This window comes from Luteimonas terrae (assembly GCF_004358165.1).
GTDB lineage: Bacteria > Pseudomonadota > Gammaproteobacteria > Xanthomonadales > Xanthomonadaceae > Luteimonas > Luteimonas terrae.
The window spans coordinates 56,822-111,468 of sequence record NZ_SMTG01000003.1 but is presented as its reverse complement, the minus strand read 5'-3'; the positions used below and the strand labels follow the sequence as shown (position 1 = coordinate 111,468).

Annotated in this window: 58 protein-coding genes (2 of these 58 running past the window's edge); 36 read left to right on the top strand and 22 right to left on the bottom strand. The window is 68.7% G+C overall.

The genetic code is table 11. The features are described 5' to 3' along the window. The 3 genes from E2F49_RS09020 to E2F49_RS09010 all read left to right on the top strand — a co-directional run. Positions 1-102 carry the end of an ABC transporter permease gene (locus E2F49_RS09020; protein ID WP_133393597.1) on the top strand. Its footprint begins 678 nt before the window's first position, so 102 of the gene's 780 nt are visible here — the last part of the coding sequence; its start codon lies beyond the left edge, outside the window; its stop codon occupies positions 100-102. Positions 103-156: 54 nt separating this feature from the next. Further along, positions 157-1,305, top strand: a complete 1,149-nt coding sequence (locus tag E2F49_RS09015) for a sensor histidine kinase (RefSeq protein ID WP_243713548.1) — start codon at positions 157-159, stop codon at positions 1,303-1,305. A gap of 68 nt (positions 1,306-1,373) precedes the next feature. Next, entirely contained in the window at positions 1,374-1,994 is a 621-nt protein-coding gene (locus tag E2F49_RS09010; protein WP_133393633.1) for a response regulator transcription factor, read from the top strand. Between the two features lie 410 nt (positions 1,995-2,404). Here the strand turns inward: E2F49_RS09010 and hglS are convergent, their stop codons facing one another. Beyond that, positions 2,405-3,769 carry a 2-oxoadipate dioxygenase/decarboxylase HglS gene (gene hglS / locus E2F49_RS09005; RefSeq protein ID WP_133393595.1) on the bottom strand — a complete coding sequence of 455 codons (1,365 nt, stop codon included), beginning with the start codon at positions 3,767-3,769 and terminating at the stop codon, positions 2,405-2,407. A 131-nt stretch (positions 3,770-3,900) separates the two neighbouring features. Between hglS and E2F49_RS09000 the strand changes: the two genes are divergently transcribed. After that, positions 3,901-4,329, top strand: a complete 429-nt coding sequence (locus E2F49_RS09000; protein WP_133393594.1) for a hypothetical protein — start codon at positions 3,901-3,903, stop codon at positions 4,327-4,329. Positions 4,330-4,587: 258 nt separating this feature from the next. Here E2F49_RS09000 and E2F49_RS08995 read toward each other — a convergent pair whose 3' ends face one another. Both E2F49_RS08995 and E2F49_RS08990 read right to left on the bottom strand, forming a co-directional pair. Then, the gene (locus E2F49_RS08995; protein ID WP_133393593.1) at positions 4,588-5,955 is read right to left on the bottom strand and encodes a leucyl aminopeptidase family protein; all 1,368 of its coding nucleotides are present in this window, start codon (positions 5,953-5,955) and stop codon (positions 4,588-4,590) included. A 13-nt stretch (positions 5,956-5,968) separates the two neighbouring features. Further along, complete coding sequence (locus E2F49_RS08990; protein WP_055251701.1) at positions 5,969-6,682, bottom strand: HAD family hydrolase; 714 nt, start codon at positions 6,680-6,682, stop codon at positions 5,969-5,971. Between the two features lie 157 nt (positions 6,683-6,839). Between E2F49_RS08990 and E2F49_RS08985 the strand changes: the two genes are divergently transcribed. Both E2F49_RS08985 and E2F49_RS08980 read left to right on the top strand, forming a co-directional pair. After that, positions 6,840-9,182 (top strand): winged helix-turn-helix domain-containing protein, encoded by a 2,343-nt coding sequence (locus E2F49_RS08985; RefSeq protein WP_133393592.1) that lies wholly within the window; start codon positions 6,840-6,842, stop codon positions 9,180-9,182. A 147-nt stretch (positions 9,183-9,329) separates the two neighbouring features. Next, positions 9,330-12,497 carry a YadA-like family protein gene (locus E2F49_RS08980; protein ID WP_165971176.1) on the top strand — a complete coding sequence of 1,056 codons (3,168 nt, stop codon included), beginning with the start codon at positions 9,330-9,332 and terminating at the stop codon, positions 12,495-12,497. Positions 12,498-12,530: 33 nt separating this feature from the next. On the opposite strand, the gene E2F49_RS08975 is transcribed toward E2F49_RS08980, so the two are convergent. The 5 genes from E2F49_RS08975 to E2F49_RS08955 all read right to left on the bottom strand — a co-directional run bounded on the left by E2F49_RS08975 (position 12,531) and on the right by E2F49_RS08955 (position 16,674). After that, positions 12,531-13,655 carry an AI-2E family transporter gene (locus tag E2F49_RS08975; protein WP_133393590.1) on the bottom strand — a complete coding sequence of 375 codons (1,125 nt, stop codon included), beginning with the start codon at positions 13,653-13,655 and terminating at the stop codon, positions 12,531-12,533. A gap of 22 nt (positions 13,656-13,677) precedes the next feature. Then, the gene (locus tag E2F49_RS08970; protein WP_133393589.1) at positions 13,678-14,289 is read right to left on the bottom strand and encodes a hypothetical protein; all 612 of its coding nucleotides are present in this window, start codon (positions 14,287-14,289) and stop codon (positions 13,678-13,680) included. Continuing rightward, entirely contained in the window at positions 14,286-14,807 is a 522-nt protein-coding gene (locus E2F49_RS08965; RefSeq protein ID WP_165971175.1) for a phage holin family protein, read from the bottom strand. The genes E2F49_RS08970 and E2F49_RS08965 overlap by 4 nt, the downstream gene beginning before the upstream one ends. Positions 14,808-14,819: 12 nt before the next feature. Then, positions 14,820-15,179 (bottom strand): hypothetical protein, encoded by a 360-nt coding sequence (locus E2F49_RS08960; protein ID WP_055251713.1) that lies wholly within the window; start codon positions 15,177-15,179, stop codon positions 14,820-14,822. 70 nt (positions 15,180-15,249) lie between these two features. Further along, complete coding sequence (locus E2F49_RS08955; RefSeq protein WP_055251715.1) at positions 15,250-16,674, bottom strand: Do family serine endopeptidase; 1,425 nt, start codon at positions 16,672-16,674, stop codon at positions 15,250-15,252. A gap of 535 nt (positions 16,675-17,209) precedes the next feature. Here E2F49_RS08955 and E2F49_RS08950 point away from each other — a divergent pair. The 11 genes from E2F49_RS08950 (at position 17,210) to E2F49_RS08905 (ending at position 27,175) form a co-directional block, all read left to right on the top strand. Beyond that, positions 17,210-20,488: an LAGLIDADG family homing endonuclease gene (locus tag E2F49_RS08950; protein ID WP_133393588.1), complete on the top strand. Its 3,279-nt coding sequence runs from the start codon at positions 17,210-17,212 to the stop codon at positions 20,486-20,488. A 130-nt stretch (positions 20,489-20,618) separates the two neighbouring features. Then, a complete protein-coding gene (locus tag E2F49_RS16355; RefSeq protein ID WP_165971174.1) occupies positions 20,619-21,383 on the top strand; it encodes a hypothetical protein in 765 nt (254 codons plus the stop codon). 201 nt (positions 21,384-21,584) lie between these two features. Next, entirely contained in the window at positions 21,585-22,370 is a 786-nt protein-coding gene (locus E2F49_RS08940) for a TSCPD domain-containing protein (protein ID WP_133393587.1), read from the top strand. Positions 22,371-22,471: 101 nt separating this feature from the next. Then, a complete protein-coding gene (locus E2F49_RS08935; protein ID WP_133393586.1) occupies positions 22,472-23,386 on the top strand; it encodes a nucleotidyltransferase domain-containing protein in 915 nt (304 codons plus the stop codon). Continuing rightward, positions 23,383-24,030 (top strand): Cap15 family cyclic dinucleotide receptor domain-containing protein, encoded by a 648-nt coding sequence (locus tag E2F49_RS08930; RefSeq protein ID WP_133393585.1) that lies wholly within the window; start codon positions 23,383-23,385, stop codon positions 24,028-24,030. Before E2F49_RS08935 ends, E2F49_RS08930 begins: the two co-directional genes overlap by 4 nt. Before the next feature lie 68 nt (positions 24,031-24,098). Beyond that, entirely contained in the window at positions 24,099-24,782 is a 684-nt protein-coding gene (locus E2F49_RS08925) for a hypothetical protein (protein WP_133393584.1), read from the top strand. A gap of 25 nt (positions 24,783-24,807) precedes the next feature. Further along, positions 24,808-24,996, top strand: a complete 189-nt coding sequence (locus E2F49_RS16350) for a hypothetical protein (RefSeq protein WP_165971173.1) — start codon at positions 24,808-24,810, stop codon at positions 24,994-24,996. Beyond that, positions 24,965-25,168 (top strand): hypothetical protein, encoded by a 204-nt coding sequence (locus E2F49_RS08920; RefSeq protein WP_133393583.1) that lies wholly within the window; start codon positions 24,965-24,967, stop codon positions 25,166-25,168. The genes E2F49_RS16350 and E2F49_RS08920 overlap by 32 nt, the downstream gene beginning before the upstream one ends. A 189-nt stretch (positions 25,169-25,357) precedes the next feature. Continuing rightward, positions 25,358-25,801 carry a BON domain-containing protein gene (locus E2F49_RS08915; RefSeq protein ID WP_133393582.1) on the top strand — a complete coding sequence of 148 codons (444 nt, stop codon included), beginning with the start codon at positions 25,358-25,360 and terminating at the stop codon, positions 25,799-25,801. Positions 25,802-26,026: 225 nt separating this feature from the next. Next, entirely contained in the window at positions 26,027-26,380 is a 354-nt protein-coding gene (locus E2F49_RS08910; RefSeq protein ID WP_133393581.1) for an FKBP-type peptidyl-prolyl cis-trans isomerase, read from the top strand. Positions 26,381-26,503: 123 nt separating this feature from the next. After that, the gene (locus E2F49_RS08905) at positions 26,504-27,175 is read left to right on the top strand and encodes a hypothetical protein (protein WP_133393580.1); all 672 of its coding nucleotides are present in this window, start codon (positions 26,504-26,506) and stop codon (positions 27,173-27,175) included. Between the two features lie 33 nt (positions 27,176-27,208). Here the strand turns inward: E2F49_RS08905 and E2F49_RS08900 are convergent, their stop codons facing one another. Beyond that, positions 27,209-27,877 carry a DUF2306 domain-containing protein gene (locus E2F49_RS08900; protein WP_133393579.1) on the bottom strand — a complete coding sequence of 223 codons (669 nt, stop codon included), beginning with the start codon at positions 27,875-27,877 and terminating at the stop codon, positions 27,209-27,211. Positions 27,878-28,018: 141 nt separating this feature from the next. Here E2F49_RS08900 and E2F49_RS08895 point away from each other — a divergent pair, with 141 nt between their 5' ends. The 3 genes from E2F49_RS08895 (at position 28,019) to E2F49_RS08885 (ending at position 31,097) form a co-directional block, all read left to right on the top strand. Beyond that, the gene (locus tag E2F49_RS08895; protein ID WP_133393578.1) at positions 28,019-29,017 is read left to right on the top strand and encodes a hypothetical protein; all 999 of its coding nucleotides are present in this window, start codon (positions 28,019-28,021) and stop codon (positions 29,015-29,017) included. A gap of 73 nt (positions 29,018-29,090) precedes the next feature. Further along, on the top strand, positions 29,091-30,053 hold the full coding sequence (locus E2F49_RS08890; RefSeq protein WP_133393577.1) for a DUF2268 domain-containing putative Zn-dependent protease: 963 nt from the start codon (positions 29,091-29,093) through the stop codon (positions 30,051-30,053). 222 nt (positions 30,054-30,275) lie between these two features. Then, complete coding sequence (locus E2F49_RS08885) at positions 30,276-31,097, top strand: hypothetical protein (RefSeq protein ID WP_133393576.1); 822 nt, start codon at positions 30,276-30,278, stop codon at positions 31,095-31,097. Positions 31,098-31,159: 62 nt separating this feature from the next. Here E2F49_RS08885 and E2F49_RS08880 read toward each other — a convergent pair whose 3' ends face one another. Continuing rightward, positions 31,160-31,411, bottom strand: a complete 252-nt coding sequence (locus E2F49_RS08880) for a hypothetical protein (RefSeq protein WP_133393575.1) — start codon at positions 31,409-31,411, stop codon at positions 31,160-31,162. Then, positions 31,411-32,124 (bottom strand): pseudouridine synthase, encoded by a 714-nt coding sequence (locus E2F49_RS08875; RefSeq protein ID WP_055251743.1) that lies wholly within the window; start codon positions 32,122-32,124, stop codon positions 31,411-31,413. The genes E2F49_RS08880 and E2F49_RS08875 overlap by 1 nt, the downstream gene beginning before the upstream one ends. Before the next feature lie 156 nt (positions 32,125-32,280). Here E2F49_RS08875 and E2F49_RS16345 point away from each other — a divergent pair, with 156 nt between their 5' ends. Next, positions 32,281-32,421 (top strand): hypothetical protein, encoded by a 141-nt coding sequence (locus E2F49_RS16345; RefSeq protein WP_165971172.1) that lies wholly within the window; start codon positions 32,281-32,283, stop codon positions 32,419-32,421. Positions 32,422-32,456: 35 nt separating this feature from the next. Further along, the gene (locus E2F49_RS16340) at positions 32,457-32,708 is read left to right on the top strand and encodes a Rho-binding antiterminator (RefSeq protein WP_165971171.1); all 252 of its coding nucleotides are present in this window, start codon (positions 32,457-32,459) and stop codon (positions 32,706-32,708) included. Between the two features lie 131 nt (positions 32,709-32,839). Here E2F49_RS16340 and E2F49_RS08865 read toward each other — a convergent pair whose 3' ends face one another. Continuing rightward, on the bottom strand, positions 32,840-33,199 hold the full coding sequence (locus E2F49_RS08865) for a response regulator (RefSeq protein WP_055251746.1): 360 nt from the start codon (positions 33,197-33,199) through the stop codon (positions 32,840-32,842). After that, entirely contained in the window at positions 33,196-34,143 is a 948-nt protein-coding gene (locus E2F49_RS08860; protein WP_243713550.1) for a sensor histidine kinase, read from the bottom strand. The genes E2F49_RS08865 and E2F49_RS08860 overlap by 4 nt, the downstream gene beginning before the upstream one ends. Before the next feature lie 230 nt (positions 34,144-34,373). Between E2F49_RS08860 and E2F49_RS08855 the strand changes: the two genes are divergently transcribed. Beyond that, positions 34,374-35,201, top strand: a complete 828-nt coding sequence (locus E2F49_RS08855; protein WP_133393573.1) for a polysaccharide deacetylase family protein — start codon at positions 34,374-34,376, stop codon at positions 35,199-35,201. Further along, on the top strand, positions 35,198-35,524 hold the full coding sequence (locus E2F49_RS08850; protein ID WP_133393572.1) for a low molecular weight protein tyrosine phosphatase family protein: 327 nt from the start codon (positions 35,198-35,200) through the stop codon (positions 35,522-35,524). Before E2F49_RS08855 ends, E2F49_RS08850 begins: the two co-directional genes overlap by 4 nt. A gap of 19 nt (positions 35,525-35,543) precedes the next feature. Here E2F49_RS08850 and E2F49_RS08845 read toward each other — a convergent pair whose 3' ends face one another. Continuing rightward, positions 35,544-36,251, bottom strand: a complete 708-nt coding sequence (locus tag E2F49_RS08845; RefSeq protein WP_133393571.1) for a GAF domain-containing protein — start codon at positions 36,249-36,251, stop codon at positions 35,544-35,546. Positions 36,252-36,350: 99 nt separating this feature from the next. Next, complete coding sequence (locus tag E2F49_RS08840; RefSeq protein WP_133393570.1) at positions 36,351-37,094, bottom strand: SDR family oxidoreductase; 744 nt, start codon at positions 37,092-37,094, stop codon at positions 36,351-36,353. Positions 37,095-37,284: 190 nt separating this feature from the next. Here E2F49_RS08840 and E2F49_RS08835 point away from each other — a divergent pair, with 190 nt between their 5' ends. Further along, positions 37,285-37,701: a winged helix-turn-helix transcriptional regulator gene (locus E2F49_RS08835; RefSeq protein WP_055251758.1), complete on the top strand. Its 417-nt coding sequence runs from the start codon at positions 37,285-37,287 to the stop codon at positions 37,699-37,701. A 1-nt stretch (position 37,702) separates the two neighbouring features. On the opposite strand, the gene E2F49_RS08830 is transcribed toward E2F49_RS08835, so the two are convergent. Beyond that, positions 37,703-38,059: a GFA family protein gene (locus E2F49_RS08830; RefSeq protein ID WP_133393569.1), complete on the bottom strand. Its 357-nt coding sequence runs from the start codon at positions 38,057-38,059 to the stop codon at positions 37,703-37,705. Positions 38,060-38,245: 186 nt separating this feature from the next. On the opposite strand from E2F49_RS08830, the gene E2F49_RS08825 reads away from it, so the two are divergent. The 3 genes from E2F49_RS08825 (at position 38,246) to E2F49_RS08815 (ending at position 41,188) form a co-directional block, all read left to right on the top strand. After that, a complete protein-coding gene (locus E2F49_RS08825; protein WP_133393568.1) occupies positions 38,246-39,424 on the top strand; it encodes a GAF domain-containing sensor histidine kinase in 1,179 nt (392 codons plus the stop codon). A gap of 48 nt (positions 39,425-39,472) precedes the next feature. After that, the gene (locus E2F49_RS08820; protein ID WP_133393567.1) at positions 39,473-39,730 is read left to right on the top strand and encodes a hypothetical protein; all 258 of its coding nucleotides are present in this window, start codon (positions 39,473-39,475) and stop codon (positions 39,728-39,730) included. 81 nt (positions 39,731-39,811) lie between these two features. Continuing rightward, positions 39,812-41,188 (top strand): glycoside hydrolase family 2 TIM barrel-domain containing protein, encoded by a 1,377-nt coding sequence (locus E2F49_RS08815; RefSeq protein ID WP_133393566.1) that lies wholly within the window; start codon positions 39,812-39,814, stop codon positions 41,186-41,188. A gap of 285 nt (positions 41,189-41,473) precedes the next feature. On the opposite strand, the gene E2F49_RS08810 is transcribed toward E2F49_RS08815, so the two are convergent. Continuing rightward, positions 41,474-42,610: a PQQ-dependent sugar dehydrogenase gene (locus tag E2F49_RS08810; RefSeq protein ID WP_133393565.1), complete on the bottom strand. Its 1,137-nt coding sequence runs from the start codon at positions 42,608-42,610 to the stop codon at positions 41,474-41,476. Between the two features lie 89 nt (positions 42,611-42,699). Here E2F49_RS08810 and E2F49_RS08805 point away from each other — a divergent pair, with 89 nt between their 5' ends. Then, positions 42,700-43,161, top strand: coding sequence for a hypothetical protein (locus E2F49_RS08805; protein WP_133393564.1), 462 nt, complete (start codon positions 42,700-42,702; stop codon positions 43,159-43,161). A gap of 334 nt (positions 43,162-43,495) precedes the next feature. Here the strand turns inward: E2F49_RS08805 and E2F49_RS08800 are convergent, their stop codons facing one another. Beyond that, positions 43,496-44,206 carry a response regulator transcription factor gene (locus tag E2F49_RS08800; protein ID WP_055251769.1) on the bottom strand — a complete coding sequence of 237 codons (711 nt, stop codon included), beginning with the start codon at positions 44,204-44,206 and terminating at the stop codon, positions 43,496-43,498. Positions 44,207-44,476: 270 nt separating this feature from the next. After that, positions 44,477-46,090 (bottom strand): sensor domain-containing diguanylate cyclase, encoded by a 1,614-nt coding sequence (locus tag E2F49_RS08795; RefSeq protein WP_165971170.1) that lies wholly within the window; start codon positions 46,088-46,090, stop codon positions 44,477-44,479. A 185-nt stretch (positions 46,091-46,275) separates the two neighbouring features. On the opposite strand from E2F49_RS08795, the gene E2F49_RS08790 reads away from it, so the two are divergent. The 3 genes from E2F49_RS08790 to E2F49_RS08780 all read left to right on the top strand — a co-directional run bounded on the left by E2F49_RS08790 (position 46,276) and on the right by E2F49_RS08780 (position 47,883). Beyond that, a complete protein-coding gene (locus E2F49_RS08790; RefSeq protein WP_133393562.1) occupies positions 46,276-46,599 on the top strand; it encodes a DUF6122 family protein in 324 nt (107 codons plus the stop codon). Next, positions 46,589-47,236, top strand: a complete 648-nt coding sequence (locus E2F49_RS08785) for an NAD(P)H-binding protein (RefSeq protein ID WP_133393561.1) — start codon at positions 46,589-46,591, stop codon at positions 47,234-47,236. The genes E2F49_RS08790 and E2F49_RS08785 overlap by 11 nt, the downstream gene beginning before the upstream one ends. A 77-nt stretch (positions 47,237-47,313) precedes the next feature. Next, complete coding sequence (locus tag E2F49_RS08780; protein WP_133393560.1) at positions 47,314-47,883, top strand: hypothetical protein; 570 nt, start codon at positions 47,314-47,316, stop codon at positions 47,881-47,883. Positions 47,884-48,000: 117 nt separating this feature from the next. Here the strand turns inward: E2F49_RS08780 and E2F49_RS08775 are convergent, their stop codons facing one another. Continuing rightward, positions 48,001-49,167, bottom strand: coding sequence for an acetyltransferase domain-containing protein (locus tag E2F49_RS08775; RefSeq protein WP_279487340.1), 1,167 nt, complete (start codon positions 49,165-49,167; stop codon positions 48,001-48,003). Between the two features lie 182 nt (positions 49,168-49,349). Between E2F49_RS08775 and E2F49_RS08770 the strand changes: the two genes are divergently transcribed. The 3 genes from E2F49_RS08770 to E2F49_RS08760 all read left to right on the top strand — a co-directional run bounded on the left by E2F49_RS08770 (position 49,350) and on the right by E2F49_RS08760 (position 53,262). Then, positions 49,350-49,748 carry a host attachment family protein gene (locus E2F49_RS08770; protein ID WP_055252126.1) on the top strand — a complete coding sequence of 133 codons (399 nt, stop codon included), beginning with the start codon at positions 49,350-49,352 and terminating at the stop codon, positions 49,746-49,748. 2 nt (positions 49,749-49,750) lie between these two features. Then, positions 49,751-50,071: a thioredoxin family protein gene (locus E2F49_RS08765; RefSeq protein ID WP_133393559.1), complete on the top strand. Its 321-nt coding sequence runs from the start codon at positions 49,751-49,753 to the stop codon at positions 50,069-50,071. A gap of 299 nt (positions 50,072-50,370) precedes the next feature. Continuing rightward, positions 50,371-53,262, top strand: a complete 2,892-nt coding sequence (locus E2F49_RS08760; protein WP_133393558.1) for a M16 family metallopeptidase — start codon at positions 50,371-50,373, stop codon at positions 53,260-53,262. Positions 53,263-53,282: 20 nt separating this feature from the next. Here E2F49_RS08760 and E2F49_RS08755 read toward each other — a convergent pair whose 3' ends face one another. Together E2F49_RS08755 and E2F49_RS08750 are read right to left on the bottom strand one after the other, a co-directional pair. Beyond that, positions 53,283-53,891, bottom strand: a complete 609-nt coding sequence (locus E2F49_RS08755) for a DNA-3-methyladenine glycosylase (RefSeq protein WP_208004841.1) — start codon at positions 53,889-53,891, stop codon at positions 53,283-53,285. 55 nt (positions 53,892-53,946) lie between these two features. Further along, positions 53,947-54,450 (bottom strand): DUF421 domain-containing protein, encoded by a 504-nt coding sequence (locus tag E2F49_RS08750; protein ID WP_133393556.1) that lies wholly within the window; start codon positions 54,448-54,450, stop codon positions 53,947-53,949. Between the two features lie 161 nt (positions 54,451-54,611). On the opposite strand from E2F49_RS08750, the gene E2F49_RS08745 reads away from it, so the two are divergent. After that, positions 54,612-54,647 carry the 5' end (the start) of a hypothetical protein gene (locus tag E2F49_RS08745; RefSeq protein ID WP_133393555.1) on the top strand. 219 nt of this gene lie beyond the right edge of the window, so the window shows 36 of its 255 coding nt (coding positions 1-36); its start codon is at positions 54,612-54,614; its stop codon lies beyond the right edge, outside the window.

Genomic DNA, 54,647 nt, shown 5'->3' with positions numbered 1-54,647 from the left:
CAGGACGCTGGCGGTGCGCCGTGGCTGCACGCGGGCGCGCTCGTCGCGACCGGTCTGGTGTGTGCGGCGATCGCGCTGCAGCGTCTGGCGCGGGTGGGCTAGGGCATGGCCCGCGCAGCGGTTACGCTGCCGGCCGGGACCGGGGAGAGGCCGCGCGTGGAATCCGTTCGAAGCTTCGCCGGGCTGCGTGCGGCCCCTGACTCGGTGATCGGCCTGGCGCTGCGGCAGGGGCGGCCGGCATGGAGCGAGGGCATCCATGCGCTGTGGTCGATCTGGGTCTTCATCGTGCCGATGTTCACGCCGCGCGGCTACGACCTGCAGTGGCTGGGACTGACGCTGGTCTCGTATCCGGTGTTTCTGGCGCTGTTCGCCGGCGCCCTGCTGCTGCCCGAGCGGCGTTCGCCATGGTGTGCGCTGGGCATGATCGCGCTGTGCATCGCGCTGCTGCCCTGGTACATCGCCGGGCTGAGCTACTTCGTCTTCGGGTGCGTGTTTCTCGGCGCACTGTCGCGGACGTCGGTCTGGCGCTACGTGCTGGCACTGATCGTGTTCAACGCGGTGCTGATGACCTGGGCGCGCACGCTGGGCTACCCGTGGGCGGCGCTGGGCTGGATGCCGGTCACGACGGTGATGATCGGCCTGCTGGTGCAGGTGGATCGCATGAAGCACAAGCAGGATGCCGCGCTGCGGCTGTCACACGACGAAGTGCGTCGACTCGCCGCCGTCGGCGAACGCGAGCGCATCGGTCGCGACCTGCACGACCTGCTCGGGCACACGCTGTCGATGGTCGCGCTGAAAGCGGATCTCGCCGCGCGCCTGGTCGAACGCGATCCCGCCGGCGCGCAGCGCGAGATCGGCGAAGTTGGCGGCATCGCCCGCGATGCGCTGGCGCAGGTGCGACAGGCGGTCAGCGGTATCCGCGCCGCGGGTCTCGCCGCGGAACTCGCCTCGGCGCGCCTGCTGCTGGAGACCGACGGCATCGCGTTCGAGTACCGGCTCGATGATGCGGTCGCGGGTGCCGGCCTGACCCCGGAAGCCGAAACCGCGCTCGCGATGACGCTGCGCGAGGCGGTGACCAATCTGCAACGCCACGCACGCGCGACCTCCGCGCAGGCGCTGTTCTCGCGCGAGGGCGATGCGATCCGCCTGCAGATCAGCGACGACGGGCGTGGCGGCGCGATCGTCCCAGGCAACGGTCTGTCGGGCATGCGCGAGCGCATCGAATCGATCGGCGGGCGCCTGCGCATCGACGGCGACAGTGGCGGCACACGTGTCGACGCGCGCATCCCGTTGCAAGCGCCGTAGGATGGGTCGAGCGCAGCGACATCCATCGTCCAAGCCGCCAGAGCACCGAAGACCACGCCATGCCCCGCATGCCCACCGCCGACGATCCGTTGCGCATCCTCATCGCCGAGGACCAGGCGATGCTGCGCGGCGCGCTGACCGCGCTGCTGAATCTCGAGTCCGACCTGTCGGTGGTCGGCAGCGTCGGCGACGGCGAATCGGCCTGGCGCGAACTGCAGCGTCTGAAGCCTGACCTGCTGGTCACCGATATCGAGATGCCCGGGCTGACCGGTCTCGAACTCGCGCAGCGCATCCAGCGTCACGCGCTGCCGGTGCGCGTGGTCATCGTCACCACGTTCGCGCGCGCCGGCTTTCTGCGTCGCGCGCTGGATGCCGGCGTCGGCGGGTATCTGCTCAAGGACGCACCGGCCGAGCAACTGGCTGACGCACTGCGCCGCGTGCACGACGGCGGCCGCGCGATCGACCCGCAACTGGCGCTCGAAGCCTGGAGCGAACCGGACCCGCTGACCGAACGCGAGCGCCAGGCGCTGCGGCTGGCGGGCGAGGGTATGGCCGCAAGCGAAATCGCCGCGCAGCTCCATCTCTCGCACGGCACCGTGCGGAACTATCTGTCCGAAGCGATCGGCAAACTGGGCGTCGGCAACCGGATCGAGGCTTACCGGCTGGCGCGGCAGAAGGGGTGGCTTTAGCCGCAATGCGGGATCGATACCGCGCGGTCTCCGCCCCTTCCCCCGCCAGCGGGGGAAGGCCGGGATGGGGGCGAAGGGTCAGCGCTCGAAGAAACCAGACCGCACGCGAACTTCCGCGCGGATGGACTGCTGCTTGCGCTGACGGTTCGCCCCCACCCAACCCATCCGGCCCGGCGTAGCGCGCCGGGCGTTCGGTCGATCCGCGCGGCAGTGCCGCGCGAGCGGATCGCGCTCACCCCCCGTGGACGGGGGAGGGCTCAACGCGGGGCGGCGCGCTCGGCGAAGCCTGTTCCGTCATTCCGGCGAAAGCCGGAATCCATTTTGATCTTCGCGCGATCGATGAACATCAAAATGGATCCCCGCTTTCGCGGGGATGACGGTAGAAAAATTTCGGATCGACTGCGGGTGTACTAGTCGCCAGTCCCCAGCGCCGCCAGCGATTCCCGCTCCACCACCGCATAGATCTCGAACTGGTCGTGCACCTGCGCGCCCAGCGCCGCCTCGAATGCGGCCTGATTCGCCTGCGCCGCGTAGGCGCGCTGTTCGCCGCCGCCAAGGTTGGACTGGAAGATGCCGGCCGCGCTCACCGGCAGGAAGTCCTCGTACACCACCGGATCGGCAGCCACGAGTCCGGACGCGATCGCCTCGTCCAGCGTGCTGCCCGTGACGCGCGCCGGGTCCGCACGACCGGCGTCGGTCAGCGTGTAGCGGTAGTAGCCCAGCCCCTCGCGGCGCAGGGTGTCGTCGTCGTCGGGAAAGTCGGCGAACGCCGATGCCAGTCGCGTGCCGTAGTCGTCGCCGGTACTGCCGGCACCCCCGACGGCGCGTGCGCGGCCCAGCAGTTCGTCGTACAGCGCGCGGCCCTTGGGCGTCAGCGCGAGGCCGCGCTGTTCGATCTCGCCGAAGCGCGCGGTGTGTGTGCCGGCGTCGCCGCCCTCACCGGACGGGAACAGCACCGGCTCCTGCAGCGCCTTAAAGCTGGTCTGGCGCAGCAGGATCGGGCAGCGCCGCCGCGGCGGCCCTTCGATCACCGCCTTGGCGTCGATGCCGCGCGCCTGCATCGCGGTCTGGGCGGCATCGATATCGAGCGTGCGCGGCGTGAGGTGGTTGATGTGCGGGCCGCGGAAACAGACCACGTCGGCGACCAGCCGGTGCGCGGCCAGCAGCGCCTGGTAGGTCGCGTGCGGCACGGTCGCTTCGCTGTGCCAGCGGAAGGTTTCCAGTGCCTCGCCGACGAATTCGGCCGCTTCGTCCGCGCTGAGGCCACCGGCCTGCTCGAAGCGTTCGATCAACGCCAGCGCGCGCGGGGTGAAAATCTCGCGCGCGTCGAGAATGCGCGCGGCTTCGGCACGCAACGCGGCATCCTCGATCAGTTCCAGCCGCAGCAGCGAAGTGAACACGCGAAAGGGATTGCGCGCCAGCGATGCGGCGTCGACCGGGCGGAACGCGGTCGCGTGCACCGGCACGCCGGCGACGGCGAGGTCGTAATAGCCCACCGGCGCCATGCCCATCACCGCGAACATGCGGCGCAGCGTCGCCAGTTCGCGCGGCGTGCCGACACGGATCGCGCCGTGGCGCTCCTCGTCGAGGCGGTCCAGCGCATCGCTGCGCTGCAGGCGGCCGGCGAGCGCGGCGTCGGACGCGAGCGTCGCGGCATTCACCTCCGCCACCAGCTCCATCAGCGTGCCGTACAGCGGCACCTCGTCGCGGTACATGCGGGACATCGCCTGCGCGAACAGGCTGCGGATCTCGTCGGGGGAGAGGTGCTGGGTCATCGGCGTCGACTTCGGAGGGAGGCGGACCGGCAGGTCCGTCCGCCATTTTCGCCTGTCCGCCGCGCGCGTGCGACTGCCGGCGCTGCTACCCTGCGCCGCGTGCCGGCCGGGCGCCGCCGTGGAGATGCGACATGCTGAAGACGAAGATGCCGCTCGGCGGCCGGGTGGTGGCGCTGACCGCACTGCTGTGGAACCTGTTCGGCCTGCTGGTCTTCGTGCTGCAGGTATCGATGACGCCCGAGCAGCTCGCGACGATGCCGCCCGACCAGCAGCAGATCAACGCGGCGATGCCGATGTGGGTTTACGGCGTGTTCGGCCTGGCCACCATCGCCGGCACGACCGGTGCGATCGGCCTGCTGTTTGCGCGCCGCTGGGCGGTGCCAGCGCTGCTGGTGTCCTTCGTCGCGATCGTCGTGCAGATGACGGCCGCATACCTGCTGACGCCGGTCTGGGCGCTGACCGGCCTGCGCGGCGCCGCGTTTCCGCTGCTGCTGATACTCGTGGTCGCGTCGATCTGGATGTTCGCGCGCGTCGCGCAGCGGCGCGGCTGGTTGCGCTGACCGTGGGTCGTGGAGGTGCGCGACCGGATTCTGCGGCTGTCGTTGCCGAGAGAGGGGTGAGCGGTGTTCGAGGCCTTCCCCGCACGCGGGGGAGGGTCGGGTGGGGGCAATCCGTGAGCACCCGTTTGGTCAGACTCGCGCGCAAAGAGAGGTCCGGGAATCCTGCGTTTACTTGACCGGCCGGTGCGTCCCCATCCCAGCCTTCCCCCCCCAGACCGGGAGAGGTGTGATGTATGGCGATCTTCCGGATGGTGCGACTCAAGCCGCGTAGCGCGCCTTCAACAACGCATACGCCGCGCGCAGGCCCAGCGCCTCGCCGCCCTGCGGATGGCCGGCCCGGCTGCTGTCGTTCCACGCGTAGGTATCCAGATGCGCCCATGGCATGCCATCGGGCACGAAGCGTTCGAGATACAGCGCAGCGGTCACGCTGCCGGCCATGCGCGAGCCGGCATTGGCGAGGTCGGCGATGCCGCTAGTGAGATAGCGCAGGTACGGACGCCACAGCGGCATGCGCCACACCGGGTCGCGCGTCGCTTCGCCGCCGGCGATCCAGGCGTTGGCGAGCGTATCGTCGTTGGCGAAGAGCGCCGGCAGATCCGGGCCGAGCGCGATGCGCGCCGCGCCGGTCAGCGTGGCGAAATCGAGGATCGCATCGGGCGACTGTTCGCCGGCGAAGGTCAGCGCATCGCACAGCACCAGACGGCCTTCGGCGTCGGTGTTGTCGATCTCCACGCGGATGCCCTTGCGCGTGTCGATGACCTCGCCGGGGCGGAAGGCATCGGGGCCGATCGCGTTCTCGACCGCCGGCACCAGCAGGGTGATGCGCAGCGGCAGCTTGCGCGCCATCACCAGCTCCGCCAGCGCGATCGCGTGTGCCGCGCCGCCCATGTCCTTCTTCATGTTGCGCATGCCGTCGGCCGGCTTGATGTCGAGGCCGCCGGTGTCGAAGCACACGCCCTTGCCGACGATCGCGATGTGCGGATGCGCCACGTCGCCCCACGTCAGATGCAGCAGGCGCGGCGCACGATGCGAGGCGCGACCGACGGCATGGATCGCCGGAAAGTTCTGCGCGAGCAGGGCATCGCCGACGATGCTGTCGAACGTCGCGCCATGCGCGGCCGCGATGTCGCGCACCACCGTTTCCATCTGTTCCGGGCCCATGTGCTCGGTCGGCGTGTTGACCAGATCGCGCACGCGCGTGGTCGCGGCGATCACCGCCAGGCTGTCGGCATCGGTCGCGTCCACCGCGAGCCGCGCCGGCTTGCGCGCGGCCTTCTTGTAGCGGGTGAAGCGGTACGCACCCAGACCCCAGCCCAGCTGCAGCACGGCGGCCTCGTGCGTACCGGTCACGCGCCAGTCGCCTTCCGGCAGACCGTAGACCGCGTGCGCGTAGCTGTCGGGATCGTGCGCATCGCCGATGCCGATCACCGCGCCGTCGAGGCCGCCCTCGCCCGGCAGCAGCGCAAGCGCACCCGCCGAACCGTCGAACGCCTGCGCGTCGAGCCAGGCCTGCACGACGGCGGGCTGCGTGTCGCGCCAGGCGGCGTAGGCGTCGCGCGTGACGATGTGCAACGGACGCGCGTCCTGCGCGCCGGTGATGAAGAGGTCGGCGGTGGTGTCGGTCATCGGCATGTCCGGGTCAGGTGCGGTCGGCGACGGTCGGAACGGCTTCGAGCCAGTCGGCGAGCGCGGTGAGCGTGTCGAATTCGAGGTCGGGCGTCAGTTCGGGATGTTCCCAGACCCGTTCCTCGCGGTTGATCCAGCAGGTCTTCAGGCCCGCGCGCGCGGCGCCGGCGACGTCGGCTTCGATGTGATCGCCCACGTGCAGCACGTCGCCATGGGCACAGCCCAGACGCGCGCAGGCCGCGTGGAAGATGCTGGCATCGGGCTTGGCCACGCCGTGCTCGCGCGAGCCGAGGGTGAAGGCGAACAGATGGCCGATGCCGACGCGGTCGAGATCGGCGTTGCCGTTGGTCACCGCCGCCACCGGCACGCGCGCGGCGATGCGCTCGAGCGCGGCGAGACTGTCGGGGTAGTACTCGACCTTGTTGCGCTCGGCGTAGAACACCTCGTACGCGGCGTCCAGCAGACCCAGATCACCGCCGCTGTCGCGCAGCGCGGTTTCGATCGTCAGCTGGCGCAGCCCCGCGAGGTCGTGCAGCAGCTGCGGATTTTCGGCGAACACTCGCGTGCGCAGGTCGCGCATCTTCTCGATCGGGTACATGTCCGCGGTCGCAGGGCTGTGCTCGCGCAGGAAGGCATCGAGCGTCTGCTCGACCCGCACCCCGATCGGCGCGAACGGCCACAGCGTGTCGTCGAGATCGAGGGTGATGGCACGGATGGGAAACGTCATGCGGCCATTGTAACGGGCGGGTCCGGCGCGCCCTTCTCACGAGGGCGCGCGCACGGCCCGCACGGGGCGCGACAGCGACCTTGGGTCATACTGGAGACGCTGAAGCCGTCACCGGCCGGCCGCGGCGGCACCTGGCGGCTCGCCTCCCCCGATTCCGATGCCGAACACCTACCGATTCTCCGAGTACCTGCTCGATTGCGATGCACGCGAATTGCGCCGTGACGGCGTCGCGCTGGTCGTGCCCGCGCGCGTCTTCGCCTGTCTGCAGCATCTGCTCGAACATCGCGAGCGCGCGGTGGCCCGCGACGAGCTGGCGATGGCGGTTTTCGCGCGCGACAACGTCTCCGATGCGCAGCTGAGCCAGATCATCCTGCGCGCGCGTCGCGCAGTCGGCGACGACGGCCAGGACCAGCGTGTCATCCGCACGGTGCCCAGCTTCGGATTCCGCTGGGTCGCCGAGGTCACGCCGCTGGGCAGCGTCGACGCTGCCGCGTCCCCCGAGCCTGACGTCGCGGGCGCGACGGTGGCGTCGCCCGAGCAGGCGGCAGCACCGGTTCGCACGCCGCGGCCTCTTGCGGGCGTGCGCTTCGCGCTGCTGTGCTTTGCGGCCCTTGCCGTGGGCGCCGCGACATGGTGGTGGGCAACCGCCACACCACAGGACATCGCTCCGATACAGCCCGGCGCCGGCGCGGTCATCGTGCTGCCCACCGAACTGGAGCAGACGGCCGATGTCGCGTGGGCACGCCTGGGTCTGATGGATTTCATCGGCGACCGACTGCGCCGGGCCGGCCTGCCGGTCGCGGCCAGCGAGAGCGTGCTGTCGCTGATGCATGGGCACACAGGCGAACGCATCGAACCCGCACGACTGCGCGAAGAGGTTGCCGGCGACTGGGTGGTGCACAGCCGGGCCATGCGGCGGGGACCGGGCTGGCGGGTCGAAATCACCGCCGACGGTCGCGACGACGCCTCGCGTCATGCCTTCGGCGAACACGAGGATCTGCTGCGCGCTGCCGATCAGGCCTGCGGTCGTCTGCTGGCCGCATTGGGCCGGAGTGCAAGCGGCCCGGATGTCGACGCCAGTCTCGGCGAGCGTCTGCAGCGCGCACAGGCGGCGCTGCTGAGCAACGAGCTGGAGGCTGCACGGCGCATCCTTGCCGAAGCGCCTGCGGCCCAGCGCAATGATCCACTGCTGCGGCTGCGCCTGGCCCAGGTCGATTTCCGCGCCGGGCTGTATCCGGACGTGCGCGACGCAGCAGAGCGCCTGCTGCACAGTGATGCCGCTTCGACGCCGCTGTTCCGGGCCCAGGTCCTGATGCTGCAGGCCGGCGTCGATCGTCGGCTCGACAGGCGTGAGCCCGCCGAGCGCGGCTACACCGAAGTCCTGGCACTGCTCGGCCCTGCCGGCGACATCGTCCTGCGCGGCGAGGCATTGAACGGCCGCGGCATGGTCCGCTCGCTGCTCGGCCACTACGACAGCGCGCTCGAGGATCTGGGGCAGGCGCGGATTCTCGCCGTGCGTACCGGGGATCCTCTGGCCGTCGCCCGCGTCGACGCGAGTCTCGGATTTCTCGAAAAGGTGCGCGGCCGTCCGGCGCAGGCCGCCGAGTACATTGCGGGCACGCTCGGCGAGTTCCGGCGCTTCGGCGCGATCTACGAACTGGTGTCGATGTCGGTCGCGCTGGCCGAGACCCGCCTGCTGCTGCTGCAGCCCGACGAGGCGCGCGCCAGCATCGAACAGGCCTGGGCCTTGCGTGCGCGCATTTCCGATCCGAGCCAGCTGACCAACATCGCGCTGGGACGTGCCGAGGTGATGGTCCGTCAAGGCGCGTTCTCCGAAGCCGAGGCGATGCTGCAGTCGCATGCGACCGGTCCGACGCTGACCAGCGATCTGCATCGCGCCGACGCGCTGCGGGTCGAGATGGCATGGCGGCGCGGGGACGCCGTGGCCGCGGTCCGCATGGCCGATCGCGTGCTGGCCGACTGGCAAAGCGACGCACGCTCCGAGCGGCTGTTCCGGATGCGCTGGATGCGGCATCAGGCCGCGCTCGAAGCCGGGCTGCCGCTGCGCGCCGACGACGCGCCGAAGCCGGCGTCCGAGCACACCGGCTACGCCTGGGACTGGCTGCTGGTCGCGATGACCGCGCAGGCGCAGCGCCGCGATGCCGATGCCGGACGGGCCTACCGCATCGCGATGACGCGGGCCGAACAGGACGGCGTCCCGGAAGAGGTCGGCCAGGCGGCATATGCGGGCACCGTCTGGCTGCTCGCGCACGGCGACCGGGCCGAGGCCACCGCGGTCGTCGGCCGCATCGCCCCATGGGCGCGGCAGGATTTCGACCTCGCGTTGCTGCAGACCCGTCTGCTGCACGCGCTCGGGCAGTCCGACGCCTGGACGGCCGCGCTCCGCGATGCCCGGCGTCTGGCCGGCGAGCGGATCATTCCCGTCGCGTTGCTGACGCCGCCAGTGCCACCGCCGTCGGCGGACGCCGCAGGTCGCTGAAAGCGCAGGAAAAAACGCGGTTGTAATGGATCGGTAACGGGTCAGGAATTGCTGCCACAGCCGGCGCACGCCAAGGATCGAGCACTGCCGCGCATGCGGCGTTTCCGGCGGCGCCTCTGCGTCGCGGCGATCCCGAGGAATCCGAGCATGACCCGCACGACCCTGGCTCTGGCCATTGCCGCACTCGTCTCCGCCCTGCCGCAGGTACAGGCGCAGCCCTCCGAACCCGATCCACAGGCGGCCTCTGAGGCCGTGCTCGTGCACGCCGATGCGTCGCGTGCACAAGCAGCCGGGGACGCGGAAGACGCCGAGGCCACGGCCGAGGACGACGGTTATTTCCAGGCCACAGGCGACGCCACGGCATCCGCTGCCGGGGCACTCGCGACCGCCGCAGGTTCAGGCGCCCTGGCAAACGGCCTGGGCGCATCCGCGTTCGGCAGCGGCGCCTCCGCCGATCGGATGCACACCACGGCGGTGGGCGTGGACAGTGCGGCCTCGGCCGATTACGCCAGCGCGTTCGGTGCCGGCGCGCAGGCGTCGGCCGATAGTGCGACCGCGATCGGCGGCGAGCTCTACGTGATGAATGGCGAAACCTGGGAGATGGAGGCCTTCGCGACCACCGCGTCCGGTCGCGAGAGCGTGGCCGTCGGGGCGGGGGCACGTGCGCTGGCATATGCATCCACTGCGATCGGCGCCGGGGCCTATGCCGGCGGCGAGGAATCGGTCTCGATCGGCGGCAGCGCGCAAGGCGACTCGACGACGGCGGTCGGCGTCATGGCCACGGCGGGCGCAGACCACTCCACCGCGATCGGCAAGGGCGCTACGACCGGCGCGATGCGCTCTCTGGCCGTCGGCGGCGGCGCCGCGGCGCTGGCCGACAGTGCCACCGCACTCGGTCAGGTCGCGCAGGCATACGGCGCCCAGAGCGTTGCCCTGGGCTTCCGCAGCCTGGTGCTGGGCGAAGGAAGCCTGGCGCTCGGTGCCGATGCCTTCGCGATCGAATCCGACAGCGTCGCGCTCGGCCGCAACGCGGTCGCCGATCGCACAGGCACCGTGTCGATCGGTGCAGCCGGCGCGGAACGGCAACTCGTCAACGTCGCGGCAGGCACCCAGGACACCGACGCGGTGAACCTCGCACAGTTGCGCAACGCCACCGGCGTCCTCGACTTCTTCGAAGCGACCGGCGGCGCGGATAACCGGCAGCCGGCGACCGTGATGGACGAATACGGCACCGCCGTCGGCTCCGGCGCGCTGTCGGCCGCGCTGGGCGCGTCGGCGTTCGGCAGCGGCGCGTTCGCCTACGAGAAGCACACGACGTCCGTCGGCTTCAACAGCGCGGCATCGGCCGATTACGCCAGTGCGTTCGGTGCCGGCGCGCAGGCGTCGGCCGACAGCGCGACCGCGATCGGCGGGCATCTCTACGTGATGAACGGCGAGACCTGGGAGATGGAGGAATTCGCGACGACCGCCTCGGGCCGCGAGAGCGTGGCCGTGGGCGCCGGCGCGCGCGCGCTGGCCTATGCCTCGACCGCGATCGGCGCGGGCGCCTATGCCGGGGGCAAGGAATCGGTGTCGATCGCGGGCAGCGCACAAGGCGATTCCTCGACCGCGATCGGCGTGATGGCGACCGCGGGCGCCGACCACTCGACCGCCATCGGCAAGGGCGCAGCGACCGGCGCGATGCGCACCCTGGCCGTCGGCGGTGGCGCTGCGGCACTTGCCGACAGCGCGACTGCGCTCGGCCAGGTCGCGCAGGCCTACGGCGTGCAGAGCGTCGCATTGGGCTTCCGCAGTCTCGCCCTGGGCGAAGGCAGTCTGGCGCTCGGTGCCGATGCGGTCTCCGAAGCGCCCGGCAGCGTCGCGCTCGGTGCCAATGCGCTTGCCGATCGCGCCTACACGGTCTCGATCGGCGCGGCGGGTGCGGAACGTCAGCTGGTCAACGTCGCGGCCGGTACGGCGGGCACCGATGCGGTGAACTTCGATCAGCTCAGTGCGGTGGCGGCACGCGTGGGCGAGGTTGCCGACAACGCGATCGGCTACGACGACGCGAGCCGCGGCCGGGTGACGCTCGCGGGCGCGCAGGGCACCACGCTGACCAACCTCGCGGACGGCGCAGTTGCCGCGGGCAGCCGCGATGCGGTGACCGGCAGCCAGCTGTTCGAGACCAACCAGCGTGTCGGCGTCGTCGAAGGACGTGTCGACGGCATCGAGGATCGCATCGGGGATATCGAAGGCGTGGCTGCGAATGCGGTGGCCTACGACGACGATGCACGCGACCGCGTCACGCTCGCCGGCGCAGACGGCACGCGCCTGGGCAATCTCGCCGCCGGCACGATCGCAGCGGACAGTCGCGATGCGATCAACGGCGCGCAGGTGCACGCGGCGATGCAATCGGTCGCGACCGCGTTCGGCGGTGGCACCGTCGTCGATGCTGGCGGGCGGCTCGTTGGAGGCGTGTTCGCGGTCGGCGCCGGTCGCTACGGCAGCGTCGGGGATGCGCTGGGTGCACTCGACGGCGTCATCGCCGGCCTCGACGGCCGGATCGGTGCGCTCGAAGCCGGTGGCGGCGGTGGCGGCGGTACCGCGCCGCCTGCCGGGCGCGGCGAAGGTCTGGCGGTCGGGCACGACAGTGTTGCGGTCGACGCCAACGACACCGCCGTCGGTCACGGCGCGGTGGTCGAAGCGGAAGGCGGCACTGCAGTGGGCAGCAATGCGTCGATCGCTGCTGACGCGTCGAATGCGGTGGCAGTCGGCGCGGATGCGCGGGTCGAAGCGGCCGCCGGTACGGCGATCGGGCAGGGCGCGCGCGCGAGCGCGGACGGGTCTGTCGCACTCGGTCAGGGGTCAATCGCCGACGAGGCCAATACGGTGTCGGTCGGCAACAGAAGCCAGCAGCGCCGGGTGACCCACGTCGCCGCCGGTGTGGCCGATACCGACGCGGCGAATGTCGCGCAGGTGGAAGCCGGCGACGCGCGCACGCTGCAGCGCGCCAACGCCTACACCGACAGCCGGTTCGCTGCCTGGGACGACAATTTCTCCGCACTGCGCGGCGAAGTCGACGACCGCCTGCGGCATCAGGACCGCCGCATCGATCGCATGGGCGCGATGAGCGGCGCGTACGCAGGCATGGCACTCAACACCGCAGGCCTGGCCGGTCGTAACCGCATCGGTGTCGGCGTCGGCGGACAGGGCGGCGAACAGGCGATCGCGGTCGGCTACCAGCGTGCGATCGGCAACCGCGCCAGCGTGTCGCTCGGTGGCGCCATCGCCGGTGGCGAAAGCAGCGTGTCGGCAGGCGCCGGTTTCAGCTGGTGACGCCGGACCCGGGCCGGCTCGCGCCGGCTCGGGTCACGCCAGCAGACGCGCCCAGCCCTCGAAGCCTTCGATGCGCGCCAGCACCAGCTTCACGCAGACGATCAGCGGCACGGCCAGCAGCAGGCCGACGATGCCCCACATCCAGCCGAACAGCATCAGCGCCAGGATCAGCATCAGCGGCGAGATCGCCATGCGTCGGCCGAGTACGATCGGTGTCACGAACTGGCCTTCGATCGTGTGCAGCAGCAAATAGATGGCGGCCGGAATCACCGGCGCCCATGCAGCCGACGGCCAGTTGCCGTCGTAGCTGACGAAGCCCATCAGCAGCATCAGCAGCACGCCGATCAGCGGCCCGACGTAGGGCGCGAAGTTCAGCAGCGCGACCACCGTACCCCACAGCAGCGCGTCCTGCAGCGGCAGGCCCATCCACACCAGCACGCCGGCGAACACCGCGCCCAGCAGCGTGTTGATGATCGAGATGGTCAGCACGTAGCGCGAGATCTCGCGCTCGATGGATTGCATGATGTCCACGGTGAGCTTCCGGCGTTGCCGGTCCGGCAGCATCGCGATCGCGTTCCGCTGCAGGTTCTCGCCGTAGACCATGAAGAAGAACGTCAGCAGCACCACGGCCAGCACCGACGCCAGCATCTTGGGTGTGGCGACGAGGGTGCGCCACGAGGCGTTGTCCTGGATCTGCACCACCTGCACGCGGCGCTGCGGCCGGTCCTCGGTCGCGCGGGCGAACGACTCCGCCGCCTGGTTGGCCTGGTGCACCGGCTGGGTCATCGCCTTGAGCCGAGGCGCAAGCGCGCGCAGGGTCTTGGGCGCGTCCTGCACCCATTCGCTGGCCGGCCCGTAGAGCTGCAACCCGAGCGCGCCGGCGCCGGCGATGCCGAGACTGATGACCAGCAGCGCGCCGATGAAGCGGGGAATGAAGAGCCGGCGCATGCCGCGCAGCAGCGGGTTGCCGACCAAGGCGAAGAACACCGCCAGCAGCACCGGCAGGATCACCGCCTGCGCCGCCCACAACGTGGCCAGCACCGCCAGCGTCGCCAGCACGATGACCGCCGTCGGTGCACGCGGACGCGGCGCCACGGGCGTCGGCGTCGGCAACGGCGCGTCGGCCTCGTCAGGCAACGAACTGGTCGGGGTGCTCATCGGGCGGTCGTCGGGTGGGCGCTCAGCGCCCGGATTCTGACAGTTCGGTCGCGGCTTCGGCCGGACGTGGCTGCTCCGACAGCACCGGGTCAGGGCGGCTGCGATCCGCGAGCGGCCGTGCGTCCGCACCCGCGGCAGGCGTCGCGGGCCGTGTCGCCGCGGCAGCGGAGGCCTGCTGCTGCGACGCGCCGGCCTGCACCTGCATCGCCGCTGCGGCGCCGGCAGCAGCGGCCGCCTGCGTACCGGCCACGCCGTCGGTCTTCTCGGCGACGTTGTCGGCCGCGGCGTCCGCGGTCTGCGCCGCGTCGTCGGCGGTCTCGGCGGCCTTCTCGGCAGTCGCCGCGGCCACGGTCGCCTGGATCGAGGTCAACAGCCCCGACACCGCGCTGATCAGCTGCAGGGATTTGGGCCCTGCGAACTTGCTCACCTTGCCCAGCTTCGACAACGCGCGCTGCGGTTCCATGCTGCCGGTCAGAAAACCGGTGATCAGGCCCGCGATCATGATGCGCGACGGTGTCCATGCCTCGCGCCAGCTCACGCGCAATGCGCGGTAGCGATCGGTGGTCTGGGTGGTGCGACCGTCGACCAGCGCCTCTGCGCGTTCGACGCGGTTCTTGAGACCTTCGAAGTTCATGGCGTCGATGGCCCCTTCGGTGTGGCGGCGGGCGCATCGTCGTCATCGTCGTCGCGGCTGTGCCCCGCCTCGGAGTACAGCCCCAGTCGCGAGAGCTGGCGACGCGTCGCGTGCATGCCCGCATAGTCGAAGAACACCGACACGCGCCAGGCGGCAATGCAGGTCACGACAAGACTGATCAGCGTGGCGATCGAGATCGACGCCAGCCACGACAGGCCCCACGACTGCAGCAGCGCGATCGCCGCGCCCATCGTCAGCAACCAGGCCGACGCGCCGAACACGACCGCGACCGCGGCCCATGCCAGGCCGCGGCCGAGCGCGCTGCGCGACAGCGCGAAATCGGCCGACACCAGCTTGCGCAGGGCGCGGCCGCTGTCGAGTCCGGAACTGAAGGTTTCGGTGGCCGCCGCACGGATGCGGCGGATGCTTTCGTCGAGGTGCGGTACTTCGCCGGGCGCACGATGTGCGCTGCCGGCGGGTTCCTCGCGCGGGTCTTCCCCGGTCACGCGCTCGGTCATCGAACCGCGCGCTTACTTGCCGCTGCGCGCGAGCTTGGCGATGATCCAGCCGGCCGCGAACGCGGTGCCGAATGCGGCGATCGGACGCTCGCGGATCAGGTCGGCGGCGCTCTCGACGAGGTCGCGGCCCTTGTCCAGCAGCACGTCGTACTGTTCCTTCGCGGCGGTGCCGCCTTCCTCGAACGCGGCGACGCCGGCGAGCGCGGAATCGGCGAGATCGGACTTGACGGTCGCGCGGCCCAGCTTGAGTTCGTCGCCTGCAACGCTGGCGGCATTCTTGACCGCAGCGCCGGCGTCACGCGCGGCCTGCGCGAGGTGCGAACCGGCCTCGCCAAGATGGGTCTTCACCGCGTCGGTCGAAGTGGGGCTCATGGTCGTGCTCCTGTCGGTTGGGGCTTGGCCGCGGAAGCGCGGCGGGTGGGGGTGGATGCCGAAAAAACGGTCAACGCATCATTACGTCGTATGTGCGTCCACCGCGTGAAATGCGCAGTGCGAGGTTCGTCGGGCGGTCAGCCAGCGAGTCGCGGAAACCGGCCAGATCGCGGAACTGTCCGCTGTTCGCGGCGAGGATCACATCGCCCTCGCGCAGACCGTTCTGGTGCGCGCGGCTGCCGGCCTCGACCTTCTCGATGATCACTCCACCGGCGCGCTGGTTCTGGCGGCGGATCGCCTCGGGCAGATCGGCGAACGTGGCGCCGGCCAGCCGCGGATCGACGCTTGCGCCATCGCGCGGCAAGGCGGTCAGGCGCGTGTCGATCTTGAGGCTGCGGCCGTCGCGCAGCACGTCCAGCGTCACCGGCGTGTCGATCGCCTGCAGGCCCTGGAAGTTGCGCAGCGATTCGCTGTTGTCGATGCGCTCGCCGTTGGCCGCCACCACCACGTCGCCGGCGCGCAGGCCGGCGCGCGCGGCAGGCGAGCCGCCGTAGACGCGCGTGACCACCGCGCCGCGCGGATTCTCCAGGCCCAGGCCTTGCGCGATGCGCGCATCCACCGTCTGCGTGTCCACGCCCAGCGTGCCGCGCTGCACGCTGCCGGTGGTCGCGAGCTGGGTCATCACGTTGCGGGCCAGGCCGATCGGAATCGCGAAGCCCAGACCGATGTTGCCGGCCATGCTGCCTTGCGTGTTGAAGCTCGCGGTATTGATGCCGACCAGCTGGCCGCGCAGGTTGACCAGCGCGCCACCGGAATTGCCCGGATTGATCGACGCATCGGTCTGGATGAAGTTCTGGAAGCCCACGCCCGGCACGTTGCTGCGGCCGACCGCGGAGATGATGCCCGACGTCACCGTCTGCCCGAAGCCGAACGGATTGCCCACCGCGACGACGAAATCGCCGACTTGCAGGTTGGCGTCCTGCGCCAGCGGAATCGCGGTGAGGTTGTCGGCCTTGATGCGCATCAGCGCCACGTCGGTGTCGACGTCCGAACCGATGAATTCCGCCTCCACCGTGCGGCCGTCGGCCAGCGTCACCGACACGTCGTCTGCGCCTTCGATGACGTGGTGGTTGGTCAGCACGTAACCCTGCTGCGCATCGACGATCACGCCCGAGCCCAGGGATTCGTTGATGCGCTCCTGGCTCAGCTCGGGAAACATGCGGCGGAAGAACGGGTCGTTGCCGAACGGACTCACCCGCACGCGCTGCTTGGTGTGCACCGACACCACCGAGGGCGTCACCGTCTTGAGCATCGGCGCCAGCGATGGCAGCGCCTGGCCATCGACCGCCATGGGCAGCGCGGCCATCGTCGGCACCGCAGCGGCGGCGGGCGCGGCGCCGGCAGGCTGCTGCACGAAGTCGCGCATGGCGGTCGCGGCGAAGCCACCGAACGCGGCGGCGCAGGTAAGGGCGAGGAGGGTGGTCTTGGCGCGCATGGAGCGTCCCCTGTCGGCGGTGCGTCGTATGGTCGACGCGGAAGCGTGGAAGGCGGGTCGAGTGCGGCGGTGGGGCCGCGTAGGAGGCCCGCAGTGTCGCGCGACGCGTTTGAATCGGAATTGAAAGTCGCATTCAGATGATCGCGCGCAACGGCGCCGTCGGCATCTGTCGGACGTCCTGCCTGCAGACGCCGGCCGACCCGTTTTCCGGTTGACACCGGTCGGAGTGCGGGCGTAGCGTGGACCCCCGTTGCCGCCACTACATCTTGGGTGTCGGCTTTCGGAAATCCCAAGACATGGGGCTTTCCGGTGCAGCGACGCTTCGCAGCAAAGGGGATGCACGCGATGGGTTGGAATGCCATGAATCCTTCGGCCGCCGGCCGCATGCCGCGCTGCGCAGACGCGCGCGACGTTCCGTTCGAACACGCCTTGCCCGGCGGCGCCTGAGCCGTTCCGGCAGCAGGCCCGCATCCGACACACGATCACGACAGGCGAGCGGCCAGGCCGTCGCCCCATCGAAGGAGCGCACAGCAGCATGAGCACGGTTCGCCTCGCGGCGGTGAAGCAGGACGCAGGTCCCGACATTCCGATGCAGCCCGCGTCGGACGACATCTGGGACAAGAAGTACCGCCTGAAGACCAAGCAGGGCGTGGCCGTGGATGCCGACATCGACGGCACCTACCAGCGTGTCGCCAAGGCACTCGCCGAAGCCGAGACCACGGTGGAGAAGCAGCGCCACTGGAACGAGCGCTTCCTGTGGGCGCTGCGCCGCGGTGCGATTCCCGCCGGCCGCATCACGTCCAATGCCGGCGCGCTGGAGCACAAACCCGCGACCAGCACGATCAACTGCACGGTGTCGGGCACGATCGTCGATTCGATGGACGGCATCCTGGAGAAGGTCCACGAGGCCGGCCTCACGCTGAAGGCCGGCTGCGGCATCGGTTACGAGTTCTCCACGCTGCGGCCCAAGGGCGCCTTCGTCGCCGGCGCCGGTGCGTACACCTCGGGCCCGATGTCCTTCATGGATATCTACGACAAGATGTGTTTCACCGTCAGCTCCGCCGGCGGTCGCCGCGGCGCGCAGATGGGCACCTTCGACGTCAGCCATCCCGACGTGCGCGACTTCATCCGCGCCAAGCGCGAAGACGGCCGCCTGCGCCAGTTCAATCTCTCGCTGCTGATCACCGACGGCTTCATGCAGGCCGTCGATGCCGATGCGGAATGGCCGCTGGTGTTCCCGATCAACGACAAGGAGGCCGGCGATCTTGATCTGGCCGATGTCGAGCAGGTCATCTGGCGCGAATGGCCGCAGACCACCGGCTACGTCACCCGCGACGACGGCCTCGTCGCCTGCAAGGTCTACGGCAAGGTCCGCGCGCGGCACCTGTGGGACATGATCATGGTCTCGACGTACGACTACGCCGAGCCGGGCTTCATCCTCATCGACCGCGTCAACGAGCAGAACAACAACTGGTGGTGCGAGAGCATCCGCGCGACCAATCCCTGCGTCACCGCCGACACCTGGGTGCAGACGGGCGACGGGCCTCGCCAGGTGTCGGATCTCATCGGGCGCCCGTTCCAGGCGCGCGTCGATGGCGCCGATCACGCGACCACCGCCGAAGGATTTTTCCTGACGGCGACCAAGCCCGTATTCGCACTGCAGATGCGCGAAGGCCATCGTCTGCGTCTCACGCACGACCATCGGGTACGCCGGGTCAGCCGGCTGACGCGCTGGAGCGTGGAGACCGAGTGGTGCGAGGCCGGCCAACTGGCGGCCGGCGATCGCGTCCTGCTCAACGACCATCGCGCGAATGCCGAATGGAACGGCGCGCACACGCTGGAAACCGGCTATTTGCTGGGTCTGCTGGTCGGCGACGGCACGCTCAAGGCAGAAGCCGCCGTGCTGTCGGCATGGAGCGTAGCCGCGCAGGCGAACGGACCGGCCGCGCAGCGCCCTGCGGGCGTGGTCGCGTTGATGCAGGAAGCCGAGCGTTGTGCGCGCACGTTGCCGCATCGCAGCGACTTCGCCGGCTGGTCCGAAGTGAGCGGCCGCGGCGAGTGGCGCATGAAGTCGGCCGCGCTGCGCGACATCGCCAGCGGTCTTGGCATGTCGCCCGGCGACAAGGCCATCACCCCGTCGGTCGAACAGATGTCCAGCGCCGCCTGCCGCGGCTTCCTGCGCGGCTTCTTCGACGCCGACGGCAGCGTGCAGGGCAGCCAGCTGAAGGGTGTGACCGTACGTCTGGCGCAATCCGATCGCGCACGGCTCGAAGCGGTGCAGCGGATGCTTCTGCGCTTAGGCATTCCCGCGTCGATCTACGATCGTCGTCCGGCGGGGCAGGCCGTGCTGCCCGACGGTCGCAGTGGCCAGCGCGGCTACGACACCCAGGCGCAGTTCGAACTCGTGATCAGCGGTGAGGCGCTCGCCCGCTACGCCGATCTGATCGGCTTCGCCGACAGCGACAAGGCCGGTCGGCTCGAGCGGGCGCTGTCCGGCTACCGTCGCGCGCTCAATCGCAGCCGGTTCGTCGCGACCGTCGAATCGGTGACCGCGGATGGCGAAGAAGCCGTCTACGACGTGCAGGTGCCGGGCATCAACACCTTCGATGCGAATGGTCTGCACGCACACAATTGCGGCGAGCAGCCACTTCCGCCCTACGGCGCCTGCCTGCTCGGGTCGGTCAATCTCACCAAGTTCGTGCGCGAGCCCTTCACCGAACGCGCGTGGTTCGACTGGGAGGAATACAAGGAAGTGGTTCGGGTGTTCACGCGCATGCTCGACAACGTGGTCGAGGTCAACGGCCTGCCGCTGCAGAAGCAGCGCGACGAGATCATGCGCAAGCGCCGCCACGGCATGGGCTTCCTCGGCCTGGGCAGCACGATGACCATGCTGCGCATGCGCTACGGCGAGGCGGACTCCTGCGAGTTCACCGAGCGCATCGCGCGCGAGATGGCCGTCGCCGGCTGGGAAACCGGTCTCACGCTGGCGCAGGAGAAAGGCCCGGCGCCGATCATGGAAGAGCGCTTCACCGTGACCGCCGCCATGCTGCGCAAGCGCCCGGAAATGGCCGCCGACGGCTGGAAGGTCGGCCAGGAGATTCCCGGCAAGGTGCTGCACGCGAAGTACTCGCGCTACATGCAGAAGATCGCCGAGGTCGCGCCGGAACTGGTCGACCATCTGGCCGAGGTGGGCGCGCGTTTCACCCACCACAGCTCCATCGCGCCCACCGGCACCATCTCGCTGTCGCTGGCCAACAATGCCTCCAACGGCATCGAGCCCTCGTTCGCGCACCACTACAGCCGCAACGTGATCCGCGAGGGCAAGAAGACCAAGGAAAAGGTGGACGTCTTCTCGTTCGAGCTGCTGGCCTACCGCGCGCTGGTCAATCCGAAGGCCATGCCGTATTCGGACGACGCCGACGCGAAGTTGCCCGACTACTTCATCGCCGCCGACGACATCACGCCCAAGGCGCACGTCGACGTGCAGGCCGCCGCGCAAACGTGGGTGGACAGCTCGATCTCCAAGACCGCGAACGTTCCGACGGACTACCCCTACGAGGACTTCAAGGACATCTACCGCTACGCCCACCAGCAGGGCCTCAAGGGCTGCACCACGTTCCGCTTCAATCCCGCCGCGTTCCAGGGCGTGCTGGTCAAGGAAGCGGATTTGGAAAACACCACCTACCGCTTCGAACTCGAGGACGGCAGCGTGCTCGAGGTGAAGGGCAACGAGCAGATCGAATACGACGGCGAACTGCACACCGCCGCCAACCTGTTCGACGCGCTGAAGGAAGGCTATTACGGCAAGTTCTGACAGCCGCCTGCCGCACCGCCGGTGACGGCGGCGCGAGCCTGCGACACGCCGCGTCGAGGACGCGGCGGCTGCACCGCAAGACCTGCTCCCCTGTGCACGATCTTCGCGCTACATTTCCGCCACGGACGCTGTGCTCCGTAACTGTTCACTGACGAGGACAATCAAGATGAGTAACGGAAACGGGGTTGCCGACACCCTGACGCACGCGGCCGAAGACGTCGCCGAGAAGGCGAAGGAAATCGTGGCCGTGGTCAAGCAGCGCGCCAACGAGGTCGCCCAGTCGGCCAGGAAGAGCGCACAGGAAGCGGAAAAGACGGTCACGCAGCGCGTGACCAAGGTGCGCAAGACCGTCAGCAAGACCACCGCCAAGGCCAGCAAGGCCGTCAGCAAGCGCGTGTCCGCAGTGAAGAAGAAGCTCGCCGCCGCCAAGGCCAGCGCGAGCGCCGACATCGCCGCCGCCAAGCGCGCCGGCGCCGGCAAGAAGAGCGCCGCGAAGAAGGCCACCAAGAAGACCGCCAAGAAGGCGACCGCGAAGAAGGCGACAGCGAAGAAGGCAACTGCCAAGAAGGCAACTGCCAAAAAGTCGGTCGCCAGGAAGGCGACGGCGAAGAAGGCCGCCACCAAGAAGGCAGCGACGAAGAAGACCGCCGCCAAGAAGGCAGCGACGAAGAAGACCGCCACCAAGAAGGCCGCAGCCACCCGCAAGGTGAGCGCCGCCAAGAAGGCCACCAAGAAGGCGGTGAAGAAGGTCGCAAAGAAGGCCGCTGCCAAGACCGCGACCGCCAAGCGCAGCGTCGCCGCCCGCAAGGGTGTTGCCAAGACGACGGCCAAGACCGCCAAGCGTTCGGTCGCCGCCAAGAAAGGCGCCACCAAGCGCGCGTCGAAGAAGGCCTGATCCACCCGCTTCAACCTCACCCCACGGGTGAGGTCGTTCCAGATCGCTCCCCTCGCGGAAGCGCTGCTCGAAGCCCCTCTCCCTTCGCGGGAGAGGGAGTGCTCAAAGCCCCTCTCCCCTCGCGGGAGAGGGGTTGGGGAGAGGGGGAATTGCGCTCCCCCGAACTTCCACCACACCCGCAATCCACCCAGGACCCGCGCCATGGCCGTCAAGATCGACCGCAAGATCACCGGATACGCCGTCGTGAAGCCGGAGGACAAGGCCGTCGAAGGCACGTCCGTCTCGCGCGAGACCGTCGAGGCGGAACTGCCCAAGGCCGACGTCATCCAGATGCACGAGCGCATCGAGCGCCCGGACGTCCTGATCGGCAGCACCTACAAGATCAAATCCCCGCTGGTCGAACACGCCATGTACGTGACCATCAACGACATCGTGCTCAACGCGGGCTCAGAGCACGAGCAGCGCCGCCCGTTCGAGATCTTCATCAACTCCAAGTCGATGGACCACTTCCAGTGGATCGTCGCGCTGACGCGCATCATGTCGGCCGTGTTCCGCAAGGGCGGCGACGTGACCTTCCTGGTGGAGGAAATGCGCGCCGTGTTCGACCCCAAGGGTGGCTACTTCAAGGCCGGCGGCGTGTACATGCCGTCGCTGGTCGCCGAGCTGGGCATGATCGTCGAGGACCATCTCAAGTCCATCGGCATGATGCACGACCCGGAAATGTCGGACGCGCAGAAAGCGCTGATCGCCGAGAAGCGCCGGCAGTTCGAAGAGCGCGAAGGCTCAAAAAAAAACGCTGACGTAAACGTCGCCGCGCCCACGGCGCCAACCAGCGCAGACGCACACCCCGAAGACATCGCCATCACCGGCGACGACGCGAGCTTCCCGCCGTCCGCGACCATGTGCCACAAGTGCAGCACGAAGGCGCTGGTGCTGATGGACGGATGCGCGACGTGTTTGAACTGTGGTTATAGCAAGTGCGGGTGAGCGCAGATTGCTAAAGTCGGAGTTGAAATCCCCCGTGACGCTGGTTCGATTCCCGGGGTTTAGAACGCCGGCCTACCAACATCAATTTAAGGAAGGCAAGGATGGCCGGAGAGTGGGAAGCCAAGTTCTCGCAGTGGGCGCAACCGCCTGGAGATACTGAAGAAGCGCGGATTCAGAACGCCATCAAAGGTATTCGAGATGCCTTAGATGCGGACGCCAAACTGAAAAGCACCACTCGGGTCTTCGTCCAAGGTTCCTACCGAAATCGCGTCAATGTAAGGCAGGACAGCGACGTCGATATCGGTGTGTTGTACACAGGGAGCACGTTCTACCCCGAGTACCCACAAGGAACTACCGACGAAACGTTCGGAAATAGCGAATCCGCGTACTCAGTCCAAGAGTTCAAAAGGCAGATCTACGGGGCGCTCATCGCGCGCTTCGGTACATCCGGCGTAACGTGGGGGGACAAGGCGTTCGACGTACACGCCAACACTTATCGGGTAGATGCTGACGTAGTGCCGCTGTTTGAGCATCGGCGCTACAACACAGATGGCTCTTTTCTTTGCGGTGTCGAACTTCGCCCCGATAGCGGCGGACGAATTATCAATTGGCCTGAAAAGTTGTATCCGCACTGGCCGGCCCAACATTACGAATACGCCGTCAGCAAGAACGAGGCGACGCGCAGGGCGTTCAAGGGTGTGGTGCGGATTTTGCGGAAACTGCGCTATGTCATGGAGGGGGAGGGAAGCGAGTCGGCCAAGGACATTAAGGGATTTCTGGTCGAGTGCTTAGTGCACAACGCCCCAAACGAGAATTTCGCTCACGGCAGTTGGGAAAAGTGCGTGCGCGCAGTTCTCTGTTATCTGTGGTCGAACACGCGTGAAGATGCGACGTGCCAATACTGGTGCGAAGTTAGCCAGTTGAAGTACATATTCATTGGCCAGCCCGCAGATCAGCGAGCCAAGGTAAACAAGTTCTTGCTCGATGCTTGGTCTTACATCGGGATCGTGCCATGACATTGACGCGCCTGCATATCGTCATTGTTCTGTTGCTTGCGGTGGTCGTCTGGGGAGTCGTTCTCCTTATTCAGGGCACGCCGATTTCTATCGAGCATGCTGCACCCTTCGGCATTGTTGTCGGCTTCTTGGGATTGGTTGCGCTTGCCGTTGAGCATGTTCTGTGGCGGCAGCGCTGGCTGCACGGCTGGCTCTTCTGTCGCCCGGACCTGCGAGGAACTTGGCTTGTCGAGTTGCAGTCGAGCTACGAAGATCCCGCCACCAAGATCAGAATTCCTCCCATTGTCTGCTACATGGGCGTTACGCAGACTTTTTATAAGCTTCAGTTGCATCTGATGACCCCGGAGTCGGAATCCTGGCTCATCGCGCATTCGATTACCAAGTCTCCGAGCGAGGACGGATACAAAGTTTTTGGTGTTTACTCCAACCAGCCTAATGTTCACTTGCGCGCGTATCGCAGCGAGATCCACTTCGGGGCTATTGTCCTTGACACGCATGGGCCACAGAAATTACGGCCAGCGACGGTCACCGGTGAATATTTCACGGACCGCCTCACGAAGGGGAGCTTGCTTCTGAGTCGACGTATAGCTGCGCAAAAGACTCGCTTCGCAGATGCCGATGCCGCGTTTGGAGAAGATGGGTGAGAGTGAGCGGGATAACAGGGTTTGGTTCACTCCTTTTGTTTGTTTGAGCCGAGGAGCAAGACGAGGCCATGGATCAGGCGCCTTTGACATTTGCGCTGCTGGATACCCAGATCGAGGCCGTGCCTGAGGGGCCGGTCGCGGCGCTCAACACACCGCAATGGATTCGCCCTTGGACGCTTATTGGCGTTCTCGGCGCAGTGTTGGGTCTGCTTCCCTCGCTGTTGATCCAGTGGTTCGCACCTGCGCAGTGGATGGTCTGGATGTCGAAGGCTGGGCTGATCATCATGGTGATTGGATTCGCGCCCGGCTTCGTGCGCAACACCATCGTGTTATGGCGCGAGTTTCGTGCGCATCGCCGTGGAATGATCGCGCAGGTTGATCACGACGTTGCCGAGTTTCGGTCATTGGCGAAGCGGCTGGCCACGTATCCGAAAGGCGAGCTTGAGGCGCAAGCTCGGGCCGCCCGCATGGGCTACGAAAGGCTTGGCTCTAGACTGACAATTCTGATTGGCGGCGTCGAGCGTCTGGGCCTCATGCCCTTGCTGCTGTCGTTGTTCGTCGTCCTGCGCAACTGGCGTGATCTTCTGGCATTACCCAGCTGGATCGCGTTCTTTGCGGTAATGGCCGCGATCCTCTGGCTCATCGGCTGGGCTGGCGCCGAGTTCCGACGGCGGATGCAGTTCTACCCGTATCTGCTCGACGAAGCGCTGATCATCCAGGCCGAGCAGTCGCCGGACTCAACGAAGAAATGACCTTGCTCGGGTCGAACGTTCCGGCATGCTTCCTGAGAACGTTGCCACGTTGACGGAAGCACGGGCGCGGCTGTTCGAGATCGGCGGCGTACTCATGGATCAGTACGAGCGCGGCGCTCGCTTTTTTGCTCGCATCGGGCTGGTCGTTCGAGATCGAGTTCGATCGCTACAGCACGGGATTCATGACCTCGATCCTCGATCACCGCAGCAGTGAGGCCTACGTCGTCTTTGTTCTGATGGAGGTCTTCGAGGAGCTGCTTGGGCGACGCTACGGTCAGGCTACTCTCGAGAATCAGGTCGCTTTCATCGACAAGAAAAAGGCGTCGTTGTTTGGCGATCCCAAGTGGTACGCGGGTGCCTACACCGCTGCGGTGAGTTCCTACTGAGCGCGTTCCTGCTCCGGATTGAAACGTTGATCGCCTTCGGCTGCTGGAGGATGCGCAGCGACGCATGCTCACGATGGCGTAAGCCGTCCAGCCCGGTCCGCGTATTCACGCGACGTCGGCGGTTTCGTCACGCCGCAGCGGCATCGTGCCGCGGAGACTCCGGCCACACCCCGGACGCTGGAGTTCCACATGACTTCCAATCTCACCCGTATCCCGCTGGCCATTGCCCTGACTTCCGTGATGGCGCTGGCCGTCGGTTGTTCGAACGACCGTACCGCCGAAGACCAGGCAGCGATGCAGCCGGCCAACGACCCGGCAATGACCACGCCGCCGGCCGCAACCACGCCGATGGACACCACCGCCACCGACCCGATGGCGAACGACGGCACGATGGCCGGCACCAACGACTCCGAGCAGCCGGGCACCGATACCTGGATCACCACCAAGGTGAAGTCCTCGCTGCTGGCCGACTCCAACGTCAAGGGTCTCGACATCAACGTCGAAACCGTCAATGGCGTCGTGACGCTGACCGGCATGGTCGATCAGCAGTCGCAGATCGCCGATGCCACCCGCATCGCGCAGGGCATCGAAGGCGTGACCAGCGTCGTGACCGACGGTCTGACGACCCGCTGATCACTGCATGTCGTGGGTCGGGCCTCGGCTCGACCTGCGGCAACAGTTCGATCGGATCAAGGAATGCCGCGCGCCCTCGGGCGTGCGGCATTTCTTTTGGCAAAACGGGCGGTCATCCGCAACGACGGCACCCGCGCGTCCCGTTAATGGGTCGCCGAGCGCCACGCGGAACCGCGAGCCGCCCGCTAGACTGCGCGGCCCACTCCACATTCGAAGGATGCCGCCATGCCCATGACCACCACGCCATCCGGCCTGCAGTACGAAGACACCGTCGTCGGCACCGGCAAGGAAGCGCAGCCCGGTCGCAACGTGACCGTGCACTACACCGGCTGGCTGTACGAGAACGGCGCGCAGGGCGCGAAGTTCGACTCCAGCAAGGATCGCGACGAGCCTTTCATCTTCCCGCTCGGCGGCGGCATGGTCATCAAGGGCTGGGACGAGGGCGTGCAGGGCATGAAGGAAGGCGGCCAGCGCACGCTGATCATTCCCGCCGGCCTCGGCTACGGCGCACGCGGCGCCGGCGGCGTGATTCCGCCGAACGCGACGCTGAAGTTCGACGTCGAACTGCTGGGCGCCTGAGGCTAGCGGCGCACGCGGGCAGGCGCGGCGCATCGAGGTCTCGGGGCCTCGTCCACGTATACCCGTGAGTGCCCGCCTTACGTCGAAGGCCTTACGTCCAATCCGAGGTCACCGGAGAAGTTGATGCACACGACGTGGCGATGGACCGCTCTGACCGCCGTGCTGTACGCCGCGGCCGTAAGCAAAGCGCGTGCGGAACCGCCCTTGGACACGTTCGTGTTCATCGGAGAACGCGTGTCGGTCGAGCGCATGGCGGACCCCTGCGCGGTGGAGCCAGGCGAAGCGTTGCGCTGCATCACGATGGACGAGTTGTTCACCGCCCGCTACCGGATCGTGCAGCCCATCGTCGGCACGCCCGCCGGCGACACGCTCGAGTTCCGCGTGGCCGACCACTACGGATTCCCGCCGTTCGCGCGTTTCGAGAACGCCCTGTTGTTCGTGGCGATGGCCGAGCCGCCCTACCTGCACAAGTACCAGGCGGTGCCCGTGCACCGTACGGCGGACGGGCGGTGGGCGTCCTGCGGTGACATCCGCCGCAATGTGGATGACCCGAAGTCGCCGGAGGTCAGGCCGCTGGACTTTCCTGACCCGATCGCGCGTTGGGAGGACCTGGCGGAACTCGGGCAGCAGGCCTATCGCAGCGGCGAAATGACCCACTGGCGTGTAGCCGGTGGAGAGGTCCGGTGCACGGAAGGCATGTACGTCGAAGACGTGTACCGGGCCGTCCGCGATGGCGTGCTGCGCGCCCGCGGTGTGTCCTTGCCGGTGTGGCCGGCAGCTGCTGCGGCGCGTTGAGCCCAGCGCCAGCGTTGCGCACGGGCCGCGTACTCAGACGGCGGCGGGCATCGCGCGCGTATCGCGAAAACCGCGCACAAGCCGGCCGATCTCGTAGAGCAGTAGCGGCAACGCCCAGCTGCTCCACAGCAGCACCGGAATCAGCAACGTGGGCGGCGCCAGTGCCGCCATGCCAGGTGCATGCAGCGCAAGCCGGAACGCGATCGGCGACAGCGTGACAAGGTAGTTGCGCAGCATCCAACGCCGATGCATTTGCACCTGTCCGCGGCGGATGGCGATGTAGCCGAAGGCCGCAGTGACCAGCCACGCCAGACCGGTGGCAGCAAATGCGATACGGATGCCTGCCGGTGCGGGCGAAGTGGCGACGAGGCCGGCCGCGGCCAGGCTCACGAACAGACCGGCCGCCAGATAGAGACGGCCCGTCCAGCGATGCAGACGCGGCATGGCAGTGCGCAGGCGCGCGATGAATTGCCAAGGGCCGAGCAGCAACATCGCCGCGCCCGCACCCAGATGCAGCCACAACCACGCGCGTCGCGTCGCGTACATGCCGTAGGCGGCCGAATCGGGCACGGCATAGTCGTGCCAGACGCCGCGCAGGAAATACGCGGTGATGGCGAGCGCACACAGCCAGGCGGCCGGCCGCAGCAGGCGCCTGGCCTTGAACACACGGCGGTCTGGTGGGGCGACGGTGGACACGGCCATCGAGCGGAATCCTGCGGACGAGGCGCCACTCTAGCGCTGCTGCCGGCGACCGCGTTGTCCGTCACCGCGGCATGCGCATGTCCGCTTCGGATTGCGTCCTGCATGCGAGGATGCCCAAGGGAAAACAGGGGGAGTGCAGGGATGCTCGGTTGGCTGTTCGGGAAGCGGGACGCCGCGAAGGCGGCGCCGGAAACGCGCGAGGCGGACACGCGTCTGCCGGTGCACATGATCTGGCGCGAGGACATGACGCTGCCGGTGCCGGACTGGCCGTCGATGGGCGCCGGGCTGTCCCCCGCCGCGGACGACGCGTACCTGCACGACTACTACGACGCCGCGGCCATGCACTGGCTCAACGCGTTGGCGCAGGCACTGCCCGCCGACTACCGGCAATCCGGCACGCAGGACTTCCTGCTGCTGTCGGCGCAGCCGCCGCGCGAGGCGGCCCTGGTGCTGCGCAGTTGCACGCAGGCCCTGCGTGCGATCCGCGAGAGCCTCGGCGCGCTGGCCGACGACGTCGGCTTCGGTCGCCACGTGGTGCTGGTGTTCGCCAGCCAGGACGATTATTACGCCTACCTGTCGCAGTACCGGCACGACGGCGACGAGGCGCCGATGTCCAGCGGCGTCTTCATCAACGCCGGCTACGGACATTTCGCCAGCTGGCATGACGGTCTGGACGAACTGGAGGCCGTCGTGGTCCATGAACTCACGCACGCGCTGCTGGCCCATCTTCCGATGCCCGAATGGCTGCACGAAGGTTTCGCGGTGAACGTGGAGCAGACCCTGCTGCCGCGACTGGCCGATCCTCGCCTGGCGCTGTACCGGCCCGACGAGATGGCCGCACGTCACGCCGCGTGGTGGGATGCCACGACGATCCAGACGTTCTGGTCCGGCGCGGCCTTCCACACCGCGAACGACGGCGTGGATCTCGCCTACGACCTCGCGCGCACGATCACCGCGCTGGCCGCGCGCGAAGACGGTGCCGCGTTCCGCGCGTTCGCCGCCGTCGCCACCCGCCAAGACGCGGGCGCGAACGCCGCTGAACACACGCTGGGGTATCCGCTGACCCATCTGGTCGAAGCGGTGCTGGGCGAGGGCGACTGGGCCCCGCGTCCGGAGAATTGGACAGTGCAGCCGTCCTGAGGCAGGCCACGCGACCGGCATGTGTTCGGCATGGCATAAGGTCGCGGTGGATGACCTGCAGGCGGAGTTCCGGATGCGCATCGGACGGACCATGGGCGGGGCGATGTGCGTGCTGGCGCTGTGCAGTTGCGTGTCGACGTCACCGCGCGCGCCTGCCGTGCTCATCACCGGCGACGTCGACCGCTTCGACGCGCTGATGGCGCGTGCCGGCCCGACGCCCGATGCCGCGACCTTGCAGCGCGACTACCTGGCGCCGGGCAGCGCCGCGCTGCAGGCCTTCGATCGCGAAACGATCGGCGGCGCAGCGCGCCTGTCGGACGCGATCGCCGGGCAGCCGACGCGCTGGCGCGATGCGCTCGAGCGCTGCGGCACCGACACCGCGCGCGCTGCCGCCCAGGCCGATGCGCAGGACGTGCTGCAGGCCTACCGACGCGTGTTCGCAGACTTCAGTGCTCCGCCGATCCACCTGCTGCTGGGCGCAGATCATTCGTCAGGCATGCGCCTGCCCGGCCCGCGTGTCGCGATCGCGCTGGAGCGCGTGTGCGCGACCCCTGACTGGCGCCCGGGGTTCCGCACGCTGCTGGCCCACGAATTCGCGCACGCACCGCAGCCCGAGTGGCCCGACGACGCCCCGCAGCGTCGCGACCTGCTCGCATGGGCTCTGCGCGAGGGTGCGGCCGATTACCTGGGTGCGCTGGTCCGCGGCGACGATCCGTCCGGGGCCGGCAACGCCTGGGCGATGGCGCGCGAGGCCGCGTTGTTCGCGGAATTCCACCGCGACCGCGCGACCATGCGCGCGCACTGGCAGGGCGCAGCGCCCGACGCCGTCGCCATCGAATCCGGCACGCGCTGGTTCTGGAATGCGGAAAGCCCGGAGCGCCCGCAGGACCTCGGCTACTGGATCGGTCAGCGCATCTGGCACGGCTATGTCACGCGCGCCCCGGACCGCACGCAGGCGTTGCGGCGGCTGCTGACCCTGGACGATCCGGACGCGGTGCTGCAAAACAGCGGCTACGCGCCTGCAGTCGCGGACTAGCGCGGCTTCGCCGGACGGCCCGGGCGTGATGTGCGAGCCGTGCCCGAATCGTGCGTGTCGATACGAATGACATGCGGCGACGCCGACCGGCATGGCAGCTTTCGCCGCGCATTCGCGTTCTACAGGGCGAACACGACACCGCGTCGGTGAGGGGATGCCATGAGGATCGTCGAAGCCGGGCTGCGCTGGCTCTACGGGCTGTTCTACGGTCTGACCGGATTGATGTGGTTCGTCGACACACTGCGCGGCGCGCCCACCGTCGGCCCGGGTGCGGACGAGTCCGCTGCGGCCAAGGCGTTCTCGGCGGCGGTGTCGGCCACCGGCTTCGGCGACCCGCTGATCGCCGCGGTCTGCCTGCTGGGCGGCGGCCTGCTGCTGGTCCGTCGCACGGCGCCGATCGGCCTGTTGCTGCTCACGCCACTGGTGGTCGGCATCTGTCTGTTCCACCTGCAACTCAACACGCTGCCGTATTACCGCATCTGGGGCGCCGCGCATCTGGCGTGCCTGCTGCTGTTGCTGTGGCTGCACCGCGACGCATACCGCAGCCTGTGGCAGCCGCGTGTGCGCGCGGCTCGAGGCGTGCCCGGTGTTCTGTCAGCGACCCGCAGCGGGTTGGATCTGTGGAGCGTCCAGCGTCTCGGCGTAGGCGACGATTTCCTCGGCGGTCATGCCGGCGACCTGGTCCTTGATGCGTCCAATCGACATCGTCTGAAGTTCGGGACGTTGCACGACCTCGTAGGCGCTCTGCACACCCGCGAGATTGATCTTCGCCATGGCCATCGCGAGCGCCTGTTGTCCGTTGCGATCGGTGTTGTCCATCATCTGCTTGAACGAGGCTTGCGCCGTCGCCTCGGAAGTCGCGTCCAGTCGGATCGCTTCACGCGCCTGCAAGGAAAATGCGCTCATCGCCAAAGCGAGCAGGATGGCGGCGGTCCGGTGTGTGTGCATCGTGTGCTCCTGATTCCGTTCGGTATTCGGCCTGCACGCGCGATCTGCGCTGCATCCTGCTTCGATGCGCATGCCGACGGTGACACGCCACTCTAGACGGATGACGCGGCGGATCATCTGGGGACAACCCGAGGTTCGACGACAGGGTCGCTCCGGCCTCAGGCGTCCGCCTCGATCGTCTCGTCCAGCCGGTCCGACGCCACCATGAAACCGTTGGCTTCGACGGTGTCGCGCACCTCGAGCAGCGCGCTGCCGAGCGCGTCGAGATCGTCCGCGTCCGCCGCGCCGACGATCTCGATGCAGCGGGCGTTGAACCAGGTCCAGAACTGGCGATAGGTCTTGCCCTGCCAATGCTCGGCGCCGATCGCGCGATGCAGTTCGCCGAGGGCGATGGTGGACGCGTCGCGCATCAGAATTCGGCCTGGCCGGGCAGCAGTCCGCGCAGTTCGGCGTCGGTGAGGTTGCGCCACTGGCCCGGCTTGAGGTGCGCCAGCTTGACCGGGCCGATGCGCACGCGCACCAGCTGTTTGACGCGCAGGTTGAAGTGCGCGGCCATCAGGCGGATCTGCCGATTGAGGCCCTGCACCAGGGTGATGCGGAACCCGAACTTGCCCAGCGGAGCGGTGCGGCAGGGCAGGGTGATCTGACCATGCACCGGCACGCCGCGGGCCATGCCGCGGAGGATGTCCTGGGTGACGGCGTGGTTCACCGCGACCAGATACTCCTTTTCCAGCTTGTTCTCGGCGCGCAGGATCGCGTTGACGATGTCGCCGTTGCTGGTCAGCAGGATCAGGCCCTCGGAATCCTTGTCGAGACGGCCGATCGGAAAGATGCGTTCGCGATGGTCGACGAAGTCGACGATGTTGCCCTTCACCGAGGACTCGGTGGTGCAGGTGATGCCGACCGGCTTGTGCAGCGCGATGTAGACGTGGCGGCGCTTGCCGGGCGCGGCGGCGCGCTGCAGCAGCGCCTGGCCGTCGACCTGCACCACATCGCCTTCGCCCACTTCCGCGCCGACGCGCGCGCGGATGCCGTTGACCGTGACCCGGCCTTCGCCGATCAGGCGGTCGGCTTCGCGCCGCGAACAAGCGCCGGTGTCGCTGATGTGCTTGTTGAGTCGCATGGGGCGGGCAGGACGGGCATCGCGGGGGAGCGCAGTCTGGCAGATCGGGGCCACGGGGTCATGGCGACGGCGCGCCGCGCCGTTCAGGCCGGCTGCACGGCGGTTTGATGTGCGGCGGCGCAGGCTGGTCATCCAGACCCGTCGATGGAGCGCAGCATGAGCACGCCGCAGACACCGGACAGCCAGCAGAAGTCGCAGCGCGACAAGGCCCCGCCCGAGCGGCCGCAAGGCGACGCGCCCGGCAAGCTGTCCGACGATTCGGGCGACCGCGCCGAAGAACGCCAGGGCGGCCACTGACGCCCTCTTCCCAACCCGAGACACCGGACCTACCGATGACCGACGACACCTATCGCCCGATCAGCTGCGACTTCCACGATCTACTGGAAGCCTCCGCCACGCAGCGCAAGACCTCCAAGCTCGAAGTGCGCGATGCCGATGGCGGCCTGCGCGAACTCTCCGCCCGCATCACCGACATCGAGACGCATGCCGATGGCGAATACGTGCTGCTCGACCGCGGCGAGGAAATCAGGCTCGACCGCATCGTCTCGATCGACGGCGCGCAGGCGGCCGACTATCCGGACTGAGTGTCCCCTAGCAGCAGGCGGACGCATGCGTTGCCCGCTGGCAGCGCGTGCATCGTGCGTGCCGGTCCGGTGAGGCGATCACGCCGTGAGCGGCGTCCAGGTTCCAGCTTTCCGATGCTGCTCTGCTGCGCTCAGGCAATCACGTGCTGGGCCAGCGCCTTTTTCAGGTCTTCCGCGCCATAGGGCTTCTGCAGCACGTAGCGGTTCTGCAGGCGCTCGGGCACGCCGGCCGCGCCATAGCCGGACATGAAGATGTACGGGATGCCGCGCGCGTCGAGATCGTCGGCGATCGGGAAACTCTTCTCGCCCCCGAGGTTGATGTCGAGGATGGCGAAGGTGATCGGCCGGGTCTCGAGAATTTTCAGCGCCTGGCCGACCGTCGAGGCCACGAAGGGCTGGGCGTAACCCAGGTCGCCGAGAAAATCCTCGAGCAGCATTGCCAGTATCGATTCGTCTTCGACGACGAGGATGGACGCATCCGTGCCGATCATCGAGCGTGGGCGTCCAGTGGGGCCGTGGCGTTGAACTCTACGCCGGTCGGGGCGTAGCGCAAGCCGACGTCGCCGCCCAGATCGTTGCGCAGCCCGCGCTCAAGCAGCCGCGAGCCGAAGCCGCGACGCCGGGGTGGCACGACGTCCGGCCCACCGGTCTCGCGCCACTGGAAGGAGACCGATTGCCGGCCGTCGATGTCGGTGCAGTCCCACTGGATGCGAATGCGGCCGGCCTCGTTCGACAGGGCGCCGTACTTCACCGCGTTGGTGCCCAGTTCGTGCATCGCCATCGCCAGCGCGAGCGCGCGCTTGGGCGTCACGCGGCAGGGCGGGCCGGCAACGTCGAAACGGCTGCCCGGCACGTCTTCGTAGGGCGCGATGGCGCCGGCGACGATGTCGCGGATGTCGGCGCTGTGCCAGTTCTCGCGCGTCAGCACGTCGTGTGCGCGCGACAGCGCCAGCAGGCGCGATTCGATCTTGTGCCCGCCCTCGTCCAGCCCCTCGGCGGTGCCCAGGGTCTGCCGCACCAGCGACTGCACGGTGGACAGCGTGTTCTTGACCCGGTGGTTGAGCTCGTGAATCAGCAGCTGCAGGTGTTCCTCGTGCTGCCGCCGGTCGGTGACGTCACGCGTGCTGCCGGCGATCGCTTCCACCTCGCCGTCTTCGCCGAACACCGGGGTGAAGATGTAGTCGTAGATGCGGACGCCCTTCTCGCTGTGCGGAAACGGCACGTCGCCGCGGATCGGCGCCCGGGTGGCGATGACCCGTTCGATTTCCTCGTCGTGCATCGCCGCGTGCCAGGGCTCGTAGCCGATTTCCAGGCAGGTCTTCAGCCGGGCTTCTTCCCAGGTCATGCCCCACATCGTCAGCAGCGCATCGTTGGCGTAGACGAAGCGGTGCTGCAGATCGAAGACGTAGAGCAGGTCCGGCGTGGCCTGGACCATGGCCTCGAAGGCACGGAAGGTCGCCGGGTCTTGGGCGGAAGCTGGCTGCACGAAGCGGACTCGCAGAACGGTGGCCGACCCTAGCATCGGCAGCGTGCGTACGCTGTCACGGGCCTGAGGCGCCACTCGCAGCCCTTGTGATGCCCGGCCGATCGCACCGCAGGATGCGGCGCAGGCGGCCCGACGCTACGCTGCGCCATGTCCGGCAAGGACGGCTGCGGAGCGTCGCGATGCACACACGGCCTGTCGTCATGGCGATCGCCGCGCTTTGGCTGCTCTCCGCAGTGCCGGCCGCTGCGGCGCCGCCGGCCGCGTTCGCATGGCCCGCAGGCCAGCGCGCCGCGGTGAGTCTGGCCTACGACGATGCGCTCGCGTCGCAGCTCGACGTCGCGATGCCCGCGCTCGACCGCCATGGGCTCAAGGGCAGCTTCTATCTGACCCTGTCCGGCGACACGGTGCGCGCGCGACTTGACGACTGGCGCGCCGCGGCCCGTCGCGGTCACGAACTCGGCAACCACAGCCTGTTCCACCAGTGCGCGGGCTCGAAACCCGACCGCGGCTGGGTCACGCCGGCGCACGATCTCGACACGACCACTGCGGCGCGCATGCGCGAGCAGGTGCGTCTGGCCTCGACGATGCTGCAGGCCATCGATGGCGCGAAGACTCGGACCTACACCGTGCCCTGCGGCGATCGGGACGCGCAGGACGGCGATTACGTCGACGGGCTGTCCGGCGACTTCGTCGCGATCAAGGTCATGGGCGAGGCGGTGGTGCCGGACATGCGCGCACTCGACCCGCATGCGGTGCCGGTGATGGCGCCGGAAGGCCTCGACGGCGAGGCCCTGATCGCGCTGGTCGAGGAGGCCGCGCGCCGCGGCACGATGGTCAACCTCACCTTCCACGGCATCGGCGCCGAGCATCTGTCGATCACCGCCGAAGCACACGCGCAGCTGCTGGCGCATCTGGCCGCGCATCCCGGGCGCTACTGGACGGCGACGTTCCGCGACATCATGACCTGGGTGCGCGATACGCAGCCCGCCACCGGAAACACGCCTTGACCCGTCATGTGCTGTTCGTCTGCAGCCGCAACCGGCTGCGCAGTCCCACCGCCGAGCAGGTCTTCGCCGAGTGGCCGGGCGTGGAGACCGCATCGGCGGGCCTGAGCCCCGATGCGGACGCGCCGGTGACGCCCGAGCTGCTGGCGTGGGCGGACACGGTCTTCATCATGGAACGGGCGCATCGCGCGCGACTGGCCGCACGATTCGGCACGCATCTGCGGCACGCGCGCGTGGTGTGTCTCGACATTCCCGACGACTACGACTTCATGGACCCGGCGCTGGTGCGCCTGCTGCAGACCCGGGTGACGCCGCACCTGCGGTGAGGCGGGCGAGCGCCGACGCTCAGCCGAGGCCGATGCCGGATGCGGCGCGGGGCGGGTCGGCCGCGAGCGTCTCGAACGTGGACGCCAGCGCATCGATGCTGTTGTGGAACGCGCGGGCCGTCACGTCGTCGAGCATGCGGCCTGCTTCGCGCCGCAACGGTTCGGCGTACTCCTCGAACGCCTCGCGCGCCTCGGCGCGGGTCGTCGATGCGAGCAGGATTTCGCCGCTCATCAGGCGCAAGGATTCCAGACGCCGATCGAGCGCCTGCCGCAACGCCGTGACCGCGCCGAGCGGCTCGAACGTGGACGCGAACGCGCGGGTCAGCTCCACCACGTCCTGCGGCACCTCGACGACGTCGTAGTCGAAGTGACAGATCGTGCCGAACAGCGCGTCGCGCGAGGAGACCGGAAAGCCGACGTAGGTCTGCACGACGGGACGCTTGGGGTGGCCCTCCAGACGCAGGTCGGCGCGCGCGTCGTCGACGAGAAACGCATCGCGCGACTGCTGCACGAACACGCAATAGGTCTGGTCGACCGGGACCGCCTCCATCGTCGCGGCGTAGGGATCGAGCCGGTCGACGATCACCAGGTTGCGCAGCTCGGCCGCGTCGAACCGGAAGAACGCCGTGAACCGGCAGCCCGACAGCAGATTGAGCGTCTCCAGCGCGCCGGGCAGGCGCCCAGCCTCGACGAGGGCGGTGAGCTGGTGGAGGGTGGTCTGCTTCATGCGGCATAGCCTAGCGCGAGCGCCCCGCGGTGCGGACACACGCCGTTGACACGGCGCCGGCGGCGTTCATGGCCGACGCCGCAGCGGCACGCTCAGGACTCAGCGCGGGTTGAGCTGCCCCAGCGTGGCGTCGAAGCGGCCTTCGCGCTCGGCCATGCGCAGCACCTTCACCCGCTCGACGAGGATCTCGTCGGGCACCGGCTGCCGGGCGAACTGGGCCATGACCTCGTCGATGAAGTCCGACAGCGGCATGTAGCCTTCACGGGTTTCCTGGCCGGGCGTCAGTCCGGTCTGCACCGCGGGCGGGACCAGTTCGATGACCTGCACGCGGCCGGCCAGCACGTGGCGCAGCGAGACGGTGTAGGCGTGGATCGCCGACTTGGTGGCGCTGTAGGTCGGTGCGACCGTCAGCGGCACGAACGCCAGGCCCGAAGACACGTTGACGATCGCGGCGTGCGGCCGCGTGGCGAGGTGCTCGACCAGCGCGTCGGTCAGGCGGATCGGCCCGAGCAGATTGGTGGTGATCGTCGCTTCGGCATCACCGAGATCGCGCGCATGGCCCATGTCCTCGTTGCGCATGATGCCGGCGTTGTTGACCAGCACGTCGAGCGCGGGATGCGCAGTCAGAACACGCTGCGCGAACGCGGCGACATCGGCCGGGTCGGCGATGTCGAGTTCGAAGGCATGCATGCGGTCGCGGTCGCCGATGGTCTCGTGCAGCGCATCGAGGCGGCGTCCGGCGACGAGGACCGTATCGCCGCGTGCGTGGAAACGTCGGGCCAGTGCGCGGCCGATGCCCGAGCCCGCGCCGGTGATCAGAATCGTGTTGCCGGTGGATCGCATGCGTCTTTCTCCACGTGTTGAAAATCGGCCGTCGACGGGTGCGCATGGCGACGCGCCGACCTGCGAAGGCTGCGCCGTGCACTTCCGTGCACGGCCGGGAACCAGCATATTCCCGACGCATTCGCCCGGTAAGCAGGCACCGGAAAGTAAGCTGCTGACCGGCCGGTTACCGGTCGATCCGGAGCTCCGCATGTCGTTCGATTTCGTCAAGCACCTCGAAACCCGTCGAAAGCTCGAGGCCGAAGCGCCGCTCGACCCGCGCGTCGAGGCGCTGGTCAACGGCGTGATCGCGCGCGTCGCCGACAAGTGGACGATGATCGTGCTCGACGTGCTGGCCGAACACGGCGAACTGCGCTTCGGCGCGCTGGGCAGGCGCGTGCCGGGCATCAGCCAGAAGATGCTGACGCAGACCTTGCGCGAGATGGAGCGCGAAGGGCTGGTGCAGCGCACCGTGCACCCGGTGGTGCCGCCGAAGGTCGAGTACCGGCTGACCGACCTCGGGCTCGGCCTGGGCGCCGCGTTCTGCGGCGTGTGGATCTGGGCCGAGCAGCACCTCGAGGCCATCGAACAGGCGCGCGCCGCCTTCGACGCGCGCGCCGCGGACTGACTCAGTCGAGATACTCGCCGCTGCCGGCGCCGTCCTTGTGCCGCAGGCGCGCGGCGGCCAGCATTTCCGGCGGCAACAGGCGCGCGTTGATCGCGCGGCCGGTCCGGCCTCCGGCGCGGGGCTGCCAGTGGGTCACGCAGCCGCAGGTGCGGCACCGGTGGAAGTCGACGTGGCGGCCGTTCCAGGCGTAGGTGGCGGTGCTGGCCGCGTCCGGCAGGCCCAGCTGGTCGGCATCGTAATAGGCCCACAGCACGCCGTAGCGCCGGCACAGCGAGCAGTTGCACTCGGTGACTTCGGTCGGCGCGGTCTGGATCGCGATGTCGATCGCGCCGCAGTGGCAGGTCGCGTGGACAGTCATGGGCCGGTGGCCGGACGCGGGTCACGGGGCGGCTGCGGCGGCGCGGATCGGTTTGGGCGCATGGCGGAGCTCCGGAAGTGGGACGCGTCGATCCTGCCAGTTGTGGCTGCAGCAGCGGGTCGCGCCGGCGCGCACACGTCGTGCAGGCCGCTCGTGGCAGACTCCGCTCCCCTCGAGGAGCCCGCCATGCACCAGGCCGCGACCAGATTGCCCGCCCACGCCGAAGCGCGGCGTCTGTCCGCATTGCATGCCTACGACATTCTCGACACGCCGGTGGAAGCGGTGTTCGACGACATCACGCGTCTGGCGTCCGCGATCTGTGCCACGCCAATGTCGATCATCAGCCTGGTCGACGCGGACCGGCAGTGGTTCAAGTCCGAGCTCGGGCTGGGCATGCGCGAAACGCCGATGGATGCGTCCATCTGCGCGCACGCGATCCTGGAGCACGACTTTCTCGAAGTGCCCGACACCACCGTCGATCCGCGCTTCGCCGGCAATCCTTTGGTTACCGGCGCGCCGGGCCTGCGCTTCTACGCCGGCGCATTGCTGAAGACGCCCGATGGCCTGCCGCTGGGCACGGTCTGCGTGCTCGATACCGTGCCGCGCACCCTCACGCCGGCACAGGTCGAAACGCTGCACGCGCTGGCGCGTCAGGTCATGGCGCAGTTCGAGCTGCGGCGCATGGTGATCGAGGCGCACGCACTCAACCAGCAGCGCGCGCGCGTGCTCGCCACGGCTGGTCACGATCTCAAGGGCCCATTGCGCGCGGCCCTGTACGCCCTGCAGAAGGCGCGTGGCCTGAGCGGCGAGGCGCAGGCCGAGCGTCTGCAGAACGCCGAACAGGACCTGTCCTACATCAACCAGAAATTCGGCGAACTGATCGCCGCGGCGACCGGCAAGCGCGGCGCCGCGCCGCCGGAACTGCGCGAGACCGATCTGGGCCCGGTGCTCGAAGACGTGCAACGCGCCTGGGCACGGGCGGCGCAGCGCAAGGGCATCGAACTGGTCGTCGACGCGACACCCTGCGTGGCGAAGACCAACGCCTCGTTGCTGGAAACGCTGCTCGGCAATCTCGCCTCGAACGCGATCAAGTACACGCCGGCGGGCGGCCGCGTGACCATCGGCTGCGGTCCGGATGCGGACGGCGGCATCGCGGTGGTCGTCACCGACACGGGCATCGGCATGGACGCGTCGCGTGTCGGCGAGTATTTCGACGCGTTCCGCCAGGCCGACGCATCCTCCGAAGGTCTGGGCATCGGTCTGTGGATCGTGCAGCAGGCTGCCGACGCCCTCGGCGCCCGGGTCGAGGTGCAGTCCGCACTCGGCGAAGGTGCGCGCATCTCGGTGCATCTGCCCGGCGTCTGATTCCGGGATTCACGAACGCCGTGCGCGAGGCCGGGCAAGGTTGGCCGCGTGGACGTGCCGACGCTCTATCTGGTGGACATCGAATGCGCGGCGCTGCCGGAAGCGGGTGACGACGGCGCGGTCTGCATGCTCGCGCCGGGCCTGTATCTGGTGGAAAGCGGACTGTCGCGCTCGCGGCTCTACCACGCGTGGAAGCGGCGCCATGTGCCGACCCGGTTGCTGGTGGCACCGCTGCGCGAGGCGCCCAAGTGCAAGGGCATGGCGCCCGGCGCCCTGACCTGGCTGTGCGCACGCGGATATCGCTGAAGCCGGTTCGCTGCAGCGCAGGACGGCCCGGCCCGGCGTCGCGGCTAGAGTGTCCGTCCGCACCGAGCGCAGGACACCCGCATGACGACGCCCACGGCTGCCGCATCCATACGCGCCGGGAAGGCGCCAGCCGTGCGGTTCGATGCGCATGCCCGCGCGTTGCGCCGCGCTGCCGCCGCCCTGCTGCTGTGCGTGGCGTCGACCACGGTCTGCGCGCAGGACGGTCCTGCAGTCGTGCGCATCGTCGAAGGCGCGTCGGGTTACACCTTGCAGGTCGACGGCACGCCGTTCCGGATCCGCGGCGCCGGCCTGAGCGGCGGGGACCAGGCGGCGCTCGCCGCGCGTGGCGCGAACTCGTTCCGGACCTGGAGCACCGATCCCGATCCCGCGAAGGTGCGCGCGATGCTCGACGAGGCCCACGGCCACGGCCTGCGTGTGGCGATGGGCCTGGCCGTCGGCAAGGAACGCCACGGCTTCGATCTCGGCGACGCGGACGCGATCGCCACGCAGCAGGCGCGCGTCCTCGACCAGGTGCGCGCCCACAAGGACCATCCCGCGGTGCTGATGTGGGTGGTCGGCAACGAACTGAATCTGTCGGCCACCGATCCGCGCATCTGGGACGTGGTCGAGTCGATCACGCGTGCGATCCACGTCGAGGACCCGAACCGCCCGGTGATGACACCCCTGGCCGGTTTCGACACGACACTCGCCGCGCAACTGCGCGCACGCGCGCCGTCGCTGGATCTGATCGGCATCCAGATGTACGGCGACATCGGCACGCTGCCGGCGAAGCTCGCGGCCGCGCGCTGGAGCGGGCCCTACGTCGTGACCGAATGGGGCCCGACGGGCCACTGGGAAAGTCCGGAAACCCGCTGGAAAGCGCCGGTCGAGGATCACGCCTCGCGCAAGGCGGAGCTGCTGGCCGCGCGCTTCGCCGGCATCGAGGCCGACACCCGCCAGGCCTTGGGGTCGTACGTCTTCCTGTGGGGCCAGAAGCAGGAGCGCACGCCGACCTGGTACGGGCTGTTCCTGTCCAGCGGCGAGTCCACGCCGGGTGTCGATGCAATGCAGAAGGCCTGGACCGGCGCATGGCCTGCGAACCGCGCGCCGACGATCGGGCCGCTGCAGGTGGACGGCCGCGTTGCGACCGACAGCATCGTGCTGGCGCCCGATGCGGAACAGTCCGCACGCGTGGAAGCGTCCGATCCGGACGGTGATCCGCTCGAGTACCGCTGGACCGTGCGCGAGGAAAGCCGGGCGACCTCGATCGGCGGCGATCCGGAAACCCTGCCGCCCGAAATCACGTTGCGCGTGGCGAATGCCGATGGCGGCACGCTGCACTTCTCAGCACCGCAGCGCCCCGGCGCGTACCGCCTGTTCGTCGAAGTACGCGACGGCAAAGGCCACGCCGCCTACGCGAACCTGCCGTTCCATGTGGGGTCACCGCCGGCGCGTTGAGGAACTGCCGTCGCGTGACGCGGTGCTGCGATCTGGCGTATCGCGCATGCCACGCATGCCGCAAGCCACGGATCTCACCGCACTCGGCGGACCGCTCCTTCCCCCGCATGCGGGGGAAGGCCGGGATGGGGGCGAACCTTGCGCGCCTGGATCGACGCATCGAGCGCGGTCAGACAACCGACTGCACGAGGTCAGGACGCCGCACGAGGCCAAGGTCTCGCGATCGGGCTGTTCGCCCCCACCCAACCCTCCCCCGCAGGCGGGGGAGGGCTGTATCAAAGCCTCTCAGCGCGCGGGCACGACCCGCAGCACACGCCCGTCCGCGCTGTCGGTCAGCAGGTACAGCGCGCCATCCGGCCCCGTGCGCACGTCGCGGATGCGTTCGCCGAGTTCGCGGAACAGGATTTGTTGCGTGCCGGGCGTGCCACCCGCCATCGGCACGCGACGCACGCTGCGTTCGGCGAGGGCGGAGACGAACAGGCTGCCGCGCCATTGCGGGAACAGCGCCGCGTCATACCAGGCCATGCCCGAGGGCGCGATCGACGGCGTCCAGTGGGTCAGCGGATCGGTGATGCCCGGCCAGCTGCGGTAGGGCGTGACGCGCGCGCCGGTGTAGTCGACGCCGTCGGTGGTGATGGGCCAGCCGTAGTTCGCGCCGGCGACGATCGCGTTGAGTTCGTCGCCGCCCTTGGCGCCGTGCTCGTTCGAATACAGCACGTCGCCCACGCGCACCATCGCCTGCGGATTGCGGTGGCCGCTCGAGTAGATCTCCGGAAGTGCACCCTCGCGGCCCACGAATGGGTTGTCGCGCGGTACGCGGCCGTCGGTCTGCACGCGGATGGTCTTGCCCAGATGCGTGTGCAGGCGCTGCGCGTCGGTGCGTTCGAGATTGCCGTCGCCGACCGCGGTGACCAGCGTGCCATCGCCTAGCAATGCCAGGCGGCCACCGAAATGCTGGCCGGCCTGCTTGGCCGGTTGCGAGGTGAAGATGGGTGTGACCGCGTGCAGACGCGTGCCGTCGAAACGCGCGCGCACCACGCGCAGGTGGTTCGCATCGGGCGTGCCGTGCGCGAACGACAGGTAGAGCAGACCGGTGTCGGCGAAGCCGGGGTCGACCATGACGTCGAACAGGCCCGCCTGTCCCATCGCCAGCACGGGCGGCAGGCCGTCGACGGGCGCCGGGCGCACGACCAGCGCATTCGCGTCGTCGCGTTCGATCACGCGCAGTCGTCCCGGGCGCTCGGTCACGAGCATGCGGCCGTCGGGCAGGAAGGCGAGGGACCAGGGATGGTCGAGACCATCCGCGACCGTTTCGACGCGGTAGTCGCGCGTTTCGCCCAGTGCCACGCCGGCGCAACACAGCAGCCACGCGGCGACGGCCCACGCGTGCCAGGCACGGACCGGATTCGAAGACCTGGACATCGCAGGCATGCACGCTCCACATCGGCGCCGCGACTGCGGCATCATCGCCCCATGATGCTGCAAGCCCGTCCACGATGCCGATGCCATCCATGACCCGTTCCGTCGGCTGGGGCCGACGACTCGCGCTGTTCGGCGTCGCAGTGCTGCTGGCCGCCGCATGGGGCAGCGTGGTGCAGACGCAGTTCAATCTGCAGGCGCTGGTCGCGCTGGAGGTGGACGTGCCGATGCAGGTGCGCACGACGACCACGCTGCAGGACCTCGCCGGCTTCGGACCGGTCTACGCCGGCATCGTGCTGGCTGCATGGCTGCCGGCGTTCCTGGGCGCGGCGCTGCTGCTGCGCAGATGGCCGCAGTGCCGTGTGCCGCTGTACGCGCTCGCCGCAGGGGTCGGCGTGATCGCCGCGATCCGGACCATTGATGCGTTCGCGCCGATGCCGGTGCTGATCGACGCGACGCGCGGCACGGCAGGACTGCTGGCAATGGCGGCCGGCAGTCTGCTCGCGGGCGCCGCCTTCGCGTGGTGGACACGTCCGCGCCGCAGACGGCTCTGAGTGGACCGGCGCCGGGGTTCGTCCGGCAGCTGTGTCATCGCTGTATCGCAGGCAACGACATCGGCCATCGATGTGCTGAATGCTTCGCCTTGCCGGCCGACTCACGGCCGCGCATCGATGGTGCGTCCACGGCGATCCCCGCCGTTGGAGCCCATCATGAGCAACCCGAACCAGCAGCCGCAGCAGCCCGATCAGCGCGAACCGCAGCATCAGGGTGACGAACGGCAACCGCAGCGCCAGGCACCCGGCCAAGGCAGCGAAGAGGAAGAATGAGTCGACGGTTCCGAGACCGTCGGTCGCGACGCCCCGGCGATGCCGGGGCGTCGCGCGGGGATCAGGCGACGGCCTTTCCCAGATCGGCGATGCGGTAGCCCGCACCGGTGATCGTATGCAGCAGCTGCACCGGCTGGTCGCGATCGACGGCCTTGCGCAGGTTGTACAGGTGACTGCGCAGCGTGTCCGAATCCGGAAGGGTCAGACCCCAGATTTCCTGCTCAATCTCACGACGACTGACCACGCGCGGCGCTTCGCGCATCAGGATGGTCAGGATCTTCAGCGCGATCGGTGCCAGATTGAGTTCCTGTCCGCCGCGCTGAACGCGCAGCGACGCCGGGTCCAGCACGAGATCGGCGATCTGCAGGACCGTGGCACCGACTTCGCGACGTTCGCGACGGATCAGCGCCCGCACGCGCGCCTCGAGTTCCTTGATGTCGAACGGCTTGGTCAGATAGTCGTCGGCGCCCGCTTCGAGACCTTCGATCTTTTCTTCCAGCGAGTCACGCGCGGTCAGCATCAGGATCGGCGTGGTGCTGCGATGTTCGGTGCGCAGGCGACGGCAGACTTCGATGCCGCTCAGGCGTGGCAGCATCAGGTCGAGCACGATCACGTCGAACGCGATTTCGGTGGCCAGATTGACGGCGTCCAGTCCGTCGGCGGCGTAGTCGACCTCGAAGCCACGGCTCTCGAGGAACTCGCCGACCGGTTCGGAAATATTGCGGTTGTCCTCGACGAGCAGGATGAGACCGCCAGGACTGTGGTGCGCCATGAAACGACTCCGGAGACGTGGATTTAGGTTCGCGAAATTCGCATCAAGCCGGTGCAAGGCCGGTGAAAACCCGTGTGCGATTCCGAACATATGCAAAGTATTTAGCTGCGCGTTAGCGGCCTTTGCCGACATGGGCGCTTTGCGGTGCAGCAATCGCGCGTCGTGCTCGACGCGCGGGACCCGATTGCGGACGACGACCGCTTGGCTGATCAATGGTATTCGGCCAGTCGACGCCTGATCCGCTTCGGACCTGCGGCGAACGACCTGCGCTCAGTCGACCACCGCGGGGCGCTCGGCTTCAAGCTCGGTGCGGTCGCGACCGGCGTGTTTGGCGGCGTACATCGCCGTGTCCGCGCGCTGCAGCAGCGCGTCGACACCCGCATCTTCCGGGCGCAGCGCACTGATGCCGGCACTCAGCGTGACCTGCAGGCCGGGCACGTCGAGCACGACCGACGCGCCCGACAGCATCGTGCGCAGCGTTTCGATGCGCGCGCGTGCGTGTCCGGGATCGGCGCCGGGCAGGATCACCAGGAACTCCTCGCCGCCCATGCGCGCGACGTGGTCGTTGCTGCGGAACGCGCCGCGCAAGGCATGCGCGACGTGGCGCAGCACGCGATCGCCGCATTCGTGGCCGTGGCGATCGTTGATGCGCTTGAAGTGGTCGAGATCGAGGAAGGCGACCGTCAGCGGCGTGTCGGCGAGCTTCGCCGCACCGATGCTGCGCTCGAGCTGTTCGAGCGCAGCACGCCGGTTCGGCAGTCCGGTCAGCGGGTCGGTCTGCGCCAGTCGCTGCATTTCGTCGCGCTGCCGGCGCAGCACGCCCAGACGCAGCGTCAGCACCATGCTGCAGGTCAGTGCCAGCCAACCGCCGGCCAGCATGTAGGCCTCGACCTTCCACAACGCGAGCGCGGTCGGTGCGAAGGCTTCCATCGCCGCGACCACGAGGAAGGGCAGCAATCCGGCGAGCAGCGACGGTCCACCGCCACGACGACGGACCAGTGCGACGATGGCGACGCCGGCAAATGCCAGCGCCAGCAGATAGAAGCCAACCTCGGTGGCCACCGACATTGCTGCCAGCACGATCGGCGGCAGCAGCGGTGCGCAGAGTCCCGCGATGACCAGCAGTCGGGCGGCCCAGCGCACGCCGCGTTCGATCTGCGGCACCCGTCGGCGCAGCCACGACTGCCGCACCAGTGCCAGCGTGGTCACTCCGATCAACGCGACCGCCAGTCCCACCATCGCCTGCACGGCGAAGCTGCCGACCGGCAGCCACGGTCGCGGCCAGGCCCACAGCCCCGACAGCAGCGCCAACCAGATCGCGAACACGCCGACCGTGGTCGCGTAGGTCAGGAACGCGCGCTCGCGCGTGGCGACGAAACTCAGCAGCGCCGACATCACCAGCGTCAGCACCACCGCCAGCGATGCGATGCGGATCGCGAAGCGGCCGATGTCGGCACGCTGCACCGGCGCCGGTTCGCCCAGTTGCACGATCGGGCGCCACAGCGGCAGCGGATTGGCGTCGTATTCGATCTCGATGGGCGCGGTGTCGCCGGCATCGGGCACCAGCACCGTGCCGACGCCGGCGCGGAAGCGCGAGTCCAGCGTGCGGGCGTCTTCGAGCGTGCCGCAGCGGTCGCGCAGGCCGTGGCGGATGTCGACTTCGCCCGAGAGCGCATTGAGCACGACGACCGCCTGCGGATGGCCCGACCAGCCGCCGTCGGGCGCGGGCAGCTGCAACACCTGTCGGCCCGGGCGATGGACGTGCCGGCACTCGTGCAAGGCGTCGGAGACCAGGGCCGGCGCGCCGGTGACGACGGGCGCGGGCGTGCCGGCGCGCCCGCAGGCCGCCAGTGCGCACACCAGTGTCGCCACTGCGATGGACATCGCCATCGCCCGCCAACCACGCCTTCCCATCATCGTCCGCGCCGCTGACGCCCCGTCTCCCGGAATGGGAGCTTCGGGAAGTGTAACGGCCGCGGCGTGCGTTTCATGAGCGGAGCGTCGCGCCCGCGCAGGTGCCGGCCATCGTCAGCGACTAAGCTGTGGACCCCGCCGCACCCGCAACGCCCATGGGCGCACGCGCCATCTTCCATCTGTTCCTGCACGCCGCCGTGCCTGCGTTGCTGGCCTGGCTGTTCTGGCGCGAGCGCTTCGGCCGCGCCTGGGCCTTGTTGCTGCTGGGCTGGATCATCGACATCGATCATCTGCTCGCCGACCCGATCTATGCGCCGGGCCGATGCAGCATCGGCTTCCATCCGCTGCATACCGCGCCGGCGATCGCGGTCTACGCGGGGCTGACGCTGCCCAGGCGCACGCGACTCTTCGGGATTGGGCTGCTGGTGCACATCGCGCTCGATGCGATCGACTGCCTGTGGATGCGTTATGCGGGCTGACGGCGCGAGGGTGCTGCTGGTCGGCGCGACCGGACTCGTCGGTAGCCATGTGCTCGACCGGCTGCTGGACGACGTGCGGGTCGCGCGGGTGGTCGCGCCGGTGCGCCGTGCGCTGGCGCGCGTGGACGCGCGGCTGCATGCCCCGGTCGTCGACTTCGACGCCTTGCCCGACGACGCCGCGCTGTGGGCGGTCGATGTGGTGATCTGCACGCTCGGCACGACGATGCGCCAGGCGGGTTCGCGCGCGGCCTTCCGCCGTGTCGACCACGATTACCCCCTGGCCGTGGCCGCGCACGCGCGCCGGCATGGCGCGCTCGCCTTCGCCCTCACCTCGGCGATGGGTGCCGACGTGCAGTCGCGCTTCTTCTACAACCGGGTCAAGGGGGAACTGGAAGCGGCGTTGCAGACGCAGGGCTGGCCCTCGCTCACCCTCGTGCGGCCCGGTCTGATCGGCGGGACGCGCACGCAGTCGCGGTCGGGCGAGCGAGCGGCGGAAATCGTCCTCGACGCACTCGCGCCGGTACTGCCGCGGCGCTGGCGCATCAGTCCTGCGCCGCACATCGCCACCGCACTGGTCGACAACGCGCTGGCCGCACGTCCGGGCTGCCACGTCGTCGATGCGGCAGCGCTCGCGTGACAGCGCCGATTCAAGCGGTGACTGATAGGGTCGACGTCCGGGCCGCTGCGCCCATCCGATCGGAACAGGGGCCTGCCATGCGCATCACGCCACTGCTGTTGAGTTGCCTGCTTGCAAGCCCGCTGCTGGCGCATGCGGCCGGGAACGACCGTGTCGATCTGAGCCTGCCGTCGCAGCCGATGTTCACCGGCGAGGCCGCCTTCGGTGGCGGCGAATACACCGGCCCCCGCACCGACACGCCCGAGTACCGCCGCGCGCATGGCGACGACCTCGCACGGCGTGGCGGATGTCCCACCGGCCCCGACGGCAGCGAACGCACCGTCACCGGCAGCGTGAGCACCGGCATCGGCTATTCCTCGCGCGGCGGCAACGCCAACTGGAACGAGGCCGACATCAACATCTGCAAGGAAACCGTCAGCAACGCCGGCAACCTCAACACGATGCAGCTCAACCTGCGCGTGGGTCGCTACGACGGTCCGGGCTACCCGGGCGTCTACGGCGGATTCGGGCCCTATGGCGGCTACGGATACGGCGCGGGCGGTTATTTCGACGGCTTCGGTCCGGGGTATCGCGACATGTACGGGCCGTTCCCCGCGGGTCGCGTGCGCAACGAGTCGTGGATCGAGGGCCGCCAGCCCTGGCGCTGAGCGCCTGGTCAAACTCCTGCTGCGCTTGTCAGCTGGTCGAAATGCCCTCGTATGTTCCGCGCTCCGCCACGCGCCATCTGACTGCGCTCGCGACGGGCTTTGAGCTGTTTCTTCTTTCTACAGATACCGCAGCCACGCCAGATCGCGTCGCCGTGCCTTGAACCGGGCGAATGCCGCGGTCGGCGGCTGCAGCACCATCGCCAGCGCGATCGAGATCGCCACCAGCGTCGCCACGCTGTCGAAGCCGAACACCGTGCCCTTGTTGGTGCCCCAGACGGCGAGCGCGCCGAGATACAGCAGCTTCAGCACGAACAGGTGCAGCAGATAGAAGAACATCGGCGCCGATCCCAGTGCCGACAGCGGCCGCAATGCGCGTGCGAGCGCGGGTGATTCGTAGAGCCGCAACAGCAGCAGCCCGACGCCCAGCGTCAGCAGCACGAACTGCAACGAGGGCGGGTACTTGGTGACGTTGAACACCGACATCAGCGTGCGCAGGGCGTCGGCCTGCGGCGCCCACGGTGCATCGCCGTAGACGTTCGCCCAACGCAGCAAGGCGAACCCCGCCAGCGCGCCGACGCCGCTCCACACCAGCAGCGCGTGCCGGCGCGTCGGCGACGCGTCGCGTGCGAACCACGACCCGGCGACCCACCCCAGTGCGATGACACCGATCCACGGCAGCACCGGATACGAGGTGCGGGCGCGCAGGCCGTCGCCGAACTGCAGCCAGTCGCGCTGGTGCAGCACTGCCCACAGCGTGTGCAGCGGGTGCTCGGCCGTCAGACGCACGCCGTCGAAAAGGTTGTGGCCGGCGATGATCGCCACCGCCAGGGCCACCAGTGCCGCACGCGGCAGCCACAGCAGCGCGGACAGGGCCAGCATGCTCAGGCCGATCGCCCAGATCACCTGCAGATACACCGTCGAAGGCGGGAGTTCGAAGGTCCATGCGAAGTTGACCAGGGTCAGCTCCAGCACGACGAGGAACAGGCCGCGCTTGAACAGGAACGCCGAAGCGGCCCGGCGGCCGGCGGGCTTGCCGCTGGCGTAGAGCCACGCCGACAGACCGGTCAGGAACACGAACACGGGCGCGCACAGATGCGCGAGCAGGCGGCAGAAGAACAGGGCGGGCGACGCACGGGCGACCTCGACCGGATCGCCCATCTGCACGTGCAGGAAGAAGGTCTCGCGGACGTGATCGAGCAGCATCAGCACCATCACGGTGCCGCGCAGCAGGTCGATCGAGGACAGGCGTGCCGTCGTGGCGGCGGGAACGGAGCTGGGGCGCACGGCAAAACCACGGTCTGCAATCGTTAGATTATTACATAACGCTCATGGTATGCCGGCCGCGGTCGCACGGGGGCTGAACCGCACGACAGCTTGCCGACACGACCATGCCGCGCCGCTCACATTTGCCTGCCTAGGCTGGCTCGGGCCGACTTACGGCAGTCCTACACACAGCGGAGGCGATGATGACGATGAAGATTCCCCAGGGTGCCCTGATCGTGGTGGCGGATGGCGGCTCTGCCCGCGTTTTCAGCAACGTGGGCACGCAGGCCTCGCTGGCGCTGAAGCAGGAAGCACTGCTGGAGGGCATGAACCTGGACGACGAAGGTCCGTCCGGCTCGATGCCCTCGGAATCGAGCGCCTCCCAGCTCGACGAGGCCACGTTCGCCAAGCAGCTGGCGAAGGGCCTCAACGACGGCGCACTGAAGAACAAGTACGAACACCTCGTGCTGATTGCCGATGCGAAGACGCTCGGGCGCGTGCGTCCGCTGCTGCACAAGGAAACCCAGCAGCGCCTGATCGGCGATCTGGCCAAGGATCTGACCAACGCGCCGCTGGAAACCATCCAGAGCACGCTGTCCTGAGCATGGCGACCGACGGCTACCGCGAACATGCACCGCCCCGCGAAGACATCGACGCGATGGCAGGCGCGGTGGCCGTCGAGTTCGGCACCGACTGGTGCGGCTACTGCCAGGCCGCACGACCGGCCATCGCGCAGGCGCTCGCCGGTCGCGACGACGTCACCCACTTGAAGATCGAGGACGGCAAGGGCCGTCCCCTCGGCCGCAGCTTCCGCGTGAAGCTGTGGCCGACGCTGATCCTGCTGCGCGACGGACGCGAGGTTGCGCGCGTGGTGCGTCCATCCGATGCAGCCACCGTCGTCCAGGCGCTGCGCGCGCTCGACTGAGCCTGGGCCGCAGTCGGGACTTCGTCGTCCTGCCCGCATCGAGGCGCCCGCTACGACATCCGCCAGTCCGGTCACCCGCGCCGATTCTGTCGTCATCCCGCTGCTTCCAGAAGCTTCTGGGCAACCGACCCGGCGCGAGCCGCCATGCAGCGGTCGACGTCGCCGGGTCGATCAAGCACGGGCTCGGGACGCTTTGCGTCTGAATCACACCCATGGGCGCGCGCGCATGACTTCCGTCGCGCGACGTCAGTGGGCGGTTCCGCTAAGGTCGATCCTCCGATTCGAGGGGAATTCCAGGGATGACACATCCGATCGTTCCGGCGGTGCGCAGCACGCTGGCCAAATCTCTGCTGGCGATCGCGCTGGGCCTGTCCGCACCGCTCGCACTGGCAGCCGAGCCGACCACCGCCCTGCATGGCGATGTCGCATCGGCCGGCACCCTGGTGCCGGTGCAGACCTTCACCCTCGACAACGGGCTCGAAGTCGTTTTCCACATCGACCGCTCCGATCCGGTGGCCGCAGTCGTGCTGGCCGTGCACGTGGGCTCTGCGCGGGAGACGCCCGGACGCACGGGCTTTGCGCACATGTTCGAGCATCTGTTCTTCCTCGATTCGGAGAACCTCGGCCCCGGCGGCCTGGACCGCATGAGCGCGCGCGTCGGCGGCAGCGGCGCCAACGGCTCGACCAGCCACGACGTCACCGACTATCTGCAGACCGTCCCCAACGACGCGCTGGAAAAGATGCTCTGGGCCGAGGCAGACAAGCTCGGCTGGTTCATCAACACCGTGACCGATGCGGTGGTCGAGAAGGAGAAGCAGGTCGTCAAGAACGAGAAGCGGCAGAGCGTCGACAACCGCCCTTACGGCCACGCCTATGCGGTGATGCTCGACGCGCTGTATCCCAAGGACCATCCCTACAACTGGGCGGTGATCGGCTCGCTGGCCGATCTCGACGCGGCCACGCTCGACGACGTGCAGGCGTTCTACCGCCGCTGGTACTCGCCCAACAACGCGACGCTGGTGATCGCCGGCGATTTCGACCCGGCGCAGGCGCGGGCCTGGGTGGAGAAGTACTTCGGCGAGATTCCGCGTGGCTCCGAAACCGAACGCGCGGCGCCGCGTCCGGCGGCCCTCGCCGGCGATGTGCGGCTGATGCACGAGGACAACTACGCCAAGCTGCCGGAACTCAGCCTGGCCTGGCCGGCGGTCGAGGAGTCGCATCCCGATGCGGTCGCACTGGAAACGCTGGCGCGCTATCTCACCGACGGCAAGGAAGCGCCGCTCAATGCGGTGGTCGTCGACGAGAAGCGTGTGGCGCCGTCGGTAGATGCCGGCCTGATGGGCGGTCAGATCGCGGGCGCATTCCTCGTGCGCGCGCGCGGCTTCGACGGCGGTTCGCTCGACGAGGTGCGGTCGGCCATCGAGGACGGGTTCGCGCGCTTCGAAGCGCAGGGCGTCGACGCCGACGCGCTGCAGCGGATCAAGACCAGCAGCGAGGCCGAACTCTACGGCGAGCTCGACAGCGTGCTGGGCAAGGGGCGCCAGCTGGCGCATGCCAATGCCACCACCGGTGATCCAACGCAGATCGATCGTCGCCTGGCGCAACTGCAGGCGCTGACGCCTGCCGATCTTGAGCGTGTCTACCAGCGCTACATCAAGGGTCATTACAGCGTCGCCACCAGCTTCGTCCCCAAGGGGCAGCCGCAACTGGCGTTGTCCGATTCGCGCGTTGCCACGGTCGTCGAAGAACCGATCGTCGAAGGCGCCGAGGCCGCGATCGACGCACGAGCCGGCGACACGGTGTATGCGCGCACACCGTCGAGCTTCGATCGCACGGTCGAGCCCGGCTATGGCAAGGCGCCGGTGATCGTGCCGCCGACGGTCTGGAACGCGCGCCTCGCCAACGGCCTGCAGGTGTCGGGCATCGAGCACGACGAGACGCCGATGGTGCGCTTCGAACTGTCGATCGACGGCGGCCGCCTGCTCGACGATCCGGCTACGCCCGGTGCGGCCGCGCTGACCGCGCGCATGCTCGACCGCGGCACCGCCAGGCGCACGCCGGCCGAACTGGAGAACGCGTTCAAGGCGCTGGGCGCCGGCGTCAACGTGCGCGCCGACGGCGAGCGTTTCCTCGTCTCGGGCAGCACGCTGGCGCGCAACTTCGCCGACACCATCGACCTCGTCGGCGAAATGCTGGTCGAACCGCGCTGGGATGCGCAGGAACTGGAACTGGCCAAGGCCGCGACCGTCTCCGACATCCAGGGCGCGCGCGCGCAGCCGACCGCGCTGGCTTCGCGCGTGTACGCGCTGGTCAACTACGGTCCCGACCACATCCTCTCGCGCAATGCGCTGGGCACCGAGCGCTCGGTCGCGGCACTCGATGCAGACGATCTGGCCGGCTACCTGCGGCAGCTCTCGCCCGACCATGCACGCCTGCGCATCGTCGGCGATGTCGACCAGGCCGCGGCGATGGCCGCGCTCGCCGGACTCGACGCGCGTTGGGCCGCGCGTCCGGTCGAGATCCCCGAATGGACCGCGCCCGCGCGTCCCGACCACACGACGGTCTACGTCTACGACGTGCCCAAGGCCGCGCAGTCAGTGCTGCTGTTCGGCCAGCCGGCGATGCGTCGCGCCGATCCGGACTTTTTCGCCGCACGCGTCGCCAACTATCGCCTCGGCGGTGGTGGTTTCGCGTCGCGCCTGACCCAGGAACTGCGCGAGGGCAAGGGCTACACCTACGGCATCAACTCGAGCTTCGGCGGCACGCGTCGCGACGGCAGCTTCACGGTGTCCAGTTCGGTGCGCTCCAACGTCACGCTGGAAGCGGCCACGCTCGCCCGCGACGTCATGCGCGACTACGGCGCCAGCTTCACCGCCGAGGATCTCGAAGTGACGCGCAGCGCGATGGGCAAGAGCCGCGCGCGCGAATTCGAGACCACCGGCGCCAAGCTCGCCGTGCTCGAGGCCATCGGCGACTTCGGTCTGCCGGCAAACTACCTCGCCGCCGACGCGCGGACGATCGAGGGCATGAGTGTCGAGCGCGTGCGCACGCTGGCGGACCGCTGGATCGACACGGACGCGATGCGCATCGTGGTCGTCGGCGACGCCGCCAGCCAGGCCGAGCGCCTCGAGGCCTTGGGATACGGCGCGCCGGTCATCGTGAACGAGGCAGTGAGCGAAGCCGACCGTTGAGGCCGGCAACTCGGGATCGCTCAGCTGCCGCGCCGTGCTGCAGGTCGACGCGGTGGCAGGGGGCCGCGATGTCGTGAGACGTGCAGGTTCCCTGGCACGCTGAAACGCCATAGATGGTCGACCGCGTGACGGATGCCGATGCGCGTGGTCGCCGCCGGTTCTGTCGGCGGCGGCGTGCCGTCGTCGCCGATCCACAGGCGCGAGCCGCGTCTGGTGATGTCGAGGCCGGCATCGCCACGATCCACGCCGAACGCCTGCGCGAGGCGTCCCGGGCCGGATGCCAGCAGCGTCGGCGTCGACGTGCCACGCGCCTGCGCCATGCGGTCGAGTCCGGCCAGCGGCTCGGCGGCGCGCAGCAGCACACCGTGCCCGGACCGCTGGCCGCAGACGGCGTTGATCGCCCAGTGCATGCCGTAAATGAAGTAAACGTACAGATGTCCGGGCGCGCCGAACATCACCGCGTTGCGCGGCGTCGGGCCGCGGTAGGAATGCGCGGCGGCGTCGTCGCGGCCGCAATAGGCTTCGACCTCGACGATCCGCGCACGGCGGCCATCGTCCGCCACCAGCATCTTGTTGAGCAGATCGGGCGCGACGACGGATGCATCGCGGGCGTAGAAGCGGCGGGGCAGGGGACGCATGTCGACAGCCTGCGCAGCGGAACGTCACCTGCGCGCGAACATCGGCTCAGGTGTCATGCGCGTCGCCGCGGCGCGCGATGAAGGTGATCTTGCCGGAGGTTTCCAGCACCGCCAGTTCGATCTCGGCGAGCGTCGCGTAGCCGGCCGTGCGACGCGCGATCGCGAAGTCGCGTTCGCTGATCGATTGCCGTGCAAGTTGTTCGCGATAGAGATGGCCATGGCGCGCGAGGATCACCGGCATGCCTTCGACGAGCTGGTCGAAACGCCGGCTGCGCGCGGACAGGCGACCGACCGTCCAGTTCAGCGCCAGCAGCGTCGCGGCGAGAATCAGGCCGCCGAGCAGGGAAGTGTCCTCGCCGATCAGCGAGTTCTGCACCGCGGTGCCCAGCAGCACGACAACCAGCAGGTCGAAGGGCGTGAACTGGCCCACGGTGCGCTTGCCGGTGACCCGCATCAGCACCAGCACGACAACGTACACGGCGATCGCCCGCAGCACGAATTCCCACCAGGGCATGCCGAGCGAAAACAGACTGTCGAGCAGGTCGTGCATGGCGCCTCCGCGATCCGTCGAGGACCGGCACCGCTGTATCGCCCGAGGCGCGTGGCGCAATAGTGAACGGGCGACGTCTTCATTCCACACGGCCCCGTCATGCCGAGGGCTCGAAGATAGCGCAGTGCCCGGCCGCCCCCCTCCGGTCGATGGACACCGCAATGCCTCCTTTCAGCTTCACCCTGCGGCACAACGCC

Coding starts and splice junctions, on each gene's coding strand:
- E2F49_RS09010 (WP_133393633.1), top strand. CDS start 1,374: ATGCCCACCGCCGACGATCCGTTGCGCATCCTCATCGCCGAGGACCAG.
- hglS (WP_133393595.1), bottom strand. CDS start 3,769: ATGACCCAGCACCTCTCCCCCGACGAGATCCGCAGCCTGTTCGCGCAG.
- E2F49_RS09000 (WP_133393594.1), top strand. CDS start 3,901: ATGCTGAAGACGAAGATGCCGCTCGGCGGCCGGGTGGTGGCGCTGACC.
- E2F49_RS08995 (WP_133393593.1), bottom strand. CDS start 5,955: ATGACCGACACCACCGCCGACCTCTTCATCACCGGCGCGCAGGACGCG.
- E2F49_RS08990 (WP_055251701.1), bottom strand. CDS start 6,682: ATGACGTTTCCCATCCGTGCCATCACCCTCGATCTCGACGACACGCTG.
- E2F49_RS08985 (WP_133393592.1), top strand. CDS start 6,840: ATGCCGAACACCTACCGATTCTCCGAGTACCTGCTCGATTGCGATGCA.
- E2F49_RS08980 (WP_165971176.1), top strand. CDS start 9,330: ATGACCCGCACGACCCTGGCTCTGGCCATTGCCGCACTCGTCTCCGCC.
- E2F49_RS08975 (WP_133393590.1), bottom strand. CDS start 13,655: ATGAGCACCCCGACCAGTTCGTTGCCTGACGAGGCCGACGCGCCGTTG.
- E2F49_RS08970 (WP_133393589.1), bottom strand. CDS start 14,289: ATGAACTTCGAAGGTCTCAAGAACCGCGTCGAACGCGCAGAGGCGCTG.
- E2F49_RS08965 (WP_165971175.1), bottom strand. CDS start 14,807: ATGACCGAGCGCGTGACCGGGGAAGACCCGCGCGAGGAACCCGCCGGC.
- E2F49_RS08960 (WP_055251713.1), bottom strand. CDS start 15,179: ATGAGCCCCACTTCGACCGACGCGGTGAAGACCCATCTTGGCGAGGCC.
- E2F49_RS08955 (WP_055251715.1), bottom strand. CDS start 16,674: ATGCGCGCCAAGACCACCCTCCTCGCCCTTACCTGCGCCGCCGCGTTC.
- E2F49_RS08950 (WP_133393588.1), top strand. CDS start 17,210: ATGAGCACGGTTCGCCTCGCGGCGGTGAAGCAGGACGCAGGTCCCGAC.
- E2F49_RS08940 (WP_133393587.1), top strand. CDS start 21,585: ATGGCCGTCAAGATCGACCGCAAGATCACCGGATACGCCGTCGTGAAG.
- E2F49_RS08935 (WP_133393586.1), top strand. CDS start 22,472: ATGGCCGGAGAGTGGGAAGCCAAGTTCTCGCAGTGGGCGCAACCGCCT.
- E2F49_RS08930 (WP_133393585.1), top strand. CDS start 23,383: ATGACATTGACGCGCCTGCATATCGTCATTGTTCTGTTGCTTGCGGTG.
- E2F49_RS08925 (WP_133393584.1), top strand. CDS start 24,099: ATGGATCAGGCGCCTTTGACATTTGCGCTGCTGGATACCCAGATCGAG.
- E2F49_RS16350 (WP_165971173.1), top strand. CDS start 24,808: ATGCTTCCTGAGAACGTTGCCACGTTGACGGAAGCACGGGCGCGGCTG.
- E2F49_RS08920 (WP_133393583.1), top strand. CDS start 24,965: ATGACCTCGATCCTCGATCACCGCAGCAGTGAGGCCTACGTCGTCTTT.
- E2F49_RS08915 (WP_133393582.1), top strand. CDS start 25,358: ATGACTTCCAATCTCACCCGTATCCCGCTGGCCATTGCCCTGACTTCC.
- E2F49_RS08910 (WP_133393581.1), top strand. CDS start 26,027: ATGCCCATGACCACCACGCCATCCGGCCTGCAGTACGAAGACACCGTC.
- E2F49_RS08905 (WP_133393580.1), top strand. CDS start 26,504: ATGCACACGACGTGGCGATGGACCGCTCTGACCGCCGTGCTGTACGCC.
- E2F49_RS08900 (WP_133393579.1), bottom strand. CDS start 27,877: ATGGCCGTGTCCACCGTCGCCCCACCAGACCGCCGTGTGTTCAAGGCC.
- E2F49_RS08895 (WP_133393578.1), top strand. CDS start 28,019: ATGCTCGGTTGGCTGTTCGGGAAGCGGGACGCCGCGAAGGCGGCGCCG.
- E2F49_RS08890 (WP_133393577.1), top strand. CDS start 29,091: ATGCGCATCGGACGGACCATGGGCGGGGCGATGTGCGTGCTGGCGCTG.
- E2F49_RS08885 (WP_133393576.1), top strand. CDS start 30,276: ATGTGGTTCGTCGACACACTGCGCGGCGCGCCCACCGTCGGCCCGGGT.
- E2F49_RS08880 (WP_133393575.1), bottom strand. CDS start 31,411: ATGCGCGACGCGTCCACCATCGCCCTCGGCGAACTGCATCGCGCGATC.
- E2F49_RS08875 (WP_055251743.1), bottom strand. CDS start 32,124: ATGCGACTCAACAAGCACATCAGCGACACCGGCGCTTGTTCGCGGCGC.
- E2F49_RS16345 (WP_165971172.1), top strand. CDS start 32,281: ATGAGCACGCCGCAGACACCGGACAGCCAGCAGAAGTCGCAGCGCGAC.
- E2F49_RS16340 (WP_165971171.1), top strand. CDS start 32,457: ATGACCGACGACACCTATCGCCCGATCAGCTGCGACTTCCACGATCTA.
- E2F49_RS08865 (WP_055251746.1), bottom strand. CDS start 33,199: ATGATCGGCACGGATGCGTCCATCCTCGTCGTCGAAGACGAATCGATA.
- E2F49_RS08860 (WP_243713550.1), bottom strand. CDS start 34,143: ATGGTCCAGGCCACGCCGGACCTGCTCTACGTCTTCGATCTGCAGCAC.
- E2F49_RS08855 (WP_133393573.1), top strand. CDS start 34,374: ATGCACACACGGCCTGTCGTCATGGCGATCGCCGCGCTTTGGCTGCTC.
- E2F49_RS08845 (WP_133393571.1), bottom strand. CDS start 36,251: ATGAAGCAGACCACCCTCCACCAGCTCACCGCCCTCGTCGAGGCTGGG.
- E2F49_RS08840 (WP_133393570.1), bottom strand. CDS start 37,094: ATGCGATCCACCGGCAACACGATTCTGATCACCGGCGCGGGCTCGGGC.
- E2F49_RS08835 (WP_055251758.1), top strand. CDS start 37,285: ATGTCGTTCGATTTCGTCAAGCACCTCGAAACCCGTCGAAAGCTCGAG.
- E2F49_RS08830 (WP_133393569.1), bottom strand. CDS start 38,059: ATGACTGTCCACGCGACCTGCCACTGCGGCGCGATCGACATCGCGATC.
- E2F49_RS08825 (WP_133393568.1), top strand. CDS start 38,246: ATGCACCAGGCCGCGACCAGATTGCCCGCCCACGCCGAAGCGCGGCGT.
- E2F49_RS08815 (WP_133393566.1), top strand. CDS start 39,812: ATGACGACGCCCACGGCTGCCGCATCCATACGCGCCGGGAAGGCGCCA.
- E2F49_RS08810 (WP_133393565.1), bottom strand. CDS start 42,610: ATGTCCAGGTCTTCGAATCCGGTCCGTGCCTGGCACGCGTGGGCCGTC.
- E2F49_RS08805 (WP_133393564.1), top strand. CDS start 42,700: ATGACCCGTTCCGTCGGCTGGGGCCGACGACTCGCGCTGTTCGGCGTC.
- E2F49_RS08800 (WP_055251769.1), bottom strand. CDS start 44,206: ATGGCGCACCACAGTCCTGGCGGTCTCATCCTGCTCGTCGAGGACAAC.
- E2F49_RS08795 (WP_165971170.1), bottom strand. CDS start 46,090: ATGTCCATCGCAGTGGCGACACTGGTGTGCGCACTGGCGGCCTGCGGG.
- E2F49_RS08790 (WP_133393562.1), top strand. CDS start 46,276: ATGGGCGCACGCGCCATCTTCCATCTGTTCCTGCACGCCGCCGTGCCT.
- E2F49_RS08785 (WP_133393561.1), top strand. CDS start 46,589: ATGCGGGCTGACGGCGCGAGGGTGCTGCTGGTCGGCGCGACCGGACTC.
- E2F49_RS08780 (WP_133393560.1), top strand. CDS start 47,314: ATGCGCATCACGCCACTGCTGTTGAGTTGCCTGCTTGCAAGCCCGCTG.
- E2F49_RS08770 (WP_055252126.1), top strand. CDS start 49,350: ATGACGATGAAGATTCCCCAGGGTGCCCTGATCGTGGTGGCGGATGGC.
- E2F49_RS08765 (WP_133393559.1), top strand. CDS start 49,751: ATGGCGACCGACGGCTACCGCGAACATGCACCGCCCCGCGAAGACATC.
- E2F49_RS08760 (WP_133393558.1), top strand. CDS start 50,371: ATGACACATCCGATCGTTCCGGCGGTGCGCAGCACGCTGGCCAAATCT.
- E2F49_RS08750 (WP_133393556.1), bottom strand. CDS start 54,450: ATGCACGACCTGCTCGACAGTCTGTTTTCGCTCGGCATGCCCTGGTGG.